The sequence below is a fragment of the Streptomyces sp. P9-A4 genome (assembly GCF_036634195.1).
Classification (GTDB): Bacteria; Actinomycetota; Actinomycetes; order Streptomycetales; family Streptomycetaceae; genus Streptomyces.
The window spans coordinates 5,488,709-5,545,141 of the sequence record NZ_JAZIFY010000001.1 but is presented as its reverse complement, the minus strand read 5'-3'; the positions used below and the strand labels follow the sequence as shown (position 1 = coordinate 5,545,141).

Here is a 56,433-nt window from a genome sequence, read left to right as displayed (position 1 = left end):
CGCAGCGGCTTCGCGATGATCCTGGACGCACAGCCGGACATCGAGGTGGTGGCGGAGGCCGGGGACGGGGCGGAGGCCGTCGCGGCGGTGCGCCGGCACGCGCCCGACGTGGCGCTGCTCGACATCCGCATGCCGGGGACCGACGGCATCGAGGCCTGCCGGGTGATCAGCGCCGAGTCCGGCTGCCGGACGGTGATCCTGACGACCTTCGACACCGACGCGTATGTGTACGAGGCACTGCACGCGGGCGCGAGCGGTTTCCTCCTGAAGGACGTGCGGCGGGACGACCTGGTGCACGCGGTACGGGTGGTGGCGGCGGGCGAGTCGCTGCTCGCGCCGTCCGTGGCCCGCCGCCTGGTGGAGGAGTACACGGCGGGCGGCCCGCGCAGGACGGCCCCGGACCCGCGCCTCGACGTGCTGACGGGCCGGGAGCGGGAGACGCTGCTGCTGCTGGCGCGGGGTCTGTCGAACGCCGAGATCGCGGCGGAACTGGTGGTCAGCGACCACACGGTGAAGACGCACGTGGGGAACGTGCTGGCCAAGCTGGGCCTGCGCGACCGCATCCAGGCGGTGATCTGCGCGTACGAGACGGGGCTTGTCGCGGCGGGCTCTCCCCCGCCCGGGGGAGGCGCGGGACCCGGCCGCTCCCCCGTGCCGGGGAGGAACTGACCCGCTGAGGACCGCCGGTGCGGGCGATCCGCGGATCGTCGCCGGTCAGCAGGATGGAGTCATCGAGAACGAGGGCTCACACCAACGGAGTTGACCATGCGAACGTCCACCCGCACCCTGCTCGCCGCCGCCCTGGTCCTGGGCGTGGCGGCCGGACCGGCGCTCACCCCCGCCTTCGCCGCACCGCGGCCGGCGGCTGCCGCGCGGGCCTCGACGCCCGATCTGTCGGCGGTGATCGCGGGCCTCCCCCGCGCCGACGCCACCGCCGCGCTGGTCCGGGTCGGCGGCACCGACGGTTCCTGGCAGGGCGGTTCGGGCGTCCACGACCTGGAGACGAACGCCCCGGCGGACCCGGCGGCCCGCTTCCGGGCCGGTTCGGTGACGAAGATCTTCACGGCGGCGACGGTGCTCCAACTGGCCACCGAGGGCCGGATCGACCTGGACCGCACGGCCCGTTCGTACCTGCCGGAGCTGATCCCCGGCCGGTACGCCACGGTCACGGTCCGCCAGCTCCTCAACCACACCCATGGCATCCCGGCCGCGGAACTGGCCGTCGGGGACACGGTGGAGGAGTGGTACGCGCACCGCTTCGACGCGCACAGCCCGGAGGCCATGGTCCGCGCGGCGACGGCGAAGCCGCGCGAGTTCCGGCCGGGCACCCGCCAGCACTACCTGAACATCGGGTACACGATCGCGGCCCTGATCGTGGAGCAGGTCACGGGCGACTCGTACGAGCACCAGGTGGAGCGGCGGATCCTGCGTCCGCTCGGCCTCCGGGACACGTACCTCCCGGGCGGCGCGGCGGAGCTCGTCGGCCCGTACAACCACGGCTACCAGACGATGCGGCTCGACGACGGGACGACCGGCCCGCGCGATGTCTCCGTCTGGGGGACGTCGGACGCCTGGGCGGCCGGGGACCTGGTGTCGACCACCGCCGACCTGGAGCGCTTCGTCCGGGAGCTGTTCGCGGGCCGGGTGGTGCGCGGGCCGCTCCTGGAGGAGATGTTCACCCTCCCGAAGGTCTCCGACCTCACGTCGGGCGACCCGGCCGCGTACTCCGTGGGTCTGTCGATGAAGCGGCTCGGCGGGCGCGAGGTGTGGGGCAAGACGGGTGGCCGCTGGGGCTACAACACGGCCGTCGCCTCGACCCGCGACGGCTCGCGCACCCTGGTCTACAGCGTCAACGCCACGGACGCGAAGGGCCAGGACATGAACCGGACCGCCCTCGGCCTGATGGTGGCGGCCTACGGCCTGCCCGACTGAGCCGCCGCGAGCCCCGGACCGGCCTCCAGCGGCTGCCCGGCCTCCAGCCGCTTGATCATCCGGCGGACGTGGAGCAGCGGCAGGACGCCGACGACCCCGAAGGACATGTCGATCACCGACCACCAGAAGGGGATGTCGCGGATCGGCCCGCAGATCAAGGCGAGCGGCAGGATGCCGGCGCAGGCGATCATGCCGAACTCGACGACCCAGACGTTGCGGACGGGGTCGCGGTAGGCGCCGTAGAAGGCGACCGCGATGACCAGATGGGCGAAGGCCAGCCAGTCGGTGCCGTAGAGCAGGTACGGCGCCTGCGCGTCGGCGGTCTCGACCCCGGCGCGCACCAGGTCGATCCACTCGGCGAGCGCCGGGAAGAGCTCGGCGACGGGCGCGGCCCAGCCGTCCAGCGAGGAGTCGAGCAGGCGGAGTTCGGTGACGAGCGGGAAGGCGGTCGCGCCGCTGAGGACCAGGCAGACGACGAAGACGATCAGCCAGACACGGATGCGCGTGAGAAGGGCTCTCGGCCCGTTCGAGTCGCTCATGGGGGCATCGTACGCCCTTCTTGAACGCGTTCAGAAACGGGTCGGGAGCCCTTTGCTCACAGGCCGACGATCGCGTTCCACCTCTTCGCGAACTCCTGGCGCTCCTCGGACTTGATGTCGCGGGCGATGGACAGCCGGCTCCGCATGTCCGCGTCCGGGAAGATCAGCGGGTCCTCGGCGAGGGCCACCAGTTCCTCGTCGCCGGAGTTCGCGAGGACGGTCTGCGCGGCCGGCACCGGGCACACGTAGTTGACCCAGGCGGCGAGTCCGGCGGCGACCTCGGGCTCGTAGTAGTAGTCGACGAGCTTCTCGGCGTTGGACTTGTGGTGGGCGAGGTTGGGGATCATGAGCGACTCGGCCCAGAGTTCCGCGCCCTCCTCGGGAACGACGAACTCGATGTCCGGGTTGTCGGCCTGGAGCTGGATGACGTCGCCGGAGTACGCCTGGCAGGCCAGGACGTCGCCGGTGGAGAGGTCCTTGATGTAGTCGTTGCCGGTGAAGCGGCGGATGTGCTTCTTCTTGACGAGGCCCTCGATCTGCTCGCAGAGGGCGTGGAAGTCGTCGGCGGTCCAGCGGGTCACGTCGACGCCGTTGCCCTGGAGGAGCAGGGACATGGACTCGTCGAGCCCGGAGAGCAGCGTGACCTTGCCGCGCAGGTCGTCGGCCCACAGCTCCTTGGTGGAGCGCAGCTCACGGCCGAGCTTCTTCCGGTTGTACGCGATGCCGGTGATGCCGGACTGCCAGGGGACGCTGTGCAGCCGCCCGGGGTCGAACGCGGGCGTGCGCAGCTGCGGGTTGAGGTTCCGGGCGACGTTCGGCTGCGCGGCGCGGTCCATCTCCTGGACCCAGCCGAGGCGGACGAAGCGGGCGGCCATCCAGTCGCTGACGACGATGAGATCGCGCCCGGTCTCCTGGTGGTTCATCAGGGAGGGGCTGATCTTGCCGAAGAACTCGTCGTTGTCGTTGATCTCCTCCGTGTAGCGCACGGCGATGCCGCTGCGCTCGCGGAAGCCGTCGAGGGTGGGCCGCTTCCTGGGGTCCTCGTCATCGGTGTCGATGTAGAGCGGCCAGTTGGCGAAGTCGAGGGTCCGGTCGCGGGCGGAGAGGTCGCGCCCCGCCCGGTCCTTCTCGTCGACGTACGCGGCGGGCACTCCGCATCCGGCCGCGAGCAGGGTGGCGGCCCCGGCGCCGCCGATGCCGCGCAGCAGGGACCGGCGGGACATGTTCTTCCTGGCTGTCGCTCTCACCCCCGCAGCATCGCCCCCCGCCACCACCTGCGGCAATGGACGGTACGTCGAGCGACGGAGCGAGGCCCCGACACCCTGTCGATCAAGGGTGCCGGGGCCTCGCTGCCGGAGCCGGGGCGGATCAGCCCAGGGAGGTCATGACGTGCTTGATGCGCGTGTAGTCCTCGAAACCGTACGCGGAGAGGTCCTTGCCGTAGCCGGACTTCTTGTAGCCGCCGTGGGGCATCTCGGCGACCAGCGGGATGTGGGTGTTGATCCACACGCAGCCGAAGTCGAGCGACTTGGACATGCGCATCGCGCGCGCGTGGTCCTTGGTCCAGACGGAGGAGGCGAGGGCGTACTCGACGCCGTTCGCGAACTCCAGGGCCTGCGCCTCGTCCGTGAAGGACTGGACGGTGATGACCGGGCCGAAGACCTCGTTCTGGACGATCTCGTCGTCCTGCTTGAGGCCCGAGACGACGGTCGGGGCGTAGAAGTAGCCCTTGTCGCCGACGCGACGGCCGCCGGACTCGACCTTGGCGTGCGCCGGGAGGCGGTCGATGAAGCCGGTGACCTGCTTCAGCTGGTTGGCGTTGTTGAGCGGGCCGTACAGCACATCCTCGTCGTCCGGCTGGCCGGTCTTGATCTCGGAGGCGGCCTTGGCGAGCGCGGCGACGAACTCGTCGTGGATGGACTCCTGGACGAGGACGCGGGTGGCGGCCGTGCAGTCCTGGCCGGCGTTGAAGAAGCCGGCCACGGAGATGCCCTCGACGGCGCTCTCGATGTCGGTGTCCTCGAAGACGACGACCGGCGCCTTGCCGCCCAGCTCCAGGTGGACGCGCTTGACGTCCTTGGCCGCCGACTCGGCGACCTGCATGCCGGCGCGGACGGAGCCGGTGATGGAGGCCATGGCCGGGGTCGGGTGCTCGACCATCGCCTTGCCCGTCTCACGGTCGCCGCAGACGACGTTGAAGACGCCCTTGGGGACGATCTGACCGATGATCTCGGCCATCAGGACGGTCGACGCGGGGGTCGTGTCCGAGGGCTTGAGGACGACGGTGTTGCCCGCGGCGAGGGCCGGGGCGAACTTCCACACGGCCATCATCATCGGGTAGTTCCAGGGCGCGACCTGGGCGCAGACGCCGACGGGCTCGCGGCGGACGATGGAGGTCATGCCCTCCATGTACTCGCCGGCGGAGCGGCCCTCCAGCAGTCGGGCGGCACCCGCGAAGAAGCGGATCTGGTCCACCATCGGCGGGATCTCCTCACTCGCGGTGAGGCCGACGGGCTTGCCGGTGTTCTGGACCTCTGCGGCGATCAGGTCCTCGGCACGCTCCTCGAAGGCGTCCGCGATCTTGAGGAGGACCTTCTGGCGCTCGGACGGCGTGCTGTCGCGCCAGGCGGGGAAGGCGGCCGCGGCGGCCTCCATGGCGGCGTCGACGTCGGCCGGCCCGGAGAGCGGGGAGGTGGCGTACACCTCGCCGGTGGCCGGGTTGATCACCTCGATGGTGCGGCCGTCGGCCGCGTCGCGGAACTCCCCGTTGATGTAGTTACGCAGCCGGCGCAGCTCGGTGGTCACGTGGCCACCCCTCCTGTCACGTTCTGTCGTCGCACGTCCCTGTGCGGTGCCCTGATGGGCAGACACCTCAGCCTAGTCGTTCGGCTGACGCTTTCAACAGGCCCGACCCCCGGCAACTTCGGATTCAGTGCATTTGAAGGCCTCTCGCAACGAATTACATCGCTTCGGGGTTGCAAGACCGACGAGTCTCGGTGCACAGTGAGGTGTGGCCAGTCGAAGCACAGACTCCAGAACCGGAACCGGTTCGTCCCCGACGATCGACGCCGTCTCCCTGGCGATCATCGAACAGCTCCAGGAGGACGGTCGCCGCCCCTACGCGGCGATCGGCAAGGCCGTCGGCCTCTCCGAAGCCGCCGTACGGCAGCGCGTCCAGAAGCTGCTCGATCAGGGCGTCATGCAGATCGTCGCCGTCACCGACCCGCTCACCGTGGGTTTCCGACGGCAGGCGATGGTCGGCATCAACGTCGAGGGTGACCTGGATCCGGTGGCGGAAGCCCTGACAGGCATGGCCGAGTGCGAGTACGTGGTGATGACCGCGGGCTCCTTCGACCTGATGGTGGAGGTCGTCTGCGAGGACGACGACCACCTGCTGGATGTGATCAACAAGCGCATCCGGACCCTGCCCGGCGTGCGCTCAACCGAGAGCTTCGTCTACCTCAAGCTCAAGAAGCAGACCTACATGTGGGGAACCCGATAACCGTGACCCAGGACCTCTCCAAGTCCGCCTACGACCACCTGTGGATGCACTTCACCCGCATGTCGTCGTACGAGAACTCGCCCGTTCCCACCATCGTGCGTGGTGAGGGCACCTACATCTTCGACGACAAGGGCAAGCGCTACCTCGACGGTCTCGCGGGTCTCTTCGTGGTCAACGCCGGACACGGCCGCGAGGAGCTGGCCGAGGTCGCGTACAAGCAGGCCAAGGAACTCGCGTTCTTCCCCGTGTGGTCGTACGCCCACCCGAAGGCCGTCGAGCTCGCCGAGCGCCTCGCCGACTACGCCCCGGGCGACCTCAACAAGGTCTTCTTCACCACCGGCGGCGGCGAGGCCGTCGAGACCGCCTGGAAGCTCGCCAAGCAGTACTTCAAGCTCCAGGGCAAGCACACCAAGTACAAGGTCATCTCGCGTGCGGTCGCCTACCACGGCACCCCGCAGGGCGCCCTGTCCATCACGGGTCTGCCGGCCCTGAAGGCCCCCTTCGAGCCGCTGGTCCCCGGCGCGCACAAGGTGCCGAACACCAACATCTACCGCGCCCCGATCCACGGCGACGACCCCGAGGCCTTCGGCCGCTGGGCCGCCGACCAGATCGAGCAGGAGATCCTCTTCGAGGGCGCCGACACCGTCGCCGCCGTCTTCCTGGAGCCGGTGCAGAACGCCGGCGGCTGCTTCCCGCCGCCGCCCGGGTACTTCCAGCGCGTCCGCGAGATCTGCGACCAGTACGACGTGCTGCTCGTCTCCGACGAGACGATCTGCGCCTTCGGCCGCCTCGGCACGATGTTCGCCTGTGACAAGTTCGGCTACGTGCCCGACATGATCACCTGCGCCAAGGGCATGACCTCGGGCTACTCCCCGATCGGTGCCTGCATCGTCTCCGACCGCATCGCGGAGCCGTTCTACAAGGGCGACAACACCTTCCTCCACGGCTACACCTTCGGTGGCCACCCGGTGTCGTCGGCGGTGGCCATCGCCAACCTCGACATCTTCGACAAGGAAGGCCTCAACCAGCACGTGCTGGACAACGAGGGCGCCTTCTTCTCGACGCTGCAGAAGCTGCACGACCTGCCGATCGTCGGCGACGTCCGCGGCAACGGCTTCTTCTACGGCATCGAGCTCGTCAAGGACAAGGTCACCAAGGAGTCCTTCACGGACGAGGAGACGGAGCGCGTGCTCTACGGCTTCCTCTCCAAGGCGCTCTTCGACAACGGCCTGTACTGCCGTGCCGACGACCGCGGCGACCCGGTCATCCAGCTGGCCCCGCCGCTGATCGCCGACCAGGGCACCTTCGACGAGATCGAAGGCATCCTGCGCTCGGTGCTCACCGAGGCGTGGACCAAGCTGTAGGACCCCCTGCGAGACCCCGCTGCGGGACCGGCCCCCTGACGGTCTCCCCCCAGCATCACGCCGCCCTCACGGCGTGACCCCGGCCCGGGCGTGCCGCCATCCGAGTGGATGGCGGCCACCCGGGCCGCGTGCTGTCCATACGGACGGATCCGAATCCTTACGGTGCCCAGTGACCGACAGGCCCGTCCTTCGTTCCCCCGGACGGGGGACACAGATCGGATCCGACATCGAGGTGTACGCGATGGCACCACCGGACAACGACGTGCTCTGGGCGCGTTCCCTGCACTGCGCCCTGGGCGGTTCGGACGCGCTCAGCGGCGTCTCCCTCGGCGTCCGCGAAGGCGAGATCCTCGCCGTCGTCGGACCACGGGGAAGCGGCAAGACCACACTCCTGCGCTGCCTGTCCGGCCAGCTCGTCGCCCAGCAGGGCGAGGTCTGGTTCAACAGCGGCCCCGTCCACACCCTGGGCCCCGCCCAGCGCGAACGGCTCCGCCGCGACCGCTTCGGCTGGATCGCCCCCGAACCGGGCCTCGTCCCCGAACTCACCGGCTGGGAGAACACCGCCCTGCCGCTGCTCCTCCGCGGGATCTCCCACCGGGCCGCGAAGACCACCGCCCTGGAATGGCTGGAGCGCCTCGACATCGGCGCCTGCGCCCGCAAACGCCCGCACGCCCTCAGCCACCCCCAGCGCCAGCGGATCGCCATCGCCCGCGCCCTCATCACCACCCCCACGGTGCTGTTCGCCGACGAACCCACCGCCACCCTGCACCGCGCCGAAGGCGCCCAGGTCCTGCGCACCCTGACGGCCGCCGCCCGCTCCCACGGCATCACCGTGATCCTCGCCACCCACGAAGGCGAGGTCGCGGCGCTCGCCGACCGCACGGTCGCACTCCTCGACGGCCGCCGGGTCGCCGCCGTACCCCCGGCGTCAGGGGCGGAGGGCGTCGCCGCGTGCTCGCTCTCCGTCTAGCCCGCGGGTCCCACCCCCTCGTCCTGACGCGCCGGCTCCTCGTCGCCGCCGCGGCCGCGGGGGTGGGATTCCTCCTGCTCTGCACCCTCGGATACGCCGTCGGGCACCCGGACCGCTCCTCCACGTCCGTGCTGCGCCTGCTGTGGTGCGCCCTGCCGCTCGCCGCCACCGTCCAGTTCGCCGTCGCGGTGGCCCGTACCGACCCCGCCACCCGGCCCCGCCCGGGGCTCTCGGCCGTCGGACTCGGCCCCGCCCGCCTCACCGCCATCGCCGCCGCGTCGACCGCCGTGGCCTGCACGCTCGGCTCGGCCGTCGCGCTGCTGTTCTATCTGCACCTGCGCGGCGACATCACGGGCCTGCCCTTCGACGGGGCCGCCGCCGACCTCCTCGCCGCCGACCAGCCGCTGCCGCTCGCCGCAGCCCTCACCCTGCTGGCCGTCCTGCCGGTCACCGCCGCCACCGCCGCCGGCCTCGCGCTGCGCCCGCGCACCGCGCCCGCCGCTCCGGAGGGTGCCGAGAAGCCGATGTCGAGCGGACTGCCCTGGGGCATCGCCCTGGTCGCCGTCGGCCTGGCCGTCGAGACCTACGCGGGACGCGGAGGCGGCGACGGGCTCCCGCTGCCCGGCCGCTTCGACGGCAACCCGGCGGGCGTCCTCACCGGCTGGGTCCTGACCGCGATCGGCCTCGCGCTGGCCGGCCCCGGCCTCGTCCACGGCTGCGGCCGGCTCCTCCAGGCCGTCCGGCCCAGCGCCACCCGGCTGCTCGCGGGACGCGTCCTGATGGACGAGTCCCGCCGTATCGGCCGGCCCCTCGGCGTGGTCAGCGCGGTCGTCTCCGGAACGCTCGCGGGAGCCTCGCTGTACAGCTCCGGCTCCGGCACCTTCGGACCGCTGACCGGCCTGGGCGCCGGGCTGATCCTCGCCTGCACCACCGCCACCCTCCTGACCGCCGCCCTGGAGTCCAAGCAGGGCCGCGCCCACACCGCCGAGGCCCTCCTCCGCATCGGCGCCCCGCCCACGGTCCTGCGCACGGCCGCCCTGATGCGCGCGGGCGTCCTCCTCGCCGTCTTCCTCCCACTGACCTGGGCGATCGCGGAACTGGCGGCACTGCCCCTGACGGGCTGACAGCACGGGGCGGACCCACCGCCCCCGACCGCCGAGGGGCGCCGGCGCGACCCGGGGCGGACCGGGACTCCGCCGCGCGGCGGAGACGAAGGCGCCCACGGACCGACGACCGCCGGGGCCCCCGGCGGGAGGCTCGGGCCATGACACCGAAGACACTCCTGGCCGCCTGGCCCTCCTGGGCGGGCCGGGCCGCGTTCGTCTGGTCACTGCTGTACGCCGCCGGCGCGGCCCTCGCCGCCCTCACCGGCCCCGCCTTCGGCTACACCCTGCTTGCCAAGGGCACCGGCACGGCGGCCGAGACGGGGGCGGCGGTGCTGTACGGGGCCGCCGCGGCCCTCGCGTACGCACTGCTCCGCCGCCCCGGCGTCCGATGGCTGCCGACGGCCGCCTGGGCGGTCGCCGCGCTCTGTCTGACCTCCGGCTTCCCTGCCCTCCTCAGCCCCACCCACCTGCTGTTCTTCCTGTCCCGCAACCAGGACCCGGTCGACTGGGCGGCCCTGCTCAACCAGGCCCTCGCCGTCCTGGGCGCGGTGCTCTGGGGCCGCGCGGCCCTCGCCCACCGCCGCCGGGCCCTCGGCACCTGCCCGTACTGCGGCGGACGCGGCCACCACACCGGACCCCAGGACACCGGGCCCGCTCCCCGCACCACCCGCGCCGGTCTCGTCGCCGTCGCCGCCCTCGTCCCGTACACCGTCCTCAAGACGGCCTGGGCGCTGGGCGTCACCCCCGGCTACACGGGCACCGGCCGCCCCGGCGCCGACCCGGAGTACACCAGCGACCTGGGCCTCCGGCTGTACGACCACGGGATCGACGTCACCGCCGTCCTCGCTCTCCTCGGCATGGCCCTCGCACTCGCACTGACCCGCCCCTGGGGCCGGCGGCTGCCCCGGCTGCCGCTCCTCGCGCTCGGCTGGGCGGGGGCGGGCGCGCTCGCCCCGTTCGGCGCCTTCCTGGCCGCGCTCGGCGCGCTGGCCTGGGCGGGCGTGATCGGCCTCGGCATGGCGGACCACGCCCCCTGGGTGGTCGCCGTCGCCTACGGAGGCTTCTGCGGCTACGGTCTCGCGCTCGCCCGGGCCACCCTCCTGTACCAGCGGGCGACCCGGACGAACTGCGAGCACTGCCAGGGCCTGTCGTCGAACTCCCGTCGTCGCCCGAAGGGCGGCCCCCCGGCGGGAGTGTGACGACAGGCCCTGGCCGGTCACTTCCGCCAGAACAGGTGGTGCGTCACCTTGCCGCCCGGGCTGGGCACCACATCGCGGTGGAAGCGGTCGAGCAGCTCGTCCGGGGACTCCCACAGCCGCGCCCCGGAACCGAGCTTCACCGGCGACACCGCGACATGCAGGGTGTCGACGAGACCGGCGTCGAGGAACTCCCGGATGGTGGTGGCCCCGCCCCCGAGCCGGACGTCCTTGCCCCCCGCCGCCTCCCGCGCCATCCCGAGGACCGTGGCGGGGTCGGCGTCCACGAAGTGGAACGTGGTGTCGGAGAGCGTGAACGACGGCCGCGGGTGGTGGGTCAGCACGAACACCGGCGTACGGAACGGCGGCTTGTCGCCCCACCAGCCCTGCCACTCCTCGTCGCGCCAGGGCCCGCGCTGGGGACCGAACTTGTTGCGGCCCATGATCTCGGCGCCGATGTTCCGCGCGTAGTCCCGCGTCAGATAGTCGTCGAGGCCACGGCTGCCGCCCGGGTCGGTCCGCATCGGCCAGCTCGCCGTGGCCCCGGCCCAGGAGAACATCTCCCCGGGCTCCGCATGACCGAACGGCCGCTCCAGACTCTGGCCCTCACCGGCACCGAATCCATCGGACGAGACATTGAAGTTCTGGACTCTGAGCAATTGGCCCATGGTGGTTCCTCCCGCGTGGTCGACAAACAAGACGACGGACAAGACCGAACAACCAGGAGACTCCCACGGCGGCCAAAACTCATCGCACCCGCTACGGGGTGTCGTCCCCGAGCACCACCACGTCCTCCACCCGGAACTCCACACCCACCCCGGCGCCCTCCTCCGGCGCCTCCCGCAGCGGGATCTCCGCCTCAAGGGCGGGCCCCTCGGCCGGACGGAGCCGTACCACGACCTGACTCCCCCGGAACGTCCGGGACTCCACCGTCCAGAGCGGACCCTCCGCCACCAGCCGCACACCACCCGGCCGGACCAGCAGCCGCCGCTCCCCCTCCGGCGAGCCGTCCGGCACCGGCACCTTCCCCCACACGGTCCGCGCGACCCCGCCCGTGACCCGCGCCGCCACCACGTTGTCGAAACCCAGGAACCGCGCCACGAACTCCGAAGCGGGCCGCCGCCACACCTCGGCCGGCGCACCCGTCTGAGCGATCCGCCCGTCCCGCATGACCACCACCCGGTCGGCGAGCACGAACGCCTCACCCTGGTCATGGGTCACCGCGAGCACCGTCGTCCCCAGAGTCCCGAAAAGCTGCCGCAGCTCCACCACGAGCCGCTCCCGCAGCCCCCGGTCCAGCTGTCCGAGAGGCTCGTCCAGCATCAGCAGCCGCGGCCGGGGTGCCAGCGCGCGGGCCAGCGCCACCCGCTGCTGCTCACCGCCGGAGAGCGCGCCGACGGACCGCCGTTCGGCGCCCGGCAGCCCGACGAGGTCGAGAAGCTCCCGCACCCGCTCCGTCCGCTCGGCCTTCCCCGCCCCCCGCATCCGCAGCCCGAAGGCGACGTTGCCGCCGACGTCCCGCTGCGGGAACAGCTGGTGGTCCTGGAACATCAGGCCGACACCGCGCCGGTGCGTCGGCACCCCGCGCTGGTCGGCGCCGCCGAGCCGCACCCGCCCGCCGTCCAGCGCCTGGAGCCCTGCCACGGCCCGCAGCAGCGTCGACTTGCCGCTGCCGCTGGGACCGAGCACGCACACGATCTCGTGCTCGGCCACCTCCAGGTCCACGGCGTCCAGCACGGCCCGCTCCCCGAACCGTACGGTCGCGTCCTCGATCGAAAGCATCAGAACTCCCCGGAGGTCCGGTCGGTCCGGAGCCGTTCCAGCAGCAGCAGGGACACCGCGCACACCACCATCAGGATCGTCGAGAGGGCCATCGCCTGGCCGTAGTTGAGTTCGCCGGGCCGGCCGAGGAGCCGGGCCACCGCCACCGGCAGCGTCGGGCTGTCCGGGCGGGCGATGAAGACGGTCGCACCGAACTCGCCCAGCGAGACGGCGAAGGCGAACCCGGCGGCGATCAGCAGCGCCCGCCGCACCAGCGGCAGGTCCACCTCCCGCCAGGCCCGCCACGGCGAGGCACCGAGCACGGCCGCCGCCTCCCGCAGCCGCTCGTCCACCGCCCGCAGCACCGGCAGCATCGTCCGCACCACGAAGGGAACACCGACCAGGGCCTGCGCGAGCGGCACGAGGATCCAGCTGGACCGCAGATCGAACGGCGGCTCGTCCAGCGTGATGAGGAACCCGAAGCCGACGGTGACGGCCGAGACCCCGAGCGGCAGCATCAGCAGCGCGTCGAAGCCCCGCACCAGCCGCCCCGCCCGCCTGGTCAGCGCCGCCGCCGCGAGTCCGCCGATCAGCACCGCGATGGCCGTGGCGACCACCGCGTACCGCAGCGAGTTCCCGATCGCCTCCAGCGGCGGTACGAGGAAGGTGCCGGACTCGTCCAGCGAACCGAGCGCCCGGTAGTACCGCAGCCCGTACCCGTCGGGTCCCGCGAAGGAGCGCTCCACGAGCACCCCCAACGGCAGCAGGATCAGCAGCGCCACCGACACCAGGACCCCGCCGAGCAGCGCCCACTGCCCGAAGCCGCGCGGCCGGCGCGCGGTCCGCTCCGGGGACACCAGCCGCAGGGCGCTCTCCCGTCGCCGTACCGTCCACGCGTGCACGGCCAGGATCGCGCCGACCGCCGCGAACTGGACCAGGGTGAGCACGGCGGCCGTCGGCAGGTCGAGCAGCCGCGCGGTCTGCCGGTAGATCTCCGCCTCCAGGGTGGAGTACGCGTCCCCGCCGAGGATCTGTACGACGCCGAAGGAGGTGAACGTGAAGAGGAAGACCATCAGGGCGGCCGCCGACACCGCCGGCACCAGCGCGGGCAGCGTCACCGTCCGCCAGGCCGTCCAGCGCGAGGCGCCGAGGACCCGGGCGGCCTCTTCCTGCCGGGGGTCGAGCTGGGACCACAGCCCGCCGACGGTCCGGACGACGACCGCGTAGTTGAAGAACACATGCGCCAGCAGGATCGCCCACACACCGGTGTCGAGCCGCAGGCCCCACAGCTCGTCCGTCAGACCGTTCCGGCCGACCAGCGCGAGGAACGCCGTACCGACCAGCACCGTCGGCAGCACGAACGGCACCGTGACCACGGCCCGCAGAACACCCTTGCCCGGGAAGTCGAACCGCGCGAAGACATACGCCCCCGGCAGCGCGACCAGCAGAGTCAGCGCCGTCGACGCCAGCGCCTGCCAGGCCGTGAAGCCGAGCACGTCCAGGATGTCCGGCCGGCTCAGCGTCTCGCCGATCCGGCCGAACCGCCAGGCCCCGTCGGGCCGCAGCCCCCGGTCGACGATCGACACGACGGGCCAGGCGAAGAACACGGCGAAGAACGCGACGGGCAGGGCCATCAGCCCCAGCCGCGTCACGTCCCCCCGCAGGTCCCGCCCTACTTCAGAACGAGCGACGACCACTGCTGGATCCACGCGTCACGCTTCTCGGCGATCTTCTCCGGCGCCATGGTCTCCGGCTTCTCGACGACCACACCGTGCTTCGTGAACAGCTCCGGCAGGGCCGCGTCCTTCGCCACCGGGTTGACGAACATCTGGAGCGGCATGTCCTCCTGGAACTTCTTCGAGATCAGGAAGTCGATCAGCGCCTTGCCGCCCTCGGGGTTCTTCGCCCCGTTCAGTAGCCCCGCGAACTCGGTCTGCCGGAAGCAGGTCCCCGTGGACACCCCGGTGGGCGCCACCTTCGGCTGCGGCTCGCCGTACAGCACCTCGACCGGCGGGCTGGAGGCGTACGACACGACGAGCGGCCGGTCGCCCTTGGCCTGCTTGCCTCCGGCCGAACCGGAGAACTCCTGGTTGTACGCCAGCTCCCAGCTGTCGACGGTCTTCACACCGTTGTCCCGGAGCTTCTTCCAGTAGTCCTGCCAGCCCTCGTCGCCGTACTTCGCGGCCGTACCGAGCAGGAACCCGAGCCCCGGAGAGGACCGCTCCGGGTTCTCGACCACGAGCAGGTCCTTGTACGCCGGCTTCGCCAGATCGTCGAAGCTCACCGGCGGCGCCAGCTTCTTGTCCGCGAAGTACTTCTTGTCGTAGTTGACGCAGATGTCACCGGAGTCGACCGGAGTGACCCGGTGCTCCTTGTCCAGCTGGTACGCCGCCGGGACCCGGTCCAGGCCCTTCGCCTCGTACGGGACGAAGATCCCGTTGTCGAGGGCGCGGGACAGCAGCGTGTTGTCGACACCGAAGAAGACATCGCCCTGCGGGGAGCCCTTGGTCAGGATCTCCTTGTTGACGGCCTCGCCCGCGTCCCCGCTCTTGAGGACCTTGACGGTGAAACCGGTCTGCTTCGTGAACGCCGCCAGCACCTCCTTGGAGGCGTTGAACGAGTCGTGGCTCACCAGCGTCACGGTCTTCGGCGCCGGTGCACCGGTCTTCCCCTCGGCGCCGCGGACGTCGTCCGTGCCGCAGGCGGCGAGGGTGGTGACGCCCAGCGCCGCGACGAGCGCGGCGGCGGCCATCTTCTTGGTGCTCACTGAGGTGGTGCTCACTGAGATTCCTCCTGGGTGTGTCCAGGAAGAGACGCGGCCCTGCCCGCGTCCGGCGGACCGGACGCGGGCAGGGCGCAACAGCATGAGTTACGACCGAACTTCCTACCCAGAATGACCTGGGCGAGGTTCAGAGGGTCTGCGGCCTGACGGTGCCGCACTCTCAGCGCTGTGGCGCTCCCCTGTCGGAATATGGAGATGTGTTCGAACTCAGAGTACAAGCTCAGCGTTCGGCGGCGGCCAGCTGTCCACAGGCACCGTCGATCTCCTGACCTCGGGTGTCCCGCACGGTCACCGGCACACCGTGGCGCGCGATGGCCTCGACGAAGGCCTTCTCGTCCTCGGGACGGGACGCGGTCCACTTCGAACCGGGCGTCGGGTTCAGCGGGATCAGGTTGACGTGCACCCGCTTGCCCTTGAGGAGCCGGCCGAGCAGGTCACCGCGCCACGCCTGGTCGTTGATGTCCCGGATGAGCGCGTACTCGATGGAGATCCGGCGCCCGGACTTCTCCGCGTACTCCCAGGCGGCGTCGAGGACCTCACGCACCTTCCAGCGCGTGTTGACCGGCACCAGGGTGTCGCGCAGCTCGTCGTCCGGGGCGTGCAGCGAGACCGCGAGGCGGCACTTGAAGCCCTCGTCGGCGAACCGCAGCATCGCGGGCACGAGACCCACCGTGGACACGGTGATGCCGCGCTGCGACAGACCCAGACCGTCCGGCTCGGGGTCGGTGAGCCGACGGATCGATCCGACGACCCGCTTGTAGTTCGCGAGCGGCTCCCCCATGCCCATGAACACGATGTTGGAGAGCCGCGCCGGTCCCCCGGGCACCTCCCCGTCCCGCAGCGACCGCATGCCGTCCACGATCTGGTGCACGATCTCGGCGGTCGACAGGTTCCGGTCGAGCCCCGCCTGCCCGGTCGCGCAGAAGGGGCAGTTCATCCCGCAGCCCGCCTGCGAGGAGATGCACATGGTCACCCGGTCCGGGTAGCGCATGAGCACCGACTCGACGAGCGTGCCGTCGTGCAGCCGCCACAGCGTCTTGCGGGTGGTGTCGTCGTCGCACGAGATGTGCCGCACCACGGACATCAGATCGGGCAGCAGCTCCCCGGCCAGCTTCTCCCGCGAGGCGGCCGGAATGTCCGTCCACTCGGCGGGATCGTGCGCGTACCGCGCGAAGTAGTGCGTGGACAGCTGCTTGGCGCGGAAGGGCTTCTCGCCGATCGCGGCGACGGCTTCCTTCCGCTCGGCGGGCGTGAGGTCGGCCAGGTGCCGCGGCGGCTTCTTGGCTCCGCGGGGGGCGACGAAAGTGAGTTCTCCGGGCTTGGGCATGGTGCTACCAGTGTCGCAGAGATGCGACGAAGGGCCCGCCGCCCCTGAGGCGACGAGCCCTTCACCGAAAGAACCGCAGGTCAGACCGTGCCGACGAACAACGCCATCAGCAACCACACCACCGGCGCCGTCGGCAGCAACGAGTCCAGCCGGTCCATGATGCCGCCGTGGCCCGGCAGCAGCGTGCCCATGTCCTTGATGCCCAGGTCGCGCTTGATCATCGACTCGCCGAGGTCGCCGAGCGTCGCGCTCGCCGCCACCGCCAGACCGAGGATCAGGCCCTGCCACCAGGCGCCCTCGTCGATCATGAACTCCATGCACAGCGCGCCCGCCGCCATCGCGAACGTCACCGCGCCGACCAGCCCCTCGCGTGTCTTGCCGGGGCTGATCCGCGGGGCCAGCTTGTGCTTGCCGAAGCGCCAGCCGACCGCGTACGCCCCGGTGTCGCTGACCACGGTCAGGATCAGGAACGTCAGCACCCGCTGCGGACCGTCGTCGGCGGTCAGCAGCAGCGCCACGAAGGTCGCGAGGAACGGCACGTAGAACGCGGCGAACACACCCGCCGTGACGTCCTTCAGGTAGCCCTCGGGGGGCTCCGTCATCCGCCAGACGAGCACCGCGAGCGCCGTGAGCGCCATCGCCACCCAGGCACCCTCGGCCCCCCGGACGTAGCCGGCGACGACCATCGCCGCGCCGCCGACCGCGAGCGGCACCAGCGGCGCCTTGATGGCCTTGCGCTCCTGGAGGCGTGAGGTGAGCTCCCAGAGTCCGACGACCACGGCGACCGCTATGACCCCGATGAACGCCGGCTTCCAGATGAACAGCGACGCGACGATGACCGCGCCGAGTCCGACTCCGACCCCTATGGCCGCGCCCAGGTCACGCCCCGCGCTCTTCTTCTGCCGTGGCGCGGGCGGCGCGGGCGGCGGAGGCGGGGTGGGGCTGGGCATGGGCTCCTGCGGGTGCTCGTGCGGCGTCTCGTCACGGAACAGGGGACCGCTCGGGTGAGCGGCCCCCCGGCCGTGACCGTCCTGGAATCCGCCGGAGGGAACGTCGGGCACGATGGGCATGGGCCGAGTCTGCGCCGCCTGCTGCCGATCGTGTGCGGGACCCGCCGGGACGGGCCCCTGGTCGGGTCCCCCACGGCCGGAAGCGGCCGGGGCCCCCCAGGAAGAGTCGTTCATCAGACCTCGAGCAGCTCGGCTTCCTTGTGCTTGAGCAGCTCGTCCACCTGCGCGACGTACTTCGCGGTGGTGTCGTCGAGCTCCTTCTCGGCGCGGCGGCCCTCGTCCTCGCCGACCTCGCCGTCCTTCACGAGCTTGTCGATGGTCTCCTTGGCCTTGCGGCGGACCGAGCGGATCGAGATCTTCGAGTCCTCGGCCTTGCTCTTGGCGACCTTGATGTACTCGCGGCGGCGCTCCTCCGTCAGCTCGGGGAACACCACCCGGATGATGTTGCCGTCGTTGCTCGGGTTGACGCCGAGGTCCGAGTCGCGGATGGCCTGCTCGATGTTGCGCAGCGCGCTCTTGTCGAACGGGGTCACCACGGCCATGCGCGGCTCCGGAACGGAGAACGACGCCAGCTGGTTGATGGGGGTGATGGCACCGTAGTAGTCCGCCACGATCTTGTTGAACATCGCCGGGTGCGCACGGCCGGTGCGGATCGCGGCGAAGTCCTCCTTGGCGACCACGACGGCCTTCTCCATCTTCTCCTCGGCCTCGAGGAGGGTCTCTTCGATCACCACTTGCTCCTGCGTGTCGTCGCGTTGTGTCCTGCACGGTGTACGACCGGCAGGGCTCTGTCCATCCCCTTGCGGGGCGGTTCCCCGGTTCGGGTCAGGCCCGGGTGCCCTGGTCGCTCACGAGCGTGCCGATCTTCTCACCCTTCACCGCGCGAGCGATATTGCCCTCGGTGAGCAGTTCGAAGACGAGGATCGGGAGGTTGTTGTCCCGGCACAGGGTGATGGCCGTCGCGTCGGCGACCTTGAGGTCGCGGGAGAGCACCTCGCCGTACTCGAGCGCGTCGAACTTGACCGCGTCGGGGTTGGCCTTCGGGTCGGAGTCGTAGACGCCGTCCACGCCGTTCTTGCCCATCAGCAGGGCCTCCGCGTCGATCTCCAGGGCGCGCTGGGCAGCGGTGGTGTCCGTGGAGAAGTACGGCATGCCCATGCCCGCACCGAAGATGACCACGCGGCCCTTCTCCAGGTGGCGCACGGCGCGCAGCGGGATGTACGGCTCGGCGACCTGGCCCATGGTGATGGCGGTCTGGACGCGGGAGTCGATGCCTTCCTTCTCCAGGAAGTCCTGGAGGGCGAGGCAGTTCATCACGGTGCCGAGCATGCCCATGTAGTCGGAGCGTGCCCGGTCCATGCCGCGCTGCTGGAGCTCGGCGCCCCGGAAGAAGTTGCCGCCGCCGATCACGATCGCGATCTCCGCGCCATCGCGGACGACGGCCGCGATCTCCCGCGCGATGGCGTGCACGACGTTGGGGTCGACGCCCAGGCCGGTACCGCCGGAGAAGGCTTCTCCGGACAGCTTCAGCATGTAGCGGCCGGCCTGCTTGTCGTTGTTGTCGTCGCCCTGTACGGCGCCCTGGTTCATGGAGATCTCCTCGTGCACATACGAAGGAGGCCATTGCCTTTGGGTCCTCGCGGTATCCCGTGCGGCAATGGCCTCCTCGTCAGATCTGCGGTCGTCCTGCGCGTGCGCGTGACGACTGCCTCAGACCCTACCGGGGTCCGGCGTCCGTCGCGTTCGCGTACGGACTCAGATGCCGACCTTGATGCGGGTGAAGCGCTTCAGGGTGACACCGGCCTCGTCCAGGATCTGCTGGACGGACTTCTTGTTGTCAAGGGCGTACGGCTGACCGAGCAGCGTCGCGTCCTTGAAGAAGCCGTTCACGCGACCCTCGACAATCTTCGGGAGCGCGGCCTCGGGCTTGCCCTCGGCGCGGGTGGTCTCCTCGGCGACGCGACGCTCGGTCTCGACGACCTCGGCCGGGACGTCCTCACGGGTGAGGTACTTCGGCGCGAAGGCGGCGATGTGCTGGGCGACACCCTTGGCGACGGCGGCGTCGGCCTTGTCGAACTCGACGAGGACACCGATCTGCGGCGGGAGGTCCGGCATCGTGCGGTGCATGTACGCGTAGACGAAGCCGTCGGCGTACTGCGCGAAGCGGTCCAGGACGATCTTCTCGCCGAGGTTGGCGTTGGCCTCGTCGACGAACGCCTGCACGGTCTTGCCGGCCTCGATCTCGGAGGCGAGCAGCGCCTCGAGGTCGGCCGGGGCGGAGGCGGCGACGTGCTCGGCCAGCTGGGCGGCGACGGCCTGGAACTTGTCACCCTTGGCGACGAAGTCCGTCTCGCACTTCAGCTCGACGAGGACGCCGGAGGTGTTGTCGTCGGCGATGAGGGAGACCACGGCGCCGTTCTCGGCGGAGCGGCCCTCGCGCTTGGCGACGCCCTTCTGGCCCTTGATGCGCAGGGCCTCGACGGCCTTGTCGACGTTGCCGTCGGCCTCGTCGAGGGCCTTCTTGCAGTCCATCATGCCGGCGCCGGTGAGCTCGCGGAGCTTCTTGACGTCAGCGGCGGTGTAGTTCGCCATGAGTCTGTTTCTCTCTCGAAGTCTGAAAGATCGGGCGGGTCCACGGGTGGACGGCGGGGGCCAACGCGCTCCCCCGCCGTCACTACCCGAAGGTCCTGAAGGGTCAGGCCTGCTCGGCGTCCGCGGCCGGAGCCTCGGCCTCGACGACCTCGGCGACCTCGGCGACCTCGGCGACGGCCTCGGTGGCCTCGGCAGCCTCGGCGTCCGCGACCTTCTCGGTCTCGGCGGAGGTCTGGACCTCGGCGTCGTCGGCCTTCTTCTCACCCTCGAGCAGGTCGCGCTCCCACTCGGCGAGGGGCTCGCCGGCGGCCTTCTCGCCCGGCTTCGAGTCGCCGGTCGCGGCGCCGGAGCGGGCGATGAGGCCCTCGGCGACGGCGTCGGCGATCACGCGGGTGAGCAGGGTGACGGAGCGGATCGCGTCGTCGTTGCCCGGGATCTTGTAGTCGACCTCGTCGGGGTCACAGTTGGTGTCGAGGATCGCGACGACCGGGATCTTCAGCTTGCGAGCCTCGCCGACGGCGATGTGCTCCTTCTTGGTGTCCACGATCCAGACGGCGCTGGGAACCTTGGACATCTCGCGGATACCACCGAGGGTCTTCTCCAGCTTGGCCTTCTCGCGCGAGAGCACGAGAAGCTCCTTCTTGGTGAGACCAGAAGCGGCGACGTCCTCGAAGTCGATCTGCTCGAGCTCCTTGAGGCGCTGCAGACGCTTGTAGACGGTGGAGAAGTTGGTGAGCATGCCACCGAGCCAACGCTGGTTGACGTACGGCATGCCGACACGCGTCGCCTGCTCGGCGATGGCCTCCTGGGCCTGCTTCTTCGTACCGACGAACATGATGGAGCCGCCGTGGGCGACGGTCTCCTTGACGAACTCGAAGGCGCGGTCGATGTACGACAGCGACTGGAGCAGGTCGATGATGTAGATGCCGTTGCGCTCGGTGAAGATGAAGCGCTTCATCTTCGGGTTCCAGCGACGGGTCTGGTGACCGAAGTGGACGCCGCTCTCCAGCAGCTCCCGCATCGTGACGACGGCCATGGCCATCTCCTTGGTTTCTCGGTTGTTTTCCTGACGCCCCGGCGCGCCATGCCCACGAGGGACCGAAAGGCGCTGCCACGTCCGGTGAGGGCAGTGGCGGGGCGTGCGAAGTCGACCCGGTGACCCGGGTCGCCAAGAGAAGTGTACGGGACCCCGGGAGCAGCGGGTGACGGCGCTGTCCACAACCGGCCGGTAGTCCACAGAAACCGCCCGCGACCCCCACGAACCGAACCACCCGGGGAGTCTTTCCCCATGCACCTGATGACCCTGATCCTCACCGTCGGGCTCCTGTGGCCCGTGGGCCCGCCACCGCCCGAGATCCTCCGCGGCTGGCAGCCCCCACCCGGCCCGTACGCCGCCGGGCACCGCGGCGTCGACCTCGCCGCACCCCCCGGCACCCCGGTCCTCGCCCCGGCCGCCGGCACGGTCACCTTCGCGGGCCCGGTCGGCGGCCACGGCGCCGTCACCCTCACCCTGCCGGGCACGGGCACTCCCCCACTCCGCACGACCTTCACCCCGGTGACCCCCCTGGTCCCCGCCGGCACCACTGTCACACCCGGCACCCCGATCGCCCACGTCACCGAGAGCCCCCACTGCCCGACGTCCTGCCTCCACTGGGGCCTCCTACGAGGCACCCAATACCTGAACCCCCTCCTCCTGACGAAACGAGCCCCCTCACGCCTGCTCCCGCTCAGAAACTGACCACGAAGAGGGAGAGGGGAAGGGGGGAGGGAGAGGGGAAGGGGGAGGGGGAGGGGGAGGGGGGAGGGAGGGGGTGGGGGGGGGAGGCCCCCCAGCAGGTTGATCAGGCTTGAGGGCCGCCGACTCCATGGAGGGCCATCGCGACCGCCGCCTCGGCGATCTCCGTGGGGTTCTCGGCCGCGCCGAGTTCGATGCGGCGGACGGCGGCGTCGACGACGCCCTGGAGGAGCATGGCGCCCAGCCGGGGCTGGGGCTGGCCCAGGGCGGCGAGGGCTTCGACGATCATCGCGACGAGGCCGCCGTGGGCCGCGCGGATCTTCTCGCGGGCGCCGTCGTCGAGCTCGCTCGCCGAGATGGCGACGACCGCGCGGTGACGCCGGTCCCCGACCAGCTCCAGCTGGGTGCGGACGTAGGCCTCGACCTTGCCCTTCGGGGTGGCCGCCGCGTCCATCGCGGTCTCGACCTCGGCGGCCCAGACGGGGAAGTCGACGGCGCACAGCTCTTCGACGACGGCCGCGCGCGATCGGAAGTACTCGTACACCGAGGAACGGGCGAGGCCCGTGCGCTCGGCGAGTGCGGGGAAGGTCAGCGCCTCCGTACCGCCCTCCGACAGCAGGGAACGCGCGGCGTCCAGGAGGGCGCCGCGCTGCATCGTCCGGTGCTCGGCCACGGAGGCCGCTCGAATCCTGGGCACGGCTCCACTGTACGACCGGCCGGCGCCGGTCAGCGTCCGACGTCGGCCAGCTTGGCGCGGAGCTGGAGGACGGACTTGGTGTGGATCTGGCTGACACGGCTCTCGGTGACACCGAGGACGTGGCCGATCTCCGCCAGGGTGAGGCCCTCGTAGTAGTAGAGGGTGACGACGGTCTTCTCCCGTTCGGGGAGGGTGTTGATGGCGCGGGCGAGCAGCCGGCGCAGCTCGCGGCCCTCGGCGACCTCGACGGGGTTGTCGGCGGCCGTGTCCTCCAGGGTGTCCATCAGGGAGAGCCGGTCGCCGCCCTCGCCGCCGACGTGCAGGAGCTCTTCCAGGGCCACCACGTTCGCCAGGGACAACTGGCTGAAAACCGCGTGCAGTTCCTCCAGCGTGATGTCCATCTCGGCGGCGACCTCGGTCTCGGAGGGGGTGCGCCGGAGCTGGGCTTCGAGGGTGGCGTAGGCGCGCTCGACGTTGCGGGCCTTCTGGCGGACGGAGCGCGGGATCCAGTCCAGGGCGCGGAGTTCGTCGATCATGGCGCCGCGGATACGGGTGATGGCGTACGTCTCGAACTTGATCGCGCGCTCGACGTCGAACTTCTCGATGGCGTCGATGAGGCCGAAGACCCCGGAGGAGACGAAGTCGGCCTGTTCCACGTTGGAGGGGAGGCCGACGCTGACGCGTCCGGCGACGTATTTGACGAGCGGTGAGTAGTGCAGGATCAGCTGCTCCCGCAGTCGCTCGTCTCCCGTGTCCTTGTACGACCGCCACAGTTCGTCGAGGGAGGTCGGTGCGGGTGGTCGCACGGTGCCCCGGGCTGCTGGGGGCACCACAGCGCGGTCAGACCCGGAGGTGTGCTGGGGCATGCGTTGCCTTGAGCCGTTCTGCTGTCGGGTGTGGAGATGTGGATGCGGGTGTCCTGGTGGGAATTCTGGTGAGCGTAGCGTGAGTGCGCCGTAGCGGTGAGCGAACATCGGCGGATCGCGCCGCTCCGGGTGGACGCCGTCGGCCACATCTTCGAACCCGGGCCGTGGCGCGCGTCGGCCCCTCGGGTGCGGCCGAGAGAACTCGGTTGTTCATCCGCATCACCCTTTCACCCGAATGCTCCAGGTCAAGTACCGCCTCGCCGCGCGTTCGACCCGGGTGTCGCGGTGTTCGTCAACTGCCAGCCCTCACCGCGGCGTTCGACAAAGCCGAGGGAGTGGAGTTCGTACAGCCTGGCGAGGGTGTCGTCCGGGGTGGTCCCGGCCCGGCGGGCGATGACGGTCGTGGGGGTGGGGCCGGGCGCGGGGACCGCTTCGAGGACCTGTTTCGCGGCGGGGGCGAGGAGGTCGCGAGGCAGGACGGGCCCTCGGCGCGTCGGCGCGAGCTGCCCCATGTCACCGATGAGTTCGACGATCTCGTCGGCGTCGGTGACGAGGGTGGCCTCACCGCGCAGGAGTTCGTGGACTCCGGCGGAGAGCGTGCTGGTCACCGGGCCGGGGACGCCCATGGTGTGGCGGCCGAGGCGGGCGGCGGCGCGGGCGGTGACGAGGGAGCCGCTGCGGTGCTGTGCCTCGATGACGACGGTGCCGCGGGTGAGGGCGGCGATGACCCTGTTGCGGAGGATGAAGCGGCTGGGGGTGGGGTGGCTGTCGGGCGGCAACTCCCCGACGACGAGGCCTTGTTCGGCGATGCGGCGGATGAGCTGGTCGTGGCCGCGGGGGTAGGGGGTGTCGACCCCGCAGGCGAGTACGGCGACGGTGGCGCCGCCCGCGGCGAGCGCGCCCCGGTGCGCGGCGCCGTCGATGCCGTAGGCCGCGCCGGAGACGACGACCCAGCCGTGGCGGGCGAGGCCGGTGGCGAGGTCGGCGGCGGTGTGCGCGCCGTACGGGGTGCAGGCGCGGGCGCCGACCAGGGCGACGGAGCGGAGGGCCCAGGTGCGCAGGTCGGCGGGGCCTCTGACCCAGAGGCCGATGGGGCGGGTGTCTCCCAGGTCGTCGAGTTGACGGGGCCATTCGGTGTCGCCGGGGACGACGAAGCGTCCGCCGAGCCGGTGGACGGTGTCGAGGTCCCGGTCGGGGTCGGCGGCGGTGGCGCGGAGCCGCCAGGACGCGACGCGTTTGCCGCCGGTCCCGGGAAAGGGGTCTCCGCCGAGGTCTCCGCTCCCGGGAAGGGGCTCCCCACCGGGGGTCCCGGAACTGTGGGAGGCCCGGGCGTCCATGCCGTCCGGCGTCCGGAGCAGGTGGGTGACGAAGTCGGTGGGCCCGTAGTGGCGGAGCCAGCGGCCGGCGTGTTCGTCGCCGGGTTCGATGGCTCGGCTGAGGACGGCGCGGGCCCGTCGCTCGTCCGTGGTGGCGCCGGTGGTCATGCGCGCTCCCCCGCTCCGACGGGCACTCCGCGGGCGATGCCGGTGCGCAGTTCGAGGGCGAGGGCGATGTCCTGGTGGTCGGGGCGGTCGTGTCCGGCGAGGTCGGCGAGGGTCCAGGCGACGCGGAGTACGCGGTCGAGGCCGCGGGCGGTGAGGAGTCCGCGTTCGATGTCGCGTTCGGCCTCGGCGAGGGCTCCGGGGGCCGTGAGGTAGCGGGTGCGGAGTTCGTGTCCGGGGATCTCGCTGTTGACGGTCCAGGGGGTGTCGGCGAGGCGGGTGGCGGCGCGGGCGCGGGCTTCGCGGACGCGTTCGGCGACGGCGGCGGTGCTCTCGCCCCGGCCGCCCTGGCCGAGGAGGTCGGCGCGGGTGACGGGTTCGACTTCGAGGCGTAGGTCGACGCGGTCGAGGAGGGGGCCTGAGAGGCGGGCCTGGTAGCGGCGGACGAGGGCGGCGGGGCATTCGCAGCCGGCGCCGTGCAGGGTGTGGCGTCCGCAGGGGCAGGGGTTGGCGGCGAGGGCGAGGAGGAAGCGGGCGGGGAGGCGTACGACTCCGGCGGCGCGGGCGATGACGACGTGTCCGGATTCCAGGGGCTGGCGGAGGGCGTCGAGTGCCTTTCCGGAGAACTCGGGGGCTTCGTCGAGGAAGAGGATGCCGCGGTGGGCGAGGGAGACGGCGCCGGGCCTGGGGAGGCCGTTCCCGCCGCCGACGAGGGACTGCATGGTGGCGGAGTGGTGGGGTGCGCAGTAGGGGGCGCGGCGGACGAGGGGTTCGCCGGGCGGGAGGATGCCGGCGACGGAGTGGACGGCGGTGACTTCGAGGGATTCCTGTCGGGTGAGGGGCGGGAGGATGCCGGGGAGTCGTTCGGCCAGCATGGTCTTTCCGGCTCCGGGTGGTCCGGAGAGCAGGAGGTGGTGGCTGCCGGCGGCGGCGACTTCGAGGGCGCGGCGGGCGCGGTGCTGGCCGGCGACGTCGGCGAGGTCGGGGCCTTCGGTGGGGTCGCCGGGGGCGGTGGTGAGTCCGGTGCCGAGGCCGGCGCCGGGGAGGAGGAGTCCGGCGAGCATGGCGTCGGGGCGGCCCGCTTCGGTGGGTTCCTCCTCGGGGACGGGTTCGTCGGTGAGGATGGCGATGAGCTGGCGGAGGCTGCGGACGCCGAGGACGGAGACTCCGGGGACGAGGGAGGCCTCGCCGGCGGTCTGTTCGGGTACGACGACCTGGCGGTAGCCGGCGTCGGCGGCGGCGAGGACGGCGGGCAGGATGCCGCGGACGGGGCGGACGCGGCCGTCGAGTCCGAGTTCGCCGATGAGGACGAGGTCGGCGATGGCGCGTGGGTCGATGCGTTCGGCGGCGCCGAGGACGCTTGCCGCGATGGCGAGGTCGAATCCGGATCCGCTCTTGGGGACGGATGCGGGGCTGAGTCCTACGGTGAGTTTCTTCTGGGGCCATTCGGCACCGGAGTTGACGACGGCGGCGCGGACGCGGTCGCGGCTTTCGGTGAGGCTTTTGTCGGGGAGTCCGACGAGGGTGAAGGCGGCGACTCCCGGTTCGAGGTCGGCCTGTACCTCGACGACGACGCCTTCGACGCCGAGGAGTGCGACGGAGCAGGTGCGGGCGAATCCCATCTCAGGCCACCCCCTGGGCGTGGGTGAGGACGGGGGCGCCGCGGTGGGGCAGGACGATACCGATGAGGTCGATGCGGATGCCGCCGTGCGGGGCGGGGGTGTCGTGGCGGTCGAGCCAGCAGGCGGCGAGGCGGCGGAGCCGGTCGGCCTTGCGGGGTGTGACGGCGGCCATCGGGTCTTCGTAGCCGCCGTGGCGGCGGGTCTTGACCTCGCAGATGACGAGGGTGTCGCCGTCGCGGGCGACGATGTCGATCTCGCCGGTCCGGCCGCAGCGCCAGTTGCGGGCGAGGATGTGCATGCCGGTCGCGGTGAGCCGGCGGGTCGCCAGCTCTTCTCCGTACCGTCCGAGTGCCTGGGTCTTGTTCATACGGCACCACCTCCGTCACCGACTGTGACGGAGGTGGGTGGATCGTGTGCGGCGCTGTGGACGGTCCGTGGGCTGTGGACAACCCGCTCACTCGTGGGGGTGAGCCGGGGTCAGCTGCCGGGCAGTTCGAGGTCGCTCTTGTTGAGCTCCTCGATGTTCACGTCCTTGAAGGTGAGGACGCGGACCTGCTTGACGAACCTGGCCGGACGGTACATGTCCCAGACCCAGGCGTCGGCCATGCTGACCTCGAAGAAGACCTCGCCCTGGACCGAGTGCACCTGCATCTCGTAGTCGTTGGTGAGGTAGAAGCGCCGCTCGGTCTCGATCACGTATTTGAACAGCCCGACGACATCGCGGTACTCCCGGTAGAGCTTCAGCTCCATCTCGGTCTCGTACTTCTCGAGGTCCTCGGCGCTCATGGCATGTTCCCCTTCAGCCGTGCGTCCCCCTATTGTGCGCCAGGCGGACGCGCCCCTAAACGATTTCCGGGGCGAGAACCACCGGGGCACTCGGAGGTCCCTCGTCGAGCAGCGTGCGCAGCAGCTCGGCGAGTCTGGTCGGGTACACCGTCTCATGGGTCGCCGACAGTTCGGCGGAGGTCCACCATCTGAGGCCCGCGAGGCTGCGGGTCTCCAGTTCGGTGAGGGCCTGCGGCCGGGGCGCGGTCTCCGTTCCCCGGGTGCGGGCCAGGTAGTACCACTCGTCCTGGTGCCAGCGCCGCCCGTCGAAGGGGAAGGAGCAGTACCGCTTCCAGAGGACGGGTCCGAGGTCGACCTCGGTGATGCCGGTCTCCTCGGCGAGTTCCCGCAGCGCGGCCTGTTCGTGGGTCTCGTCGCCCTCCAGGCCGCCGCCGGGGGTGAACCACCAGGTGTCGGCCGGGTCGTCGGGCTCGTGACCGTGCATCAGCAGGACGCGGTCGTCGGGGTCGAGGAGTACGACCCGGGCGACCCGCCGCCGCAGGACGGGCCCGGGTTCGGCACCGGACCGGGTGGACGGCTGGGCATCGGTCCCGGTCGGTCTCGGCTCCGTCCCCGGTTCCGGTTCCGTCATGCCCCCACCCTCTCCCGTTGCCCGGTGCGCGGTCCCGTCGGGCGGCGCTTCGTGAAGAGGCGTGCCACCGGGCCGTACGCGGCGCCGAGCACGATCAGGAGGGCGCCGGCGCCGATCGCGGTGAGGAGGAGGTGCAGGGGCCCGGGTTCGGAGGTGCCGCCCGGGAGTGCCGCGAAGCCCGTGGGGCGGTCCAGGAGGCCCTTGGCGGGCCAGACGACGGCGTCGACCCTGCCGGTGACCGTGGAGCGGGGCACGGAGCCCTGTCCGGCGTCTTCCAGGTGGGAGCGGGAGTCGAGGGAGAGGTGCCGGTCGTCGCCGAGGAGGAAGAGGCTGTCCGCCGGGACGGTGACGGAGAACGCCTTGTCGGAGGCGGTGACGCGGCCTTCGGGGCCGGGCTCGACGTAGGGCTCGTCGACGGGGGTGCCGTTGACGGTGAGGCGTCCGTCCCGGTCGCAGCAGGCGACGGTGTCGCCGCCGATGCCCGCGACCCGTTTGACCATGGGCGCGTCGCCCCAGAGGGGGTCGCGGAAGACCACGACGTCTCCGCGCCGCACCTCGGCGCCGTCGACGCGCTGGGCGAGGACCCGGGAGCCCACGTCGAGTGTGGGGGTCATGGACTGCGAGGGGATGGTGTACGGCTGGTAGAGCATGGCTCCCCAGCCGAATCCGCCGAGGAAGAGCACACAGCCGACGGCCACGGCCAGCCCCGACAGCACGCTGCCGAGGCGGCCGTGGCCGCCCTTCGTCCGTATGGTTCCGCTCATGTGCGCACCCCGTGGGTCGGTGACGGACGGTGGTCCGTCGACCGTCCGGGACGGCACCCTACCCGCGGGTCGCTACTCGGCGGTATGCCGGGCGGCGAGCTTCTTGCGGCGCCACAGCACCAGCGGGAGCGCTCCGGCGAGGCCGGCCGCGCCGAGGGGGGCGGCGGTCATGGCCTTGTTGAGGCCGGGCTGGTCGAAGATGTCGGGCACCGGCAGGGTGGCCCAGCGGGTGACGGGCCAGGCGATCACCACGGCGCGGCCGACGACCTCGTCGTTGGAGACCGTGCCGCCACCGGGGAGCTGCTGGTGGAAGCGGGAGTCCAGGGAGTTCTGGCGGTTGTCGCCCATGACCCAGATGCGGCCCTCGGGGACCTTGATGGGACCGAAGGAGTCCTGGCAGGGGACGGAGCCGGGGTAGAGGTACGAGGTCTCGTCCAGTGCCACGCCGTTGAGGACGACCTTGCCGCCCTCCTTGCAGGAGACGGTGTCGCCGCCGACGGCGATGACGCGCTTGATGAGGTCCTTCTCCTCGGCGGACGGCATGAGGCCGATGAAGCTGAGGAACTTCTGGACGACGTTCGGCGTGGGTGTCTGCTGGCCTTCGAGCCAGCCGCCCGGGTCGTGGAAGACGACGACTTCGCCGCGCTCGGGCTCGGAGCCGAACCAGGGCGTCAGCTTGTCGACGAGGACCCGGTCGCCCTTGACGAGCGTGTTCATCATCGATTCCGACGGGATCGAGAACGCCTGTACCAGGAAGGTCTTGATCAGCAGGGCGAGTACGAGCGCGATGCCGACGAGGAGGGGCAGTTCCTTCCAGAAGGAACGCTGCTTCTTCGGGGCCCGGCCGGACCCGCCCGCCGCGTCGTCCGGCGCGTCGCCGCCCGGCGGCTGCGTCTGCTCGTCACCCGTCACGTCGTCACCCGTCGTGTCGTCGAAGGCCCCGTCGGCCCCCTTGTCGGGCCCATCGTGTCCGGATCGTGCGCCGACGGCCAAATCCCCCACATCCACTCCTCAGTCCGTGCGAACGCCCGTCCCGGGTCAGGGACAGGCCCACCACTCCCATAACGAGCAGAAGTTCCGCAGGGGTCGGGAGCCCGGTGAATCCGTTGAGATTCCGCTGGGACACACTATGCGACAGACCGCGCGCGGACTCGGAACTCGCACTGGCGTCCGGAACGGCGTCGAAGGTCGATCTCTCCTCCAGGCGCCGCCAGTGGCCGAAGGGCCAGGCGATCACCACCGCGCGCCCCACGACCTGCTCCTCGGACACCGTGCCGTGGCCCTTCTCGTCGAGATGGAAGCGGGAGTCGGCCGAGTTGGAGCGGTGGTCGCCGAGCACGAAGATCCGCCCCTCGGGGACCTTCACCTCGAACGGGATGGTGGACGGCGGGTTCCCCGGATGCAGGTACGGCTCGTCCAGCGGTACGCCGTTGACGGTGAGCCGCCCGTCCTCGCCGCAGCAGCGGACGGTGTCTCCCCCGACGGCGACGACCCGCTTGATCAGGTCCCGGTCGTCGGCCGAGGGCAGCAGCCCGATGAAGGTGAGCGCCTGTTTGGCCTGTTTGATGCCCACCGGGTCGTCGGCGGGCGGGGTGGCCTCCTGCTGGAGCCAGTTGCCGGGGTCCTTGAAGACGACGACGTCGCCGCGCTGCGGCCGGGAGCCGAACCAGGGGGTGAGCTTGTCGACGAGGACCCGGTCGGAGATGCGGATCGTCTGTTCCATGGAGCCGGAGGGGATGACGAAGGCCTGGACCAGGAAGGTCTTGAGGACGAGCGCGATGAGCACGGCCACCGTCACGAGGACGGGGATCTCGCGGAGCGCGGAGCGCTGCCGTCGCCGCTTCACCTTGCGGGCGAGCCTGCGCCGTTCGGCCCGTCCCGGCAGGGCCTGGCCGGATTCCTGTGCGGGGCTCCGGCCGGTTCCGCCGGGCGGGCGTCCCCGGCTACCCATGGGCCCCCGCCCCGTGTCCGCCGGCCGGGGCGGCCGGTACGGCGTCGAAGGCGCCGGTCTCGGCCACTGTGGACCAGCGGGCGAAGGGCCAGGCGATCCAGTCGGCGCGCCCGATGACCTTGTCGACGGGGACCATGCCGCCGCCGGGGTTGCCGAGGTGGTCGCGGGAGTCGCTGGACTGGCTGCGGTGGTCGCCCATGACCCAGAGCCTGTCCTGCGGGACGACGATGTCGAAGGGCACGCTGGACGGCTGGTCGCCGGGCATCACGTAACGCTCCTGGACGGGGACGCCGTTGACGGTGAGCCGGCTGTCCTTGTCGCAGCAGACCACCCGGTCGCCGCCGATGCCGACGACCCGCTTCACGAAGTCGGTCTCGTCGGGTTCGGCGAGGCCGAGGGCGGCGGCGCCGTCGTGGAGGAGGCCGGTGACGGGGTTGCCCGGGGGCTCTTCCTGTACGAAGGAGCCGGTGCCGTCGAAGACGACGACGTCGCCTCGCCGGGGCTCACTGCCGAAACGGTACGCCACCTTGTTGACCAGGATGCGGTCGCCGACCTGGAGGGTCGGTTCCATGGATCCGCTGGGGATCAGGAAGGGCTGCAGTACGAAGTGGCTCAGGAGGAGCAGGAAGGCCACGCAGGCGCCGCCGCCGAAGGCCGTGCGCCGCCAGGACACCGGGGTCCTGGAATCCTCGGGAACGCGCGCGGAGCGCGACCCTTCCTCCGTGCCGGACGAATCCGTGCCGGAAGAGGGGTCGCGCTCCGTGTGCTGTGCTTCGGTGTCCATCGGTGGCAGAGCCTATCCGGCCTGCCTGTCCGAGGGCTCGTAAGCGTCGAGCGTGCCGGGAGCCGAAGCTCAGCGGTCGCGCTTCTCCTTGATCTTGGCAGCCTTGCCGCGCAGCTCGCGCAGGTAGTAGAGCTTGGCGCGACGGACGTCACCGCGGGTGACGAGCTCGATCTTCTCGAAGATCGGGCTGTTCACCGGGAAGGTGCGCTCGACGCCGACGGAGAACGAGACCTTGCGGACCGTGAAGGTCTCGCTGACGCCCGAGCCCTGGCGGCGGATGACGACACCCTTGAACTGCTGGATGCGGGAGCGGTTGCCTTCGATGACGCGCACGTGGACGTTCACGGTGTCGCCGGGGCGGAAGGCGGGGAGGTCGGAGCGGAGCGCGGCCGCGTTGACCTGGTCGAGCAGGGAGGCCATGGAGGTCTCTTTCCTCGCTGATGCCACAGGTCATCAGCGGTACGTTCGAAGGTATTCGGAAGATCGTCCGTTCCTGGCGGCGTCGTTCCCCCTGTGGCAGGGGCGCGCGCCGGACGGACGACAGCGGCCTATTCTTCCACGTCTTCGAGCCTGCGCCAAAATCGGCCGCCGGGCTCGGGCGCCCACCCCATCATCGAGAGGATCTCGCGGTCCTTCTTGTCGAAGGCCGCCGGGTCGCAGCGCTCGATGAGGTCGGGCCGGTTGGCGGCGGTGCGGCGGAAGGCCTCGTCGCGCCGCCAGCGGGCGATCTTGCCGTGGTGCCCGCTGAGGAGGACGTCGGGGATGCCCCGGCCGCGCCACTCGGGGGGCTTGGTGTAGACGGGGCCCTCCAGGAGGTTGGCCATGGCCCCGGGGGCGAAGGAGTCGTCGCGGTGGGACTCGGCGTTGCCGAGGACACCGGGCAGGAGGCGGGCGACGGCCTCGGTGACGACGAGGACGGCGGCCTCGCCGCCGGCCAGCACGTAGTCGCCGATGGAGACCTCGTAGACCGGCATCCGGGTCGCGTACTCGTCCATCACGCGGCGGTCGATGCCCTCGTAGCGGGCCGGGGTGAAGATCAGCCAGGGCCGCTCGGACAGTTCGACGGCCAGCTCCTGGGTGAAGGGGCGCCCGCTGGGGGTGGGGACGACGACGACCGGGCCGTGGGCGCCGCTCTCGTAGCCGTCGGCGAGGGTCTGGTCGAGCGCGTCGCCCCAGGGGTCGGTCTTCATGACCATGCCGGGGCCGCCGCCGTACGGGGTGTCGTCGACGGTGTTGTGCCGGTCGTACGTCCAGTCGCGCAGGTCGTGGACGTGGACGTCGAGCTGTCCGCGCGCGCGTGCCTTGCCGACGAGGGAGACGTTAAGCGGTTCGAGGTACTCGGGGAAGATCGTGACGACGTCGAGCCTCATGCCTCGTCACCCTGCTCGGCGTCGCGGCTGGAGACGATCTCGGCGCGGTCGTCGATCAGGCCGGGCGGCGGGTCGATGACGGCCCGCTGCTCCTCCAGGTCGATCTCGATGACGATCGACTCGACGAACGGGATCATCAGCTCGCTGCCGTCGGGGCACTCGACGATGAAGAGGTCCTGGGACGGCAGGTGGGAGATCTCGGTGATCCGGCCGATCTCGGTGCCGTCGGCGAGGACCACGTCGAGGTCCATGAGCTGGTGGTCGTAGTACTCGTCCTCCTCCTCGGGCATCTCCGTGGGGTCGACCTCGGCGATGAGGAGGATGTTGCGCAGGGCCTCGGCGGCGGTGCGGTCGCGGACGCCCTCGAAGCGCAGCAACAGCCTTCCGCTGTGGACCCGGCCGGTCTCGATGGTCAGCGGCCCGGCGGTGGCCGGGTCGGTGCGCAGTACGGCACCCGGGCCGAGCCTGAGTTCGGGCTCGTCCGTCCGTACCTCGACGGTGACCTCGCCCTTGATGCCGTGGGCGCGGCCGATCCGCGCGACTACCAACTGCACTGCTCCACACTCTCCTGTCACACAGCTCGTACGACGCGAACGACAACGGGCCGGGGTGGGCTCGTAAGCCCTCCCCGGCCCGTGCCGGCACAACTAAGGTGATGCTGCCGGCCTGTTCAGCGGACCTGGTCCACGTCGACGAGGTCGACCCGGATGCCACGGCCGCCGATGGCGCCCACGACGGTACGCAGCGCACGCGCGGTGCGGCCGTTGCGGCCGATCACCTTGCCGAGGTCGTCGGGGTGGACCCGGACCTCCAGCACGCGGCCACGGCGCAGGTTGCGCGAGGCGACCTGCACGTCGTCGGGGTTGTCGACAATGCCCTTCACGAGGTGCTCGAGAGCCTCCTCGAGCATGATCAGGCCTCGGTCGACTCGGTGGACGCGGCCTCGGCCTCGTCCGCCTTCTTGTCGGCCTTCTTGGCCTTCGGGGTGATGGCCTCACCCTTGTCGTCGCCGCCCTCGAGGGCCTTGGCGAACTCGTCGAACGAAGCGCGCTTGGCTTCCTTCGTCGCCGGGACGAGCAGGGCCTTCTCGGGGGCCGGGAGGCCCTTGGCCTTCTGCCAGTCGCCGGTGAGCTTCAGGATGGCGAGAACCGGCTCGGTCGGCTGGGCGCCGACGGACAGCCAGTACTGCGCACGCTCGGAGTCGACCTCGATACGCGACGGGTTGTACGTCGGGTGGTAGAGGCCGATCTCCTCGATCGCGCGACCGTCACGACGGGTGCGCGAGTCGGCGACGACGATGCGGTAGTGCGGCTGGCGGATCTTGCCGAGGCGCTTGAGCTTGATCTTGACTGCCACTGGAGTGGTGTCTCCTGGTCTTGACGTGGTTGGGCACTTTGAGATGCCACGTGGGGTTGCGGTACTCGGATGCCCGATGGACGCGTCAGCCGGAGGAGAGAGGGGTCCTGTGCGACTGTCGAGTACAGCTAGCCATTGTGCCACACACCGCGAGGTCAGCTCGCGGCGCCCACGGTCTCCGGGATACGGAAGGGCTTGCCGCAGCCGCCGCAGACGATCGGGGCCTGGGCGAGCACCGACGGGACCACGCGCACGTTCCGCCCGCAGTCGCAGACGGCCTTGACGCGCACGCCGCCGCCGGAGGAGCCGTGCCGGGCCGCCGGGCCCCGGAAGGAACGCTTGGTGTCGGCCGCCGTGGCGACCGTGTGCGCCTTGAGGGCGCGCTGGAGCCGCTCGATGGTGGGCCGGTAGCGGCGCCTCGCCTCGGGGTTGAGCGTGACCAGGGAGAAGCCACTGCTGGCGTGTGGCTCCTCGGGGTGGTCGAGGCCCATCTCCTCGGCGATCGCGAGGAATCTGCGGTTGTGGTAGCGGCCGGCGCGGGAGGTGTCGCGGACACCCCGGGCGGCGGCGATGCCGTGGACTGCCTCGTGGAGCAGTCGTTCGAAGGAGAGCTCGGCGCCGCAGGCGGACGAGGACTCTCCGATCAGGGACTCGGGCGCGGCAAGATCGGGCAGCTCGGGGTGGTGCCGCTGAATGTCGGCCCACGCCTGTGCCAGCTCTGCGGCGAGAACAGGTGGTGTCGTGCTCACGTCGCGTACAACGAGCCGATGCGCCCTCGGGTTCCATTCCGGGGCATCCCAAATATTTTGCACGTACCCGTCAGTTGCCCTTGATGTGTCGTGACGAGGGCCAGTGCGTCGATCTGCGGAGAAGCCGCGCAGGGGGCGTCAAGCTGGTGCGTAGTAGCGCATACGCCCCGGCGCGTGGCCGTGGTGCGCGCGCCCCCGGGGGAACGGTTCCCGGGCCGGGCCGGGAAGCTTTGCACGGACATTACCCGGTCCCGCGCGGGGGTGTGCCCACCACCCCCGCCCCGGCCGCTCCCCCGGGCGAATCGGTGCGGTGCGAGCACTGGACGCGGCCCGGGATGCGCAGTTCCCTGACTACGGGGGGCTGTCGTCCGAGCACGGATTGGGGCACGTTTCCATGGCACCTACGCTCGTCCCGCACCACCCCGCGCGTGACTGGGCCGAGATCCAGGAACGGATGCTGGTCCCGCTCTACGAGGCGGTGTACGAGCGCCTCGGCGTGGGCGCCGGCTCCCGGGTCCTGGGCCTCGGCTGCGGCTCGGGCCTCGCTCTGCTGATGGCGTCCGCGCGGGGTGCCGGGGTCGCCGGCGCGGACCGGGACCACGCGCGCGTGGAGCTGGCCAGGGAGCGGCTGCCGGAGGGCGTCACGGTCACCGGGGATGCGCCGGAGGCCGGTCCGTACGACGTGATCACGGCCTTCCACGCGACGGACGAGGTGCTCCCGGAGCTGCTGGCACTCACCCGTTCGGCGCAGTCGGGTGCGGCGGTCGTACTGGCCGGCTGGGGGCCGCCGGAGAGCTGTGCCACGGAGCCGGTGCTGCGGGTCGCGGAACGGCTCGCGGACCAGGACGCACGGCGGGGGTTCCGGGCCGACCTGGACGGCCTGGTGGCGGCCTCGGGGCTGCGGCCGGCGGGATCGGGGCGGGTGGCCTGCCCCTTCGGGTACGCGAGCGAGGCGAGCGCGGTACGGGGGCTGCTGTCGACGGGGGCGTACGACGAGGCGGTCGGGGCGACGGACCTCTCCCGGGTGGAGAAGGAGATCGGGGAGGCCCTCGCCCCGCATCTGCGCGCGGACGGCACGGTGTGGATGCCGAACGTCTTCCGGTACGTGGTCGCCCGGGTGCCGTAGACCGTTCCGCCGCTGTCCGGCGGCGCCCCGGCCCGCCTCCGGTCTCGCCGCCGTCGGCCGGCCCCCGGCCCGCTTCCGGTCCCGCCGCCGTCCGCCGGCCCCCGGCCCGCTTCCGGTCCCGCCGCCGTCCGCCGGCCCCCGGCCCGCTTCCGGGAGGGAGCCTCGGCCCTCGGCGGCGCCCCCGCTCCCCCGGCGCCCTCAGCCCTCCTTGCGGATGCGCGTGATGCTCGCCGCGCGATAGGCGTCGGCCTCCTCCAGGGTCTCGTTCTCCAGGAGCGCCGCGGCCAGCGCGTCCAGCTGGTCGCGGTGCTCCTGGAGCAGCCGTACGGCCTTCTCGTAGCACTCGTCGACGATCCGGCGCATCTCCGCGTCGACGGTGTCGAGGGTCGAGGGGGCCGCCGAGAGGCCGTACGCCCCCTGTGTGTCGCCCGGGATGGCGGTGAGCCGGCCCACGCGCTCGCTCATGCCCCAGCGTCCCGTCATGCCCCGGGCGATGTTGGTGACCTGCTCCAGGTCGCTCTCGGAGCCGGTGGTGACGACCCCGAACACCACCTGTTCGGCGGCCATGCCGCCGAGGGCGCCGATGATCCGGCCGCGCAGGTAGTCCTCGGTGTAGGCGTACTTGTCGGAGTCGGGGGTGGAGAGGGTGACGCCGAGGGCCCGGCCGCGCGGCACGATGGTGATCTTGCGGACCGGGTCGGCGCCGGGCTGGAGCATGCCGAGCAGGGCGTGGCCGCTCTCGTGGTACGCGGTGCGGCGGCGTTCCTCCGCGGGCATCACCAGCGGGCGTTCCGCGCCGAGCTGGACCTTCTCCAGGGCGTCGGACAGGTCGGACTGGGTGACGGCCTTCTGTTCGCGCTTGACGGCGAGCAGGGCGGCCTCGTTGGCGAGGTTGGCGAGTTCGGCGCCGGTCATGCCGGGGGTCGTCCGCGCCACCTGCTCCAGGTCGACGTTCTTGGCCAGCGGGATCTCCCGGGTGTGGATCCTGAGGATGGCCTCGCGGCCGCCCCGGTCGGGCGGGTTGACGTGGACGATCCGGTCGAAGCGGCCGGGCCGGGTGAGGGCGGGGTCCAGGACGTCGGCGCGGTTGGTGGCGGCGAGGACGATGACGCCCTCGGAGCCGGTGAAGCCGTCCATCTCGGTGAGGATCTGGTTGAGGGTCTGTTCGCGCTCGTCGTGGCCGCCCATGCCGGAGCCGCCGCCGCGGGCCCGGCCGATGGTGTCGATCTCGTCGATGAAGATGATCGCCGGGGCGACCTTGCGGGCCTCGGCGAACAGCTCGCGGACCCGGGAGGCGCCGACGCCCACGATCATCTCGATGAACTCGGACGCGGAGGCGGAGAAGAACGGCACCCCGGCCTCGCCCGCGACGGCGCGGGCGAGCAGGGTCTTCCCGGTGCCGGGCGGGCCGGCCAGCAGGACGCCGCGGGGCATCTTGGCGCCCATCTCGCGGTAGGCCTGCGGGTTCTTGAGGAAGTCCACGACGTCGTTGAGTTCGCCCGCGACCTCGTCGATGCCGGCGACGTCGGCGAAGGTGGTGCGCTGTCCGCCCTCCAGTTCCACGGGTTTGGGCGGAGTCTTGCGGCCGAGCATGCCGCCCGCGCCGCCCATGCCCGCGCTCATCCGGCGGGCGATGAACACCCACAGGACGACGAGCAGCAGCATCGGGGCGAGCGAGATGAGGAGGTTGGCGAGGAAGCTGCGTTCCTGGACGACGGGTTCGGCGGTGACGATGACGTTCTGCTTGGTGAGCTGCGCCCACAGTCCGTCGTCGGCGAAGGCCGGCCGCTGGGTCTTGAACTTGGTGTAGTCGCCGTCGCCGTCGGGGACGGGCTGCTTGTTCTTCAGCTGCCCCTGGATCGCGTCGCCCTTGGAGTAGATCTTGGTGACGTTCCCGGCCGCGACCTGCTTGTCGAACTCGGTGTACGAGATCGTCGGCTCGTCGCCCTTGTTGAAGAACGACAGGACGATGTTGGCGATCAGGTAGACGACGAGCGCGGTGAGGATGAGGCTGCCCCAGCCTCCCGGCATCCGCTTCTTCGGCGAGGGGGGCGGCGGGGCCCCTTCCGAGCGCCAGGGCTGGTCGGTCCGGTCGCGCGGGGGTACGGGGTTGGCCACGTGGCTCTCCTCGGGGCGGCTGTGGCCCCAGTATCGGAGAGCGGGACGAACCCGGCATCGCGGGCGGTCCGCAGGGGTGAAAAGGGGCCCGGGGCGGTTTCGTACCGCCCCGGGCCCCTTCTCGTACGAGCCGTCAGCCCATGAACTTCTTGAACTCCTCCGGGAGCTCGAAGTCCTTCGGCGTCTGTCCCGGCGCGGGCAGGCCGAAGGCGCCGCCCTGCTGCGCCTGGTCGCGGCGCTCGGCGGCGGCCTGCTCCTCGGCCTTCCGCTTCATCGGGTTGCCGCTCTTGCGCTTGCCCTTGGCCTGCTTGACCTGCTTCTTCTGCCGGCCGGGGCCGCCGCCCATGCCGGGCATGCCCGGCATGCCGGGGAGGCCGCCGCCCTGCGCCATGCGCGACATCATCTTGCGGGCCTCGAAGAACCGCTCGACCAGGCTCTTCACGGCGCTGACCTCGACGCCCGAACCCTTGGCGATACGGGCACGGCGGGAGCCGTTGATGATGGTCGGGTCCTGGCGCTCGGCCGGGGTCATCGACTTGATGACGGCGGCCGTGCGGTCGACGTCCCGCTCGTCGATGTTGGCGATCTGCTCCTTCATCTGCCCCATGCCGGGGAGCATGCCGAGCAGCTTGCTGATGGAGCCCATCTTGCGGACCTGCTCCATCTGCGCCAGGAAGTCGTCGAGGGTGAAGTCCTCGCCCTTCTTCGAGGCGAGCTTCGAGGCCATCTTGGCGGCCTCTTCCTCGTTGAAGGTCTGCTGCGCCTTCTCGATGAGGGAGAGCATGTCGCCCATGCCGAGGATGCGGGACGCCATGCGGTCCGGGTGGAACGCGTCGAACTCGTCCAGCTTCTCGCCGTTGGAGGCGAACATGATCTGCTTGCCGGTGACGTGCGCGATGGAGAGCGCGGCACCACCGCGGGCGTCGCCGTCGAGCTTGGAGAGGACGACGCCGTCGAAGCCGACGCCGTCGCGGAAGGCCTCGGCGGTGTTGACCGCGTCCTGGCCGATCATGGCGTCGACGACGAAGAGGACCTCGTCGGGCGAGGTGGCGTCGCGGATGTCCGCGGCCTGCTGCATCAGCTCCTGGTCGATGCCGAGGCGGCCGGCGGTGTCGACGATGACCACGTCGTACATCTTGGTCCGCGCGTACTCGATGGAGTCCTTGGCGACCTGGACCGGGTCGCCGACGCCGTTGCCGGGCTGGGGGCCGTAGAAGGCCACGCCCGCGCGCTCGGCGACGACGCCGAGCTGGGTGACGGCGTTGGGGCGCTGGAGGTCGCAGGCGACGAGCAGCGGGGAGTGGCCCTGGCCCTTGAGCCAGAGGCCGAGCTTTCCGGCGAGGGTGGTCTTACCGGCACCCTGGAGGCCGGCGAGCATGATCACGGTGGGGCCGGACTTGGCGAAGCGCAGGCGGCGGGTCTCGCCGCCGAGGATGCCGACGAGCTCCTCGTTGACGATCTTGATGACCTGTTGGGCCGGGTTCAGGGCCTGCGAGACCTCGATGCCGAGGGCGCGTTCCTTGACCTGCTTGATGAAGGACCGGACGACCGGCAGGGCGACATCCGCTTCGAGCAGCGCGATACGGATTTCGCGCGCGGTGGCGTCGATGTCCGCCTCGGACAGACGGCCCTTGCCGCGGAGGTTCTTGAAGGTCGCTGCAAGGCGGTCGGAGAGGGTATCGAACACGGCGGTCGCGGATCCTCGGTGTCGGGGGCGGTCGGACTGCCCTCCAGGGTATCGGGCCGCTCGAAGTGTGTGCCCCCGCCCGCCGAATCCGGGCGCGCGGGAACGGTCGGATCAGGGGTTCGGGGGTCAGAGGTTCGGGGCTTCAGGGCTCACCGCAGCGCCTCCTCCAGGGCCCTCGCCAGGTCGATCGCCTCCTCGTCCGGGAGGGGGGAGCCGTCCGGGCGGGTCACGTACAGGGTGTCGACGGCGTTCGCGCCCAGTGTGGAGACGTGGGCGCTGCGGACGCGTACCTCGGCGCCCTCCAGGGCTCGGCCGATGCGGTGGAGGAGGCCGGGGGCGTCCTGGGCGCGGACCTCGATGACCGAGGCGCGGTGGGAGGCGGCGGGGGCGACGGTGACGCGGGGCGGTGGGGCCGTGAGGCCCCGGCGGCGCGGGTAGGCGGCTTCGCGTTCGGCGAGGCGGGCGGGGATGTCGAGGGTGCCGTCGAGGGCGCGGACGAGGTCGGTGCGGAGCCGGGCGGCCTCGGGCAGGGAGCCGTATTCGGCGGCGACCCGCCAGTCGAGGACGAGGACGGGGCGGGTGCCGAGTTCGCTGGGGAGGTCGACGGCGCGGAGGTCGGCGGCGCGGACGGTGAGCCGGTGGAGGGCGAGGACGCCGGCGACGGCGGGCAGGACGCCGGGCCGTTCGGGGAGGGCGATGACGAGTTCGACGCCGACGGGTTCGGCGCCGTCCGGGTCGGCGGGGCCGGGTTCGGCGGGCGGTTCGGTGCGGGCGTGGAGGGCGAGGACGGGTTCGCCGGTGCGGAGGGCCTCGACGGCGAGGCGTTCCTGTTCGGCGCTGGGGGCGGCGGCCTCGGGGTCGGGCGGCTCCTCCCCCGTGAGGACGCCCGCGACGCGTTTGACGAGGTCGTCGACGAGCAGGGCGCGCCAGCCGGACCAGGCGGCGGGTCCGGTGGCGAGCGCGTCGGCCTCGGTGAGGGCGTGCAGGAGTTCCAGGGTGCCGACGGTGCCGACGGCGGTGGCGACGGAGTGGACGGTGGCGGGGTCGTCGAGGTCGCGCCGGGTGGCGGTCTCGACGAGGAGGAGGTGGTGGCGGACGACGGTGGCGAGGGTGGCGGCGTCGGTGCGGTCGAAGCCGATGCGTGCCGCGAGGTCGCGGGCGATGGTCTCGCCGGCGACGGAGTGGTCGCCGGGCCAGCCCTTGCCGATGTCGTGGAGGAGGGCGGCGACGAGGAGGAGGTCGGGGCGGCCGACGCGGCGGGTGAGGGCGGCGGCGCGTACGGCTGTCTCGACGAGGTGGCGGTCGACGGTCCAGGTGTGGACGGGGTTGCGCTGGGGGCGGCAGCGGACGCGTTCCCAGTCGGGGAGGAGGCGGGTGACGAGGCCTTCGGCTTCGAGGGCCTCCCAGACGGGGACGGTGGCCTCGCCCGCGCCGAGGAGGGTGACGAGTTCCTCGCGGGCCTCGGCGGGCCAGGGCACGGGGAGGGGTCTGGCGGTGGCGGCGAGGCGGCGTACGGCGTGGAGGGAGAGGGGCAGGGCGGACTGGGCGGCCGCGGCGGCGGCCCTGAGCGGGAGGACGGGGTCGCGTTCGGGGCGGGCGGCGCGGGCGAGGACGACCTCGCCGTCCATCTCGACGACTCCTTCGGCGAGCGGGGTGCGTTCGACGGGTGGTTTCCCGGCGCCGGACCGGCCGCTGAGGAGGGCGCGCAGCCGGGGCCGGGCGGAGCGGGCCTTGAGGACGCGGTTGACCTCGCGCCAGGTGACGTCGGTGGCGTACGCGATGGTCCGGGCGGCTTCGTAGACCTCGCGGAGGAGGGTGTCGGCGTCGAGGAGGCCGAGTTCGGCGGCGACGGCGTCCTGTTCCTGGAGGGCGAGCCGGTCGGTGGCGCGGCCGGTGGTGAGGTGGAGGGCGTCGCGGACGTCGAGGAGGCGGCGGCGGGCGGCGTCGAGGCCTTCGCGGGGGGCGTCGGCGAGCCAGGAGGCGGCGACGGCGCGGAGGGCCTGGGCGTCGCGGAGGCCGCCGCGGGCCTCTTTGAGGTCGGGTTCGAGAAGGTACTGGAGCTCGCCGGTGCGTTCGGCGCGTTCGCGGCAGAGGGCGTCGAGTTCGGGGAGGCGTCCGGGGGCCTGGTTGCGCCAGTCGGCGAGGACGGTGGTGCGCAGCGCGGTGACGAGTCCGTGGTCTCCGGCGACGGGGCGGGCGTCGAGGAGTCCGAGGTGGACCTTGAGGTCGTCGGAGGCGGTGGCGCGGGCTTCGGCGGGGGTGCGGACGGAGTGGTCGAGGGCGAGTCCGAGGTCCCAGACGGGGTACCAGAGCCGGTCGGCGAGGGCTGCGACGGCGGTCTTGTCGGCGCTGCCGTCGTGGAGCAGGAGGAGGTCGAGGTCGCTGCGGGGGGAGAGTTCGGCGCGGCCGTAGCCGCCGACGGCGACGAGGGCGGTGCCTCGGGGTGGTGCGGCGGCGGCGAAGAGGCCGGCCAGCCAGGTGTCGGTGAGGCGGGCGAGGGCGGCGCGGCGCGGCGGCCCGGACCGCTCCTTCTCGTGGAGGAGGAGCAGTCGGGCCGCCGCGTATCCGCCGGGTCCCGGCTCTTCGGTCTCTTCGCTGACTTCGAGGCTCGTCACCCGGCGGCTCCTTCGTGTGCGCTTACAGTGCGTCCGGACCGCGTTCGCCGGTGCGGACCCGTACGGCGGTCTCGACCGGCACGCTCCACACCTTGCCGTCTCCGATCTTGCCGGTTCGGGCGGCCTTGACGACGACGTCGATGAGCTGTTCGGCGTCCTCGTCCTCGACGAGGACCTCGATGCGGATCTTGGGGACCAGGTCGACGGTGTACTCGGCGCCCCGGTAGACCTCGGTGTGGCCGCGCTGGCGGCCGTAGCCGCTGGCTTCGGTGACGGTGAGGCCGTGGACGCCGAACGCCTGGAGGGCCTCCTTGATCTCGTCGAGCCGGTGCGGCTTCACGACCGCGGTGATGAGCTTCATGCGTCCACCTTCTTGTTCTCGCTCGGGGCGGGCGTGGCCGCGGAGGTACCGCGTCCTGTGATGCCGCCGCCGGCTCCGCTGAAGTCGTACGCGGTCTCGGCGTGCTCGACCTGGTCGATGCCGGAGACCTCGTCGTCCTCGGTGACCCTCATGCCCATGGTCCTGTCGATGATCAGGGCGAGGATCGCGGAGGCGATCAGAGAGTAGGCGAGGACGGCGAGGACGCCGACGGCCTGCTTGCCGAGCTGGTCGAGGCCGCCGCCGTAGAAGAGGCCCTTGGCGTCGGACTGGACGCCGCCGGTGGCGAAGAGGCCGACGAGGAGGGAGCCGATGACGCCGCCGACGAGGTGGACGCCGACGACGTCGAGGGAGTCGTCGTAGCCGAACCTGTACTTGAGGCCGACGGCCATGGCGCAGAGGAGGCCGGCGACGGCGCCGACGGCGATCGCGCCGAGGGGGCTGACGGCGCCGCCGGACGGGGTGATGGCGACGAGGCCGGCGACGGCGCCGGAGGCTGCGCCGAGGGTGGTGAAGGCGCCGTGGCGGATCTTCTCGTAGGCGAGCCAGGCGAGCATGGCGGCGGCGGTGGCGACCTGGGTGTTGACGAACATCACGGCGCCGACGCCGTCGTCGTTGCCGAGCCAGGAGCCGGCGTTGAAGCCGAACCAGCCGAACCAGAGGAGGCCGGCGCCGAGCATGACGAGCGGGAGGCTGTGGGGGCGCATCGGGTCCTTCTTGAAGCCGACGCGCTTGCCGATGACGAGGATGACGCCGAGGGCGGCGGCGCCGGCGTTGATGTGGACGGCGGTGCCGCCGGCGAAGTCGATGACGCCCATGTCGAAGAGCCAGCCGCCGGAGCCCCAGACCCAGTGGGCGACGGGGAAGTAGACGATCGTGACCCAGAGGGTGATGAAGAGGGCCCAGGCGGTGAACTTGACGCGGTCGGCGAGGGCGCCGCTGATGAGGGCGGGGGTGATGATCGCGAACATCAGCTGGAAGACGGCGAAGACGTACACCGGGATGGTGTAGCCGTCCCAGAGTTCGGTGATGCCGATGCCGCTGAGTCCGACGTAGTCGGAGGACCAGCCGACGATCGAGCCGATGTCGGTGCCGAAGGCGACGCTGAAGCCGAAGAGGACCCAGAGGATCGTGACGATCCCGAGGCTGATGAAGCTCATCATCAGCATGTTCAGGGTGGACTTGACGCGGACCATGCCTCCGTAGAAGAAGGCGAGTGCCGGGGTCATCAGCATGACCAGGGCGGAGCAGATGAGCATGAACCCGGTGTTGGCGGCGGACAGCTCGGGGGCGTCTGCTGCCAGGGTCGTGATGGCTGGTGCCATCGGCGTCTCCTCGTCGTCGGATGCGGCCTGTGCGGGGCGTGGCCGGGGAGCGGCTCGGCCATGAGGGGTGGCCGGTTATGGGCCAGAGATTCGCGCAGCGCGGTTTCCGCCGATGCCGCTCGATGTTTCGGAGCGGTGACGAAGGGGTGGGGCGTGTTACGCGACCGTGAACGGCCGTGTCGTTCCGGGGCGCGGCCCGTTCCCCGCGCGCGGGAATGAGGACCGGCCGCGCCGGGCGTCCGTGTGACCTTGCGGCGGGGGAGCCGAGTCGGGCAGTACGGGACGTTCGGCGCGGCCGGAGTGCGGGGCGCGCGGATGCCGGGGCGGGTCAGACCGCTTCGGCGGCCTCGGGCAGCAGCTGGGTGAGGCGGTCGGTGAGCTGGAGGACGTCGGCGACGTCGCCGAAGTTGCGGGCGGCGTGGTCGACGGTCTTGCGGAGGCGGGTGTTGACCCGCTCGGAGCGGATGCTGCGGGCGACTCCGAGGGCCTTCTCGGCGAGGACGACGGACTGTTCCGGTTCGCGCTTGAGGAGGTGGACGGTGGCCATGCCGATGAGGTTGAGGGCGTACGACCGCTGGTGGTCGGTGTCCTTCTCGAAGAGCTCGACGGCCCGTTCCATGACGGGTTCGGCGAGTGAGGCGTAGGTCGGGGAGCGTCCGGCGACGTAGGCGAGGTCGCGGTAGGAGTGGGAGTTCTCGCCGTTGAGTTCGGCTTCGGAGAAGAAGCCGATCCAGTCGGGCTCGGGTTCGCCGTCGATGCCGACGTCGGCGAAGGTGTCCTCGGCCATCCGGACGGCCCGCTTGCACTTGGAGGGCTGGCCCATGTTGGCGTAGGCGCGGGCCTCCATCGCATACAGCATGGCCTGGGTGCGGGCGGTGGCGCAGTCCCGACTGCCGTACTGGGCGAGGTGGATGAGTTCGAGGGCGTCGTCGGGCCGGCCGAGGTGGATCATCTGGCGGCTCATCGAGGACAGGATGTACGAGCCGAGGGGCTTGTCGCCGGCTTCCTTGGCGGCGTGCAGGGCGAGCACGAAGTACTTCTGGGCGGTGGGCTGGAGGCCCACGTCGTAGCTCATCCAGCCGGCGAGTTCGGCGAGTTCGGCGGCGCAGGTGAAGAGGCGTTTGGCGGTGGCGGCGGGCTGGGGTTCCTGGAGGAGGTCGGTGACCTCGTGGAGCTGGCCGACGACGGCCTTGCGCCGGAGTCCGCCGCCGCACTGGGCGTCCCATTTGCGGAACATGGCGGTGGTGGACTCCAGGAGGTCGAGTTCGATCTCGGAGAGCCGGTTGGGGCGGCGGGCGTCGGCGAGGGTGTCGGGGCGCTCGATGTCGCCGGCGGGGGTGGGGACGAGCCAGCGCTGCATAGGTTCGATGAGGGAGGGTCCGGCGGCGAGCGCGAGCGAGGAGCCGAGGAAGCCCCGGCGGGCGAGCATGAGGTCGCTGCGGGAGAACTCGCTGAGCAGGGTGACCGTCTGGGGGCCGGCCCAGGGCAGGTCGACGCCGGAGACGGACGGCGACTGGTGGGCGATGCGCAGGCCGAGGTCCTCGATGGCGACGACGGAGCCGAAGCGTTCGGAGAACAGCTCGGAGAGGATGCGCGGGATGGGCTCGCGGGGCTGTTCGCCGTCGAGCCAGCGGCGTACGCGGGAGGTGTCCGTGGAGATGTGGTGCGCGCCCATCTGGCGTGCCCGGCGGTTCACTTGGCGCGCGAGTTCGCCCTTGGACCACCCGCTGCGCACGAACCACGAGCCCAGCTGCTCGTTCGGGCGCTTGCCGGCAGTCGTACCGTCTGCGCCGTTGTCGCCCACTGGAACGCCCCCATCCACCTGATTGCCTGTCGTGCGAACCCCTATCAGAATGCCGTGTCTCGCGGCACCCGTCCGGCGTTCGCTCTCCTTCGAACTGGAAACCGGGTTGCCTCCGGCATACCCGCGTGCGCAAGTGGCCCCGGGGGTTGAAGTACCGAAAGTAATCCTACGATCACCCCTCCACGAGGGCCTTTCGAGAAACGCCACCATTCGCCACCCCTTCGAATGAACTCGCCTGCGGTGGAACGCGATTCACTTGACATGCGACGAACCGGAGTCGGCGCACGGATGCGCGAAGAGGCGTGCGCGGCGGCCCGCACCACCCCGTGCGCGACCGTGCGCCAACCGACGGCGACGGACCGTGACGAAAGCTGACGACGGTGCTCCGGGTCGTAACCACCGGCGCGCTCGACCCGTTGGAGGGGACATGGGTTTCACGATCGGCATTCGTGAGATGCGGTCCGGCGCACGCCGCCGCGTACGCACCACGGAGTGCACCGCGGTGGCCGAGTACACAGGGCTGTGGGGCTGGGACGTGGTGCCGGGGACGCGGGCCGTCGCCGGCCGGTGCTCCTGCGGCGATCCGGCGTGTACGGCTCCGGGGGCGCACCCGCTCTCCTTCGCGGAACCGGTTCCGGCCGGCGCCGGTCTGGACGACGCGGCCAAGGCCTGGTCGGAGTATCCGGGCGCGGCGCTGATGCTGCCGGTGGGCAGGTCCTTCGACGTGATCGAGGTCGCCGAGGCGGCGGGCCGGCGGGCGCTCGTGCGCCTGGAGCGCATGGGGCTGCCGCTCGGTCCGGTGTGCGCGACACCGACGGGCCGCGCGCGGTTCTTCGTGGCGCCGGGGGCGGCGGCCGAACTGCCGCGGCTGCTGTACCGGATGGGCTGGGACGACGCGGATCTGGATCTGCACGGTCTGGGGCCCGGCGGTCACATCACCGCTCCCCCGTCGGATCTCGGCGGTCTCGGGCCGGTGCGCTGGCTGCGCCCGCCGACCCTGGACACGGCGGGGTCGCCGCCGCAGGCACGACTGCTGCTCGGCACCCTGGCGTACATCTGCCATCGGACGCGCTACTGAGCGCACGGCATGCGTGAGGGACCCCGGCCCGCACGGCATCCGTGAAGCCCCCGCCGCGCACGGCATGCGTGAGGGCCCCCGCCGGAGGTCGGCGGGGGCCCTCACGCGGCTGAGCGGGGACGGCGGTCAGTCGCCGATCAGGGCGTCGACGAAGGCGCCGGGCTCGAAGGGGGCCAGGTCGTCCGGGCCCTCGCCCAGGCCGACCAGCTTGACCGGTACGCCCAGCTCGCGCTGGACGGCGACGACGATGCCGCCCTTGGCGGTGCCGTCGAGCTTGGTCAGGACGATGCCGGTGATGTCGACGACCTCGGCGAAGACCCGGGCCTGGATCAGACCGTTCTGGCCGGTGGTGGCGTCGAGGACGAGGAGGATCTCGTCGAGCGGGCCGTGCTTCTCGACGACGCGCTTGACCTTGCCGAGCTCGTCCATGAGGCCGGTCTTGGTGTGGAGCCGGCCGGCGGTGTCGATGAGGACGACGTCGGCGCCCTCCGCGATGCCCTCCTTGACGGCGTCGTAGGCGATCGACGCCGGGTCGCCGCCCTCCGGGCCGCGGACGGTGCGGGCGCCGACGCGCTCGCCCCAGGTCTGGAGCTGGTCGGCGGCGGCGGCACGGAAGGTGTCGGCCGCGCCGAGGACGACGGACTTGCCGTCGGCGACGAGGACGCGGGCGAGCTTGCCCGTGGTGGTGGTCTTGCCGGTGCCGTTGACGCCGACGACCATGACCACGCCGGGCACGTCCGCGGGGCTCTCGGTGTGCACCGTGCGGTCGAGGTCGGGGCCGAGCAGGGCGACCAGCTCCTCGCGGAGCAGCGCGCGCAGCTCCTCCGGGGTGCGGGTGCCGAGCACGCGGACCCGCTCGCGCAGCCGCTCGACGAGCTCCTGGGTGGGGGCGACGCCGACGTCGGCGGTGAGGAGGGTCTCCTCGATCTCCTCCCAGGTGTCCTCGTCGAGGTGCTCGCGGGACAGGAGCGTCAGGAGCCCCTTGCCGAGCGAGTTCTGGGAGCGGGCGAGCCGGGCCCGGAGCCGTACGAGACGGCCGGCGGTGGGCTCGGGCACCTCGATCTCGGGTGCCGCCGGCTCGGCGACGACGGGGTCCTCGACGGCGGCCGGCGTCTCGGCGGCCTCCTCGGCGGGGAGCTGGACCTCCTCGACCGTGCGGCGTGGTTCCTCCCGCGGCGTCTCCGCCTCCTCGCCGACGTGCGGTTCGGCGGGCGGAGCGGTGATGGTCGGCGTGGTGGACGGCGGCTCGGCGGGCGGCAGCTGCTTCTTCTTGCGGCCGCTGATCACGAGCCCGCTCGTCACGGCGACCGCGACGACCAGAGCGATGACTACAGCAAGGATGAGTTCCATAACCTGACCAGTATCGGCCAAGAAGCGACCGGAGACGGAGCACGTACGCTGGATGGGTCCCCCCACATCTGCACGGAGTACCCCCATGCCCCACGCCTCCGAAGCCGAAGGCGCGACGCTCGACGGCGCCGTGGAGACCCGCGGTCTCGAGCCCGTCCCCGACGCCGAGCGGACCGGCCGGGTCCGCGAGCTCTTCCCGACCTGGGTCGCCGCGAACATCAGCGTGCTGCTGCTCACGATGGGCGCCGGTCTCATCGTCTTCAACGGTCTGAACTTCTGGCAGGTGCTGGCCGTGGCGGTCGCCGCGCCCGTCCTCTCGTACGGGATCGTCGGGCTGATCTCGATCGCGGGGAAGCGCGGCGGGGCGCCCGGGATGGCGCTGTCGCGGGCCGTGTTCGGTCAGCGGGGAAACCTCTTCCCGGGTGCGCTGATCTGGGTGGCCCGGTGGGGCTGGGAGACCATCAACGCGGTGACCGGCGCGTACGCGGTGCTGACCGTGCTGGACCTGCTCTTCGGCGTGAAGTCGAACACGCTGCTCATCGTGGTGACCCTGCTGCTCTTCGTCACCTGCACCTTCCTGGTGTCGGGGCTCGGGATCAACGCGCTGCGGGTGTGCAGCAAGTGGTCCACGTACGTCTTCGGTGCCTTCTCGGTGCTCGTGCTGGTGTATCTGGTGGCGAACACGGACTGGTCGGCGGTCTTCGGCAGGCCGGCCGGTTCGACGGCGATGATGGTCGCGGGGATCGGCACGATCGCCGCGGGCGGCATCAGCTGGGTGCCCTCGGGCCCGGACTTCACCCGCTATCTGCCTCGTACGGCCTCGTCGCGGGCGATGGTCGGCACGACGGTCGGCGGCGCCGGGATCGTGGTCCTGCCGATGGTGCTGATGGGCGCGGTGATGGCGGTGTCGACGCCGGACCTGGCCTCGGCGCAGGACCCGGTCTCGTTCATCGGTGAGCTGCTGCCGATGTGGATCTCGGTGCCGTACCTGGTGATCGCCCTGCTCGGGATGCTGCTGATCAACTCGATGTCGATGTACTCGGCCGGGTTCACCGCGCAGACCCTCGGGATCAAGGTGCCGCGTGCGGCGGCGGTCAGTGTGAACGCGGTGATCAGCCTGGTCTTCGGCTTCCTGCTGATGGTGGTGGCGACCAGCTTCATCGGTTCGTTCATCTCCTTCCTGACGCTGCTCGCGGTGGCGTTCTCGGCGTGGATCGGGGTCTTCGGCGTGGACATGCTGCGCCGGCGGTCGTACGACGCGGTGGCGCTGATGGACACCACGCGGACCAGCGCGTACTGGTACCGGGGCGGTTTCGCCTGGCAGGCGATGACGGCGTGGGCGGTGGCGCTGCTCATGGGTCTGCTGTTCACGAAGGTCGACTGGTTCGCGGGGCCGCTGGCCTCGTCCTGGATCGGTGAGAACGGGCTGGGCTGGGCGGCGACGATCGTGGTGGCGGGCGGGCTGTACGCCGTGCTGCCGCGGACGCCCGTGAAGGCGGCGGTGGAGCCCGCCGGGGTGCGCGAGACCGTTTCCATCTGACGCTGCGTCAGATAACGTCCCCCTTCGCCGCTATCCCACCCGCGGAGGGGGACTTCCCATGCCGTTCAGCGTCGTACGGTTCAACCTCGTCGATCCCCGCGCGACCCCCGAATCCCTCTCCGCCCGCTACCGGGCCGCCGTCGAGATGGCCGCGTACGCCGACGGGCACGGGGTCGACACCGTGCAGACCGAGGAGCACCACGGGGTCGAGAACAACTGGCTGCCCTCCCCCTTCGCCTTCGCGGGCGCGGTCTTCGGGGCCACGGAACGGATCGCGGTCACCGTCTCGGCGATCATCGGCCCGCTGCACGATCCGCTGCGGCTGGCCGAGGACATCGCGGTCCTGGACCTGCTGAGCGGGGGCCGCCTGGTGACGGTGGCGGGCATCGGGTACCGGCCGGAGGAGTACGAGGAGCGCGGGGTCGACTGGGGGCGGCGCGGCAAGCTCCAGGACCTGCTGCTGGAGACCCTGCTCACGGCGTGGACCGGGGAGCCGTTCACCTATCAGGGCCGTACGGTACGGGTCACCCCGCGGCCCTTCACCCAGCCTCATCCGATGCTGCTGGTCGGGGGGTCGTCGCGGGCGGCGGCGCGGCGGGCGGCGCGGCTGGGGCTGCCGTTCTTCCCCAGCGCGCATCTGCCGGAGCTGGAGACGTACTACCGGGAGCGGTGCGCGGAGTACGGCACGGAGGGCTGGACGATGATGCCCGCCGAGGAGACCCCGCTGCTGCATCTGTCGGAGGACCCGGACCGGACCTGGGCGGAGTACGGGGAGCACTTCCTGCACGAGGCGCGGACGTACGCCTCCTGGCAGTCGAAGGACATCCGTTCGGCGGTCCGGTCGACGGCGACGACGGTGGCCGAGCTGCGCGCGGAGGGCGTCTACCGGGTCGTCACCCCGCAGGAGTGCGCGGCGCTCGGTCTGGAGAGCCTCGTGCTGCATCCGCTGTGCGGCGGGATGCCGGTGGAGGAGGGGTGGCGGAGCCTGCGGCTGTTCTGCGACGAGGTGCTGCCTCGGCTGGGGGCCTGAGCGGCGCGGCGCGGGGCGTGGGACCCGTACGACGGTGGACTGCCCCGGCGCGAGGCACGGGGGTCTCGGGCCGGGGCGGTTCCGTGGGTGAGGAGAGGGGCAGCGGGGATCAGCCCATCTCCTCCAACGCCTTGCCCTTGGTCTCCTTGACGTACCTGAGCACGAAGGGGATCGAGAGCACGGCGAAGACCGCGTAGATGATGTAGGTGCCGGAGAGGTTCCACTCCGCGAGGGACGGGAAGCTGGCGGTGATGGCCCAGTTGGCGATCCACTGGGCGGAGGCGGCGACGCCGAGGGCGGCGGCGCGGATCTTGTTGGGGAACATCTCGCCGAGGAAGACCCAGACCACCACGCCCCACGAGAGGGCGAAGAAGAGCACGAAGACATGGGCGGCGACGAGCGCCACGACGCCCTGGGTCTCGGGGAGCTTGCCGTCGACGAGGTCGGCGGAGAAGGCCCAGGCCTCGAAGGCGAGGGCGATCGCCATGCCGAAGGAGCCGACGAGGGCGAGCGGTTTGCGGCCGACCCGGTCGACCAGGACCATCGCGATCACGGTGCCGATGATGTTGATGATCGACGTGGTGAACGAGTAGAAGAACGAGCTGGACGGGTCGATGCCGACGGACTGCCAGAGCGTCGCGGAGTAGTAGAAGGCGACGTTGATGCCGACGAGCTGCTGGAAGACGGAGAGTCCGATGCCGACCCAGACGATGGGCAGCAGCCGGAAGCGGCTGCCGGTCACGAGCAGGTCCTTGAAGGTGGACTTGTGCTCGCTGCGCATGGCCCGGTCGATCTCGGCGACGCGCCGGTCGAGGTCGATGCCCTCGCCCTCGACCTCGGCGAGGACCTCCTTGGCCCGCGCGGTCCTGCCGACGGAGATGAGGAAGCGGGGGGACTCGGGGATGGCGAGGGAGAGCATGCCGTAGAGGAACGCGGGGACGACCATCACCCCGAGCATCCACTGCCAGGCCTCCAGGCCGCCGATCTTGCCGCGCTGGTCGCCGTCGGCGAGCTGGAGGATGCCGTAGTTGACGAGCTGGGAGATGGCGATGCCGATGACGATCGCGGCCTGCTGGAAGGAGCCGAGGCGGCCCCGGTAGGCGGCGGGGGCGACTTCGGCGATGTACGCGGGGCCGATGACGGAGGCCATGCCGATGGCGAAGCCGCCGACGATCCGCCAGAAGGCCAGGTCCCAGAGGGCGAAGGGCAGCGCGGAGCCCACCGCGCTGATGGCGAAGAGCACGGCGGAGATCTGCATGCAGCGGATGCGGCCGATGCGGTCGGCGATCCGGCCGGCGGTGGCGGCACCGATGGCGCAGCCGATCAGGGCGATGGCGATGACCTGCGCGAGGGTGCCGGAGCCGATGTCGTAGCGGTCCCGGATCGCCTCGACGGCGCCGTTGATGACGGAGCTGTCGTATCCGAAGAGGAAGCCGCCCATCGCGGCGGAGGCCGTGATGAAGATGACGTGGCCGAGGTGGTCCGGGTGAGCGGCTCGGCCTTCGGAAGGCGGCGGCGTGGGCGCCTGCGCGGTGCTGGTCACATGGACTCCATCGGTGGGGGGAGAGCCCTTCCAGTGGCGCACAACTTCACGCCGCCCACCACGTGAAGGTAAAAGCAACGTTGCAGAGACTATGCGTTCATGTTTCGAAGTCAAGACGCAATGTCGTATGACTTTATAAGCACGCAGCTGCTTCTTGAGTTCAGAACTTGAACACTTGGTCAGCGCAGCCGCTGGCTGATCACCTTCGAGACGCCGTCGCCCTGCATGGACACCCCGTACAGCGCGTCCGCGACCTCCATCGTCCGCTTCTGGTGGGTGATCACGATCAGCTGCGAGGACTCCTGGAGCTCCCGCATGATCCGGATCAGCCGCTGGAGGTTGGTGTCGTCGAGCGCCGCCTCGACCTCGTCCATCACATAGAACGGGCTGGGCCGCGCCTTGAAGATCGAGACGAGCAGCGCCACGGCGGTCAGCGAGCGCTCGCCGCCGGAGAGCAGCGAGAGCCGCTTGACCTTCTTGCCCGGCGGTCGGGCCTCCACCTCGACGCCGGTGGTCAGCATGTTGTCCGGGTCCGTGAGGATCAGCCGTCCCTCGCCGCCCGGGAAGAGCCGGGAGAACACGCCCTCGAACTCGCGGGCCGTGTCCCGGTACGCCTCGGTGAAGACCTGCTCGACCCTCAGGTCGACCTCCTTCACGACCTGAAGCAGGTCGGTACGGGTCTTCTTCAGGTCCTCCAGCTGCTCGGAGAGGAAGCGGTGCCGCTCCTCCAGCGCCGCGAACTCCTCCAGGGCCAGCGGGTTGACCTTGCCGAGCTGGTGGTACGCCCGTTCGGCGGCCTTGAGCCGCTTCTCCTGCTCCGAACGGATGAAGGGGCGCGGCGGCTCGTCGGCCCCGGCGGACGCCGCGCCCTCCCTGCCCGCCCGGCCCTCCGTGCCTTCCGCGCTTTCGGCCGTGGGCGAGGGGGGCACCGGCTGGTCCGGGCCGTACTCGTCGGTCAGGACCTTCGCCTCGACCCCGAACTCCTCCAGGGCCTTGGCCTCCAGCTGCTCGATCCGCAGCCGCTTCTCGGCGCCCAGCACCTCGCCCCGGTGGACGGAGTCGGTCAGCTTGTCCAGCTCGGCCTTGAGGCCGCGGCCCCGGTTCCGGGCCGCCGTCAGCCCCTCCTCCCGGTCGGCGCGCGCCGCCTGGGCCACCACCCGCTCCCGCTCGGCGCGGACGAGCGAGACCTCGATGTGGGCGAGGAGTCCCCGGGCGCCCGCCGCGACCGCGCCCGCGACCCGCTCCTCGTGGCGCAGCCGGGCCCGGCGCTGCTCGGCACGCGCGCGTGCCTCCCGTTCGGCGCGGGCGGCCCGGTCGAGCGAGTCGGCCCGGCCCGCGAGGCCCTTGACGCGCTCCTCGTGGGTACGGACCTGGAGCCGCGCCTCCATCTCGGTCTGGCGCGCGTTGGAGCCGTCGATCGCGAGCCGGTCGCGGGTGGCGGTGTCCGGTTCCTCGTCGCCGTCCCCGAACGCGGCGGCCTCCTGGGCCACGAGAAGCCGTTCGGCCAGTTCCTCGGCCTCGGCGGTCGCCTTCTCCAGGGCCTCCTGGGCGCGGGCGGCCGCCGCCGCGGTCCGCTCGGCCTCCCCCGCCGCTCCCCTGGCCTGGCCCGCGAGCCGCCCGAGCCGCTGGGCCACGGCGGACTTCTCGCGTTCGGCGGTACGGCGGAGGGCGTCGAGTTCCTCGACGAGCGCGGCGGCGGTACGGCGCCGCTCGTCGGCATCCCGCCGGGCGGCGGCCGACTCCTCGCAGCGTACGGCCAGTTCGTCGAGTTCGACGGCGGCCTCGGCCACCGAGGCCTGGACTTCGAGGAGGCTGGGCGCGCCGGCGGAGCCGCCCTGTGCGAAGTGCGGTCCGAGCAGGTCGCCCTCGGCGGTGACGGCGGTCAGCGTGGGCCTGGACCTGACCAGTTCGGCGGCCTCGTCCAGGTCGCCGACGACCACGACCCCGGCGAGCAGTCGGCGTACGGCGGCCATGAGTTCGTCGGGGCCCCGGACGAGGTCGGCGGCGTACGGGTGCGCCTCGGGTACGGCCGGGGAGGCGTCCGGTTCCGGGCCGCCGGCGAGGAGCAGGGAGGCGCGGCCGGCGTCCTGCTTGCGCAGCAGGCGGAGGGCTTCGGCGGCGGTGGCGGGGCCGGTGGCGGCGACCGCGTCGGCGGCGGCGCCGAGGGCGGTGGCGACGGGGATCTCGTAGCCCGGGGTGACGGTGAGGAGTTCGGCGGCGGGGCCGAGGACACCGCTGAGTCCGGCGGCGAGGAGTGCGCCGGTGCCGTCCTTGCGGCGCAGCCCGAGGGCGAGGGTGTCGTGCCGGGCCCGGGTGGCGGCGCGTCGGCGTTCGGCGTCGCCCGCGGCCTCGCGGGCGGCGCTCAGCGCGGCTTCCGCTTCGGCGAGTTCGCGGCGGGCGGCTTCGTGGCGCTCGCCCCGCGCGGTGTCGGCCGCGTCGAGCCCTTCGACCTCCGCCCGGAGCTGTTCGTACTCCTCCTGGGCGCTGGCGGCCCGCTCCCCCGCCTCGTCGCGGGCGGTGGCGAGGCGGTCGATCTCGGCCTGGGCGGAGGCGGCGCGCGAGCGTGCGGCGTTGACCTGGCCGTGGAGGCGGGCGAGGCCCTCGCGCCGGTCGGCGAGGGCACGGGCCAGGTCCTTGAGGCGTCGTTCCTCGTCGGCGAGCGAGCGTTCCAGCTCGGAGCGGTGGGCGACGGTGTCGTCCAGGGCCCGTTCGGCCGCTTCCAGGGCGGCTTCGAGCTCGGCCTCCTGCTCGCGGACGCGGGCGGCCTCGCGCTCCAGGTCCTCGGGGTCGCGTCCGCGTCGTTCCTCGGCGGGGGCGGTGGTGGCGCTCTTCACGCGCGCGTCGGCGAGCGAGACCGTGCCGCGTACGCGTTCGGCGAGCTGGGAGAGGGCGTACCAGTTCTGCTGGGCGCGCTCCAGGCGGGGCACGAGGGTGCGGGCCTCGGCTTCGAGTTCGGCCTCACGGGTGAGCGCGGTGCGCAGTTCGTGCTCGGTGGCCTCCTTGCGGGCGAGCAGGGCGGCTTCGTCGGCGACCTCGGCGGTCAGGGCCCGCTGGAGGTGGACGAGGTCGTCGGCGAGGAGGCGGAGGCGGGCGTCGCGCAGGTCGGCCTGGATGACGACGGCCCGGCGGGCGACGGCGGCCTGCCGGCCCAGGGGCTTGAGCTGGCGGCGGAGTTCGTCGGCGAGGTCCTGCACCCGTGCGAGGTTGGCCTGCATCGCGTCCAGTTTCCGCAGCGCCTTCTCTTTGCGCTTGCGGTGCTTGAGGACGCCGGCGGCCTCCTCGATGAAGGCGCGGCGGCCCATCGGGTCGGCGTGCAGGACGGAGTCGAGCTGTCCCTGTCCGACGATGACGTGCATCTCGCGTCCGATGCCGGAGTCGGAGAGCAGGTCCTGGAAGTCGAGCAGGCGGCAGGTGTCGCCGTTGATCTGGTACTCGCTGCTGCCGCCGCGGAACATGATGCGGGTGAGGGTGACCTCGGCGTAGTCGATGGGCAGCGCGCCGTCGGAGTTGTCGATGGTGAGCGAGACCTCGGCGCGGCCGAGCGGCGGGCGCCCGGTCGTGCCGGCGAAGATGACGTCCTCCATCTTGCCGCCGCGCAGCGACTTGGCGCCCTGCTCGCCCATCACCCAGGACAGGGCGTCCACGACGTTGGACTTGCCCGATCCGTTGGGGCCCACGACACAGGTGATTCCTGGCTCGAACCGCAGGGTGGTGGCCGAGGCGAACGACTTGAATCCGCGGAGGGTCAGGGCCTTGAGGTGCACCCCGCGGACTCTACCGGGGCCCGCGCGTTTCACCCGCTAACGGGCAGGGCAGATCCCCGGGTGAGAAGGGGTGGGACGAGGGGGAAACAGTGGGTGAAGCGGGGAGGGAAAGAAGGAAGGGACGCCGAAGCGCCCCTTGCGTGCCCGGCTTCACCGGCGCAGGTGTCCGTGGACGACTCCGTCGGCTGTACCGGTGTGAGT

At 71.5% G+C, this 56,433-nt stretch carries 51 protein-coding genes (1 of these 51 running past the window's edge); 12 read left to right on the top strand and 39 right to left on the bottom strand.

The genetic code is table 11. The features are described 5' to 3' along the window. Positions 1–669 carry the 3' portion of a response regulator transcription factor gene (locus V4Y03_RS25130; RefSeq protein WP_317874003.1) on the top strand. It extends 45 nt beyond the left edge of the window, so 669 of the gene's 714 nt are visible here — the last part of the coding sequence; its start codon lies beyond the left edge, outside the window; the stop codon is at positions 667–669. A gap of 96 nt (positions 670–765) precedes the next feature. Next, positions 766–1,932: a serine hydrolase domain-containing protein gene (locus V4Y03_RS25125; protein WP_332436354.1), complete on the top strand. Its 1,167-nt coding sequence runs from the start codon at positions 766–768 to the stop codon at positions 1,930–1,932. On the opposite strand, the gene V4Y03_RS25120 is transcribed toward V4Y03_RS25125, so the two are convergent. The 3 genes from V4Y03_RS25120 to V4Y03_RS25110 all read right to left on the bottom strand — a co-directional run bounded on the left by V4Y03_RS25120 (position 1,914) and on the right by V4Y03_RS25110 (position 5,276). Continuing rightward, entirely contained in the window at positions 1,914–2,471 is a 558-nt protein-coding gene (locus V4Y03_RS25120) for a hypothetical protein (protein ID WP_332436353.1), read from the bottom strand. The two genes, V4Y03_RS25125 and V4Y03_RS25120, sit on opposite strands and share 19 nt — an antisense overlap. Before the next feature lie 56 nt (positions 2,472–2,527). Beyond that, entirely contained in the window at positions 2,528–3,694 is a 1,167-nt protein-coding gene (locus tag V4Y03_RS25115) for an ABC transporter substrate-binding protein (protein ID WP_332437263.1), read from the bottom strand. Positions 3,695–3,839: 145 nt separating this feature from the next. Beyond that, positions 3,840–5,276, bottom strand: a complete 1,437-nt coding sequence (locus V4Y03_RS25110) for a gamma-aminobutyraldehyde dehydrogenase (protein WP_317874006.1) — start codon at positions 5,274–5,276, stop codon at positions 3,840–3,842. Positions 5,277–5,481: 205 nt separating this feature from the next. On the opposite strand from V4Y03_RS25110, the gene V4Y03_RS25105 reads away from it, so the two are divergent. The 5 genes from V4Y03_RS25105 to V4Y03_RS25085 all read left to right on the top strand — a co-directional run bounded on the left by V4Y03_RS25105 (position 5,482) and on the right by V4Y03_RS25085 (position 10,612). Then, positions 5,482–5,973: an Lrp/AsnC family transcriptional regulator gene (locus V4Y03_RS25105; protein WP_317874007.1), complete on the top strand. Its 492-nt coding sequence runs from the start codon at positions 5,482–5,484 to the stop codon at positions 5,971–5,973. Further along, complete coding sequence (locus V4Y03_RS25100) at positions 5,958–7,337, top strand: aspartate aminotransferase family protein (RefSeq protein ID WP_317874008.1); 1,380 nt, start codon at positions 5,958–5,960, stop codon at positions 7,335–7,337. Before V4Y03_RS25105 ends, V4Y03_RS25100 begins: the two co-directional genes overlap by 16 nt. Before the next feature lie 241 nt (positions 7,338–7,578). Continuing rightward, on the top strand, positions 7,579–8,307 hold the full coding sequence (locus tag V4Y03_RS25095) for an ABC transporter ATP-binding protein (protein WP_317874009.1): 729 nt from the start codon (positions 7,579–7,581) through the stop codon (positions 8,305–8,307). Further along, the gene (locus tag V4Y03_RS25090) at positions 8,289–9,431 is read left to right on the top strand and encodes a hypothetical protein (protein ID WP_332436352.1); all 1,143 of its coding nucleotides are present in this window, start codon (positions 8,289–8,291) and stop codon (positions 9,429–9,431) included. The genes V4Y03_RS25095 and V4Y03_RS25090 overlap by 19 nt, the downstream gene beginning before the upstream one ends. 140 nt (positions 9,432–9,571) lie before the next feature. After that, positions 9,572–10,612, top strand: a complete 1,041-nt coding sequence (locus V4Y03_RS25085) for a hypothetical protein (RefSeq protein ID WP_332436351.1) — start codon at positions 9,572–9,574, stop codon at positions 10,610–10,612. A gap of 17 nt (positions 10,613–10,629) precedes the next feature. Here V4Y03_RS25085 and V4Y03_RS25080 read toward each other — a convergent pair whose 3' ends face one another. From V4Y03_RS25080 to rpsB, 10 genes are all read right to left on the bottom strand, one after another. Next, complete coding sequence (locus V4Y03_RS25080) at positions 10,630–11,277, bottom strand: dihydrofolate reductase family protein (RefSeq protein WP_317874012.1); 648 nt, start codon at positions 11,275–11,277, stop codon at positions 10,630–10,632. A 91-nt stretch (positions 11,278–11,368) separates the two neighbouring features. Beyond that, a complete protein-coding gene (locus V4Y03_RS25075; protein WP_332436350.1) occupies positions 11,369–12,391 on the bottom strand; it encodes an ABC transporter ATP-binding protein in 1,023 nt (340 codons plus the stop codon). Next, a complete protein-coding gene (locus tag V4Y03_RS25070; protein WP_317874014.1) occupies positions 12,391–14,004 on the bottom strand; it encodes an ABC transporter permease in 1,614 nt (537 codons plus the stop codon). The genes V4Y03_RS25075 and V4Y03_RS25070 overlap by 1 nt, the downstream gene beginning before the upstream one ends. Positions 14,005–14,042: 38 nt before the next feature. After that, positions 14,043–15,122 (bottom strand): thiamine ABC transporter substrate-binding protein, encoded by a 1,080-nt coding sequence (locus tag V4Y03_RS25065; protein WP_332437262.1) that lies wholly within the window; start codon positions 15,120–15,122, stop codon positions 14,043–14,045. Between the two features lie 250 nt (positions 15,123–15,372). After that, positions 15,373–16,479: a 23S rRNA (adenine(2503)-C(2))-methyltransferase RlmN gene (gene rlmN, locus V4Y03_RS25060; protein WP_317874015.1), complete on the bottom strand. Its 1,107-nt coding sequence runs from the start codon at positions 16,477–16,479 to the stop codon at positions 15,373–15,375. An 80-nt stretch (positions 16,480–16,559) separates the two neighbouring features. Continuing rightward, on the bottom strand, positions 16,560–17,663 hold the full coding sequence (locus V4Y03_RS25055) for a phosphatidate cytidylyltransferase (protein ID WP_332436349.1): 1,104 nt from the start codon (positions 17,661–17,663) through the stop codon (positions 16,560–16,562). After that, positions 17,663–18,220 carry a ribosome recycling factor gene (gene frr, locus V4Y03_RS25050; RefSeq protein WP_317874017.1) on the bottom strand — a complete coding sequence of 186 codons (558 nt, stop codon included), beginning with the start codon at positions 18,218–18,220 and terminating at the stop codon, positions 17,663–17,665. Before frr ends, V4Y03_RS25055 begins: the two co-directional genes overlap by 1 nt. Positions 18,221–18,314: 94 nt before the next feature. Next, positions 18,315–19,079 (bottom strand): UMP kinase, encoded by a 765-nt coding sequence (pyrH, locus tag V4Y03_RS25045; protein WP_317874018.1) that lies wholly within the window; start codon positions 19,077–19,079, stop codon positions 18,315–18,317. Positions 19,080–19,244: 165 nt separating this feature from the next. Further along, positions 19,245–20,081 carry a translation elongation factor Ts gene (gene tsf, locus V4Y03_RS25040; protein WP_317874019.1) on the bottom strand — a complete coding sequence of 279 codons (837 nt, stop codon included), beginning with the start codon at positions 20,079–20,081 and terminating at the stop codon, positions 19,245–19,247. Positions 20,082–20,184: 103 nt separating this feature from the next. Then, the gene (rpsB, locus tag V4Y03_RS25035) at positions 20,185–21,117 is read right to left on the bottom strand and encodes a 30S ribosomal protein S2 (RefSeq protein WP_332436348.1); all 933 of its coding nucleotides are present in this window, start codon (positions 21,115–21,117) and stop codon (positions 20,185–20,187) included. A gap of 252 nt (positions 21,118–21,369) precedes the next feature. Here rpsB and V4Y03_RS25030 point away from each other — a divergent pair, with 252 nt between their 5' ends. Beyond that, positions 21,370–21,819 carry a murein hydrolase activator EnvC family protein gene (locus V4Y03_RS25030; RefSeq protein WP_332436347.1) on the top strand — a complete coding sequence of 150 codons (450 nt, stop codon included), beginning with the start codon at positions 21,370–21,372 and terminating at the stop codon, positions 21,817–21,819. Positions 21,820–21,922: 103 nt separating this feature from the next. On the opposite strand, the gene V4Y03_RS25025 is transcribed toward V4Y03_RS25030, so the two are convergent. From V4Y03_RS25025 to V4Y03_RS24945, 17 genes are all read right to left on the bottom strand, one after another. Further along, positions 21,923–22,489 carry a TetR/AcrR family transcriptional regulator gene (locus tag V4Y03_RS25025; protein WP_317874035.1) on the bottom strand — a complete coding sequence of 189 codons (567 nt, stop codon included), beginning with the start codon at positions 22,487–22,489 and terminating at the stop codon, positions 21,923–21,925. Positions 22,490–22,542: 53 nt separating this feature from the next. After that, positions 22,543–23,379: an RNA polymerase sigma factor WhiG gene (gene whiG, locus V4Y03_RS25020; protein ID WP_317874022.1), complete on the bottom strand. Its 837-nt coding sequence runs from the start codon at positions 23,377–23,379 to the stop codon at positions 22,543–22,545. A 245-nt stretch (positions 23,380–23,624) separates the two neighbouring features. Then, positions 23,625–24,863 carry a DNA-processing protein DprA gene (gene dprA / locus V4Y03_RS25015; protein WP_332436346.1) on the bottom strand — a complete coding sequence of 413 codons (1,239 nt, stop codon included), beginning with the start codon at positions 24,861–24,863 and terminating at the stop codon, positions 23,625–23,627. Beyond that, positions 24,860–26,482, bottom strand: a complete 1,623-nt coding sequence (locus V4Y03_RS25010; RefSeq protein ID WP_332436345.1) for a YifB family Mg chelatase-like AAA ATPase — start codon at positions 26,480–26,482, stop codon at positions 24,860–24,862. The genes dprA and V4Y03_RS25010 overlap by 4 nt, the downstream gene beginning before the upstream one ends. A 1-nt stretch (position 26,483) precedes the next feature. Further along, complete coding sequence (locus tag V4Y03_RS25005; protein ID WP_317874025.1) at positions 26,484–26,849, bottom strand: YraN family protein; 366 nt, start codon at positions 26,847–26,849, stop codon at positions 26,484–26,486. Between the two features lie 110 nt (positions 26,850–26,959). After that, positions 26,960–27,268 (bottom strand): DUF2469 domain-containing protein, encoded by a 309-nt coding sequence (locus V4Y03_RS25000; protein ID WP_005311352.1) that lies wholly within the window; start codon positions 27,266–27,268, stop codon positions 26,960–26,962. Between the two features lie 55 nt (positions 27,269–27,323). Continuing rightward, the gene (locus V4Y03_RS24995; protein ID WP_332436344.1) at positions 27,324–27,899 is read right to left on the bottom strand and encodes an NUDIX hydrolase; all 576 of its coding nucleotides are present in this window, start codon (positions 27,897–27,899) and stop codon (positions 27,324–27,326) included. Continuing rightward, a complete protein-coding gene (gene lepB, locus V4Y03_RS24990) occupies positions 27,896–28,663 on the bottom strand; it encodes a signal peptidase I (RefSeq protein ID WP_332436343.1) in 768 nt (255 codons plus the stop codon). Before lepB (V4Y03_RS24990) ends, V4Y03_RS24995 begins: the two co-directional genes overlap by 4 nt. A 72-nt stretch (positions 28,664–28,735) precedes the next feature. Beyond that, entirely contained in the window at positions 28,736–29,656 is a 921-nt protein-coding gene (gene lepB / locus V4Y03_RS24985; RefSeq protein WP_317874036.1) for a signal peptidase I, read from the bottom strand. Then, positions 29,580–30,614, bottom strand: coding sequence for a signal peptidase I (lepB, locus tag V4Y03_RS24980; RefSeq protein WP_317874028.1), 1,035 nt, complete (start codon positions 30,612–30,614; stop codon positions 29,580–29,582). Before lepB (V4Y03_RS24980) ends, lepB (V4Y03_RS24985) begins: the two co-directional genes overlap by 77 nt. Next, on the bottom strand, positions 30,607–31,398 hold the full coding sequence (gene lepB / locus V4Y03_RS24975; RefSeq protein ID WP_332436342.1) for a signal peptidase I: 792 nt from the start codon (positions 31,396–31,398) through the stop codon (positions 30,607–30,609). The genes lepB (V4Y03_RS24980) and lepB (V4Y03_RS24975) overlap by 8 nt, the downstream gene beginning before the upstream one ends. 69 nt (positions 31,399–31,467) lie before the next feature. Next, complete coding sequence (rplS, locus tag V4Y03_RS24970) at positions 31,468–31,818, bottom strand: 50S ribosomal protein L19 (protein WP_317874030.1); 351 nt, start codon at positions 31,816–31,818, stop codon at positions 31,468–31,470. A gap of 128 nt (positions 31,819–31,946) precedes the next feature. Then, entirely contained in the window at positions 31,947–32,768 is an 822-nt protein-coding gene (gene trmD, locus V4Y03_RS24965; RefSeq protein ID WP_317874031.1) for a tRNA (guanosine(37)-N1)-methyltransferase TrmD, read from the bottom strand. Next, positions 32,765–33,322, bottom strand: coding sequence for a ribosome maturation factor RimM (rimM, locus tag V4Y03_RS24960; protein WP_317874032.1), 558 nt, complete (start codon positions 33,320–33,322; stop codon positions 32,765–32,767). Before rimM ends, trmD begins: the two co-directional genes overlap by 4 nt. Positions 33,323–33,438: 116 nt before the next feature. Then, positions 33,439–33,678 carry an RNA-binding protein gene (locus V4Y03_RS24955; protein ID WP_005311361.1) on the bottom strand — a complete coding sequence of 80 codons (240 nt, stop codon included), beginning with the start codon at positions 33,676–33,678 and terminating at the stop codon, positions 33,439–33,441. Positions 33,679–33,680: 2 nt separating this feature from the next. After that, positions 33,681–34,124 carry a 30S ribosomal protein S16 gene (gene rpsP / locus V4Y03_RS24950; RefSeq protein ID WP_024755885.1) on the bottom strand — a complete coding sequence of 148 codons (444 nt, stop codon included), beginning with the start codon at positions 34,122–34,124 and terminating at the stop codon, positions 33,681–33,683. Between the two features lie 155 nt (positions 34,125–34,279). Next, positions 34,280–34,873: a hypothetical protein gene (locus V4Y03_RS24945; RefSeq protein ID WP_024755886.1), complete on the bottom strand. Its 594-nt coding sequence runs from the start codon at positions 34,871–34,873 to the stop codon at positions 34,280–34,282. A gap of 394 nt (positions 34,874–35,267) precedes the next feature. Here V4Y03_RS24945 and V4Y03_RS24940 point away from each other — a divergent pair, with 394 nt between their 5' ends. After that, the gene (locus V4Y03_RS24940; RefSeq protein WP_332436340.1) at positions 35,268–35,999 is read left to right on the top strand and encodes a class I SAM-dependent methyltransferase; all 732 of its coding nucleotides are present in this window, start codon (positions 35,268–35,270) and stop codon (positions 35,997–35,999) included. A gap of 198 nt (positions 36,000–36,197) precedes the next feature. Here V4Y03_RS24940 and ftsH read toward each other — a convergent pair whose 3' ends face one another. From ftsH to nsdA, 6 genes are all read right to left on the bottom strand, one after another. Then, positions 36,198–38,117, bottom strand: coding sequence for an ATP-dependent zinc metalloprotease FtsH (gene ftsH, locus V4Y03_RS24935; RefSeq protein WP_317875277.1), 1,920 nt, complete (start codon positions 38,115–38,117; stop codon positions 36,198–36,200). Positions 38,118–38,250: 133 nt separating this feature from the next. Beyond that, entirely contained in the window at positions 38,251–39,804 is a 1,554-nt protein-coding gene (gene ffh, locus V4Y03_RS24930; RefSeq protein ID WP_332436339.1) for a signal recognition particle protein, read from the bottom strand. A gap of 149 nt (positions 39,805–39,953) precedes the next feature. Further along, positions 39,954–42,419 carry a [protein-PII] uridylyltransferase gene (locus V4Y03_RS24925; RefSeq protein WP_332436338.1) on the bottom strand — a complete coding sequence of 822 codons (2,466 nt, stop codon included), beginning with the start codon at positions 42,417–42,419 and terminating at the stop codon, positions 39,954–39,956. 22 nt (positions 42,420–42,441) lie between these two features. Continuing rightward, entirely contained in the window at positions 42,442–42,780 is a 339-nt protein-coding gene (locus V4Y03_RS24920) for a P-II family nitrogen regulator (RefSeq protein WP_015036464.1), read from the bottom strand. Next, positions 42,777–44,123 carry an ammonium transporter gene (locus tag V4Y03_RS24915; RefSeq protein WP_332436337.1) on the bottom strand — a complete coding sequence of 449 codons (1,347 nt, stop codon included), beginning with the start codon at positions 44,121–44,123 and terminating at the stop codon, positions 42,777–42,779. Before V4Y03_RS24915 ends, V4Y03_RS24920 begins: the two co-directional genes overlap by 4 nt. Positions 44,124–44,451: 328 nt before the next feature. Next, a complete protein-coding gene (nsdA, locus tag V4Y03_RS24910; protein WP_317875281.1) occupies positions 44,452–45,927 on the bottom strand; it encodes a transcriptional repressor NsdA in 1,476 nt (491 codons plus the stop codon). Between the two features lie 427 nt (positions 45,928–46,354). Between nsdA and V4Y03_RS24905 the strand changes: the two genes are divergently transcribed. Then, entirely contained in the window at positions 46,355–47,005 is a 651-nt protein-coding gene (locus tag V4Y03_RS24905) for a bifunctional DNA primase/polymerase (protein ID WP_332436336.1), read from the top strand. A 126-nt stretch (positions 47,006–47,131) separates the two neighbouring features. On the opposite strand, the gene ftsY is transcribed toward V4Y03_RS24905, so the two are convergent. Next, entirely contained in the window at positions 47,132–48,355 is a 1,224-nt protein-coding gene (gene ftsY, locus V4Y03_RS24900) for a signal recognition particle-docking protein FtsY (RefSeq protein ID WP_317875283.1), read from the bottom strand. A gap of 85 nt (positions 48,356–48,440) precedes the next feature. Here ftsY and V4Y03_RS24895 point away from each other — a divergent pair, with 85 nt between their 5' ends. Both V4Y03_RS24895 and V4Y03_RS24890 read left to right on the top strand, forming a co-directional pair. Further along, positions 48,441–49,895 (top strand): cytosine permease, encoded by a 1,455-nt coding sequence (locus tag V4Y03_RS24895; RefSeq protein WP_317875284.1) that lies wholly within the window; start codon positions 48,441–48,443, stop codon positions 49,893–49,895. Positions 49,896–49,953: 58 nt separating this feature from the next. Then, a complete protein-coding gene (locus tag V4Y03_RS24890; RefSeq protein ID WP_317875285.1) occupies positions 49,954–50,925 on the top strand; it encodes an LLM class flavin-dependent oxidoreductase in 972 nt (323 codons plus the stop codon). A gap of 109 nt (positions 50,926–51,034) precedes the next feature. Here V4Y03_RS24890 and V4Y03_RS24885 read toward each other — a convergent pair whose 3' ends face one another. After that, the gene (locus tag V4Y03_RS24885) at positions 51,035–52,468 is read right to left on the bottom strand and encodes a sugar porter family MFS transporter (RefSeq protein WP_317875286.1); all 1,434 of its coding nucleotides are present in this window, start codon (positions 52,466–52,468) and stop codon (positions 51,035–51,037) included. Positions 52,469–52,647: 179 nt separating this feature from the next. Then, positions 52,648–56,232, bottom strand: a complete 3,585-nt coding sequence (smc, locus tag V4Y03_RS24880; RefSeq protein WP_332436334.1) for a chromosome segregation protein SMC — start codon at positions 56,230–56,232, stop codon at positions 52,648–52,650. Positions 56,233–56,433: the final 201 nt, after the last annotated feature.

Bases quoted from the DNA above. Each gene is read 5' to 3' on its own strand.
- V4Y03_RS25125 (WP_332436354.1), top strand. From the start codon at position 766: ATGCGAACGTCCACCCGCACCCTGCTCGCCGCCGCCCTGGTCCTGGGC.
- V4Y03_RS25120 (WP_332436353.1), bottom strand. From the start codon at position 2,471: ATGAGCGACTCGAACGGGCCGAGAGCCCTTCTCACGCGCATCCGTGTC.
- V4Y03_RS25115 (WP_332437263.1), bottom strand. From the start codon at position 3,694: ATGTCCCGCCGGTCCCTGCTGCGCGGCATCGGCGGCGCCGGGGCCGCC.
- V4Y03_RS25095 (WP_317874009.1), top strand. From the start codon at position 7,579: ATGGCACCACCGGACAACGACGTGCTCTGGGCGCGTTCCCTGCACTGC.
- V4Y03_RS25085 (WP_332436351.1), top strand. From the start codon at position 9,572: ATGACACCGAAGACACTCCTGGCCGCCTGGCCCTCCTGGGCGGGCCGG.
- V4Y03_RS25080 (WP_317874012.1), bottom strand. From the start codon at position 11,277: ATGGGCCAATTGCTCAGAGTCCAGAACTTCAATGTCTCGTCCGATGGA.
- V4Y03_RS25075 (WP_332436350.1), bottom strand. From the start codon at position 12,391: ATGCTTTCGATCGAGGACGCGACCGTACGGTTCGGGGAGCGGGCCGTG.
- V4Y03_RS25070 (WP_317874014.1), bottom strand. From the start codon at position 14,004: ATGGCCCTGCCCGTCGCGTTCTTCGCCGTGTTCTTCGCCTGGCCCGTC.
- V4Y03_RS25065 (WP_332437262.1), bottom strand. From the start codon at position 15,122: ATGGCCGCCGCCGCGCTCGTCGCGGCGCTGGGCGTCACCACCCTCGCC.
- rlmN (WP_317874015.1), bottom strand. From the start codon at position 16,479: ATGCCCAAGCCCGGAGAACTCACTTTCGTCGCCCCCCGCGGAGCCAAG.
- V4Y03_RS25055 (WP_332436349.1), bottom strand. From the start codon at position 17,663: ATGAACGACTCTTCCTGGGGGGCCCCGGCCGCTTCCGGCCGTGGGGGA.
- pyrH (WP_317874018.1), bottom strand. From the start codon at position 19,079: ATGAACCAGGGCGCCGTACAGGGCGACGACAACAACGACAAGCAGGCC.
- tsf (WP_317874019.1), bottom strand. From the start codon at position 20,081: ATGGCGAACTACACCGCCGCTGACGTCAAGAAGCTCCGCGAGCTCACC.
- rpsB (WP_332436348.1), bottom strand. From the start codon at position 21,117: ATGGCCGTCGTCACGATGCGGGAGCTGCTGGAGAGCGGCGTCCACTTC.
- V4Y03_RS25030 (WP_332436347.1), top strand. From the start codon at position 21,370: ATGCACCTGATGACCCTGATCCTCACCGTCGGGCTCCTGTGGCCCGTG.
- whiG (WP_317874022.1), bottom strand. From the start codon at position 23,379: ATGCCCCAGCACACCTCCGGGTCTGACCGCGCTGTGGTGCCCCCAGCA.
- dprA (WP_332436346.1), bottom strand. From the start codon at position 24,863: ATGACCACCGGCGCCACCACGGACGAGCGACGGGCCCGCGCCGTCCTC.
- V4Y03_RS25010 (WP_332436345.1), bottom strand. From the start codon at position 26,482: ATGGGATTCGCCCGCACCTGCTCCGTCGCACTCCTCGGCGTCGAAGGC.
- V4Y03_RS25005 (WP_317874025.1), bottom strand. From the start codon at position 26,849: ATGAACAAGACCCAGGCACTCGGACGGTACGGAGAAGAGCTGGCGACC.
- V4Y03_RS25000 (WP_005311352.1), bottom strand. From the start codon at position 27,268: ATGAGCGCCGAGGACCTCGAGAAGTACGAGACCGAGATGGAGCTGAAG.
- V4Y03_RS24995 (WP_332436344.1), bottom strand. From the start codon at position 27,899: ATGACGGAACCGGAACCGGGGACGGAGCCGAGACCGACCGGGACCGAT.
- lepB (WP_332436343.1), bottom strand. From the start codon at position 28,663: ATGAGCGGAACCATACGGACGAAGGGCGGCCACGGCCGCCTCGGCAGC.
- lepB (WP_317874028.1), bottom strand. From the start codon at position 30,614: ATGGGTAGCCGGGGACGCCCGCCCGGCGGAACCGGCCGGAGCCCCGCA.
- lepB (WP_332436342.1), bottom strand. From the start codon at position 31,398: ATGGACACCGAAGCACAGCACACGGAGCGCGACCCCTCTTCCGGCACG.
- rplS (WP_317874030.1), bottom strand. From the start codon at position 31,818: ATGGCCTCCCTGCTCGACCAGGTCAACGCGGCCGCGCTCCGCTCCGAC.
- trmD (WP_317874031.1), bottom strand. From the start codon at position 32,768: ATGAGGCTCGACGTCGTCACGATCTTCCCCGAGTACCTCGAACCGCTT.
- V4Y03_RS24955 (WP_005311361.1), bottom strand. From the start codon at position 33,678: ATGCTCGAGGAGGCTCTCGAGCACCTCGTGAAGGGCATTGTCGACAAC.
- V4Y03_RS24940 (WP_332436340.1), top strand. From the start codon at position 35,268: ATGGCACCTACGCTCGTCCCGCACCACCCCGCGCGTGACTGGGCCGAG.
- V4Y03_RS24920 (WP_015036464.1), bottom strand. From the start codon at position 42,780: ATGAAGCTCATCACCGCGGTCGTGAAGCCGCACCGGCTCGACGAGATC.
- V4Y03_RS24915 (WP_332436337.1), bottom strand. From the start codon at position 44,123: ATGGCACCAGCCATCACGACCCTGGCAGCAGACGCCCCCGAGCTGTCC.
- V4Y03_RS24905 (WP_332436336.1), top strand. From the start codon at position 46,355: ATGGGTTTCACGATCGGCATTCGTGAGATGCGGTCCGGCGCACGCCGC.
- ftsY (WP_317875283.1), bottom strand. From the start codon at position 48,355: ATGGAACTCATCCTTGCTGTAGTCATCGCTCTGGTCGTCGCGGTCGCC.
- V4Y03_RS24895 (WP_317875284.1), top strand. From the start codon at position 48,441: ATGCCCCACGCCTCCGAAGCCGAAGGCGCGACGCTCGACGGCGCCGTG.
- V4Y03_RS24890 (WP_317875285.1), top strand. From the start codon at position 49,954: ATGCCGTTCAGCGTCGTACGGTTCAACCTCGTCGATCCCCGCGCGACC.